Genomic DNA, 55,531 nt, shown 5'->3' with positions numbered 1-55,531 from the left:
GGATGGCTTTAAGCAGCCTCACTACTTAGGCAAAACACTGGCAACCTGAAGGCTCTTCAGGCAGCACTCGGCATCCCATCGGTCAGCAAATTCCAAGCACAGCCCACTCGACACACAGACAACAAAGCGTTTGTCGCCAAGCTGATGCACCATTGGCGGCGGCCGAGAAATCATGCTGAATTCTTGGATCATCTCTCTTCTGCTTTTCCTGATGGTCCGTTAATTCCTTATCCTTAAATGCATCAAGTGCCACATATTGCAGACAACTGGCAGCCTCTGCGTCAATGCTTTCTTCGGGGATATTGGCCATTGCTGTTTTTGCAGGGGCGTTCCCCTCGCTTCAACTTCATCCACATGGCCTTCTCAAGTGCGGTGAGCTTGGGGGAGGCTTCATTCAGCACTTCCAGCGCGCGAGCCTTTGCATCACGGATATACCTGGTTGTCCTATCGAGTTCGTCGAATGCCAAAACCAGTAGCCAGGGGCATCACAAAGCTAAAAACCCTTGAGGTTCAAAATTGCATCAAGTGGCACATACTGATCAAAACTGGCGGAAGCTTGATGAGATGTGTTATCGAAAACTTATGGACACTGAATTACTCAAACAATCCTGGGAGAAGTTGACCCAACGTGGCTACACGCTGAATAGCCCTGCCCCTGAAGTGGTGAACATCATCACGCCGACGGGTTATTCGACTCAGATTCGATTGAAACGACTACCCAGTTATGCCCGCTACGTGCGGTGAATTTCCACCAGCTTTTGAGCTGACGGCTTGGAATGGTGTGGGGAAGAGTCCTTACGGTCCTCGATTCCCCGGTTAAAAGGGAGGAGGCCAAGTGGTCCTCGACTCCCAAGTGCAGACCCCCTCGGGCTGCAGGCTCAAGATGCGCTCACTGCTTGAGCGGTCTGCTTAAGCACCCTGTTTTCTTCAGGCTGCCCCGCCGACTCACCAAAAAAAGGCTTCAAGCCACACCAACGCCACTAGTGATGCTCCTGCAATCGCCATCGATGCCCAGGGGTCACGAAGAACTCGAGTCATCACCACAAAGCAGCTGACCCAATAAATCGCAACCAAACCAGATAGCAATCAGCACTCGGCTCTGCAGCCCCTTCCATCGGTGGGGCTGACTTCCAACAGCCGTTACCGAATCAAAGATGCGGGACTACGGAACCGCGAGGAGAAACATGTTCGCCCCGAGCGATGCGGTCCGCTCCTTAACGCTGACGAGGCGTTGTGCAATTAAGTGCAATGCACTGAATCTTTCCCGTTATTGGAAGACGGGGTTAAGCGCAGAAAGCCAGCCCCATCCACAGTTGCCGTGGGATGGGGGCTGGATTGTCTGCCAGCTAACGGGTCGCTCTCCCGTGCTGCCGCGGTAACTCACTCAGCCGTAAGAGGAGATGTCGCAGGACCCATTGATAGGGAATCTCCAGTGGTGCTGCACACCATTTTTCGAAGACCTTTGGGATCAAGGATTTCTTTCGTGAAGGTCCTTCAAACAAGTCGTAATGACTACAGAAAATCGACATATGAGCCCCTAACGGCTACTGAGCCAACGCCGCTAGCGAGACATCAACTGGGTTGGCGCTGACCGCGTGACCCACATCGCTTCGAGAGTCTGAATCGCTACCGCTTACATCTTTGGTCTGAGCCTTAATTGGCCTATGAGAATGCGTAACTGGATCCCCTCCGCTTTGCTTGTGACTCTTGGTGGCGTAGCAGTTCGGGGTTACTACAGCCACGCAGACGCATTCCTCTCAAAAGCGTCAGCTGGCAATGACGTTGCATCTCCTGCTGTAAACGACAAGCAGGACAAAGCCCACTTTGATTTCAAGAGTGCAGGGATCATCTCTGACTACAAGAGGTGCGACTGGACTCGTACCCAACTCAACAAAGCTGAACCGGAAATAGGAGACAAGCATTTCAAATGCGAAGAGCTCAAGTCTTATGAGGAGCCTGTTGATAGGTTGAAGGCTGCTACGCGTCAGGGCTTAGTTCAAAACTGTGAGCAGGCAATCAAAGCCGCTCTCTGGGATCCAGAGAGCTATGTCTTCGTAGATCACCTGTATGTCGCTAACGAAATCAACGGTGTAGATGTTCGTTTGACCTACTTGGAAAACGACGGTTATGGCGGTCTTGATCAGTGGCAAACAACCTGCAGCTACCAGCTGTGATCAAACGTCGATGACGTTAGGCATTACACACTCCATCTGATCCGGCATCCCACTTTTTCCCCACTGCTTAGTACAGAAGCAAATGGGCTGGGATCCTGAAGCGAGATGGAGGCACAATCGGAAGTATGAAAAGACTTCTGCTGCTTCTGCCGCTGCTTTTGCTGGCTGCTTGTGAGCCCGCGGAGCCGACAGCCGTTCAAGTGGCAGAGAAGCTTCAAGCGCAAATCAACGAGCTTCTCGAAGAGGTGGACGCAAGCCTCGAGGAGGTCGCAGACCTTGACCTTGATGGCCTCTGCGCAAACAGCGGCAGGATTACCGCAGGGATGGACTTGCTTGTTCCTCGATACCGTGCTTTTGCGGTCTTGATGGAGGAACTGGGGGACATGCAGCAAGCATTACTGGCAGGAGGAGCAGCAAATCAGTTCGCAGTGGATGTCCAAAAAATCAGACGCGACTGCGCCACGAGGGCCTCAGCCCCACCAACTCAACCTGAGCCCGCAGCCAATCAATCGACGGACAAAACAGCTTCAGGCGTCGAGGATATGGCCTCTGTGAAAAGTACTGAGGAGAACCCTTCAGAACAATCTCCAGCTTCTGACTCAACCTCGCCCCTTACATCACATCAATCTCAAGAAGCAATGGTGCTGCCGGAATAAGGTCAAGACATTCGACTGCAATGTCTTCTCACTTCACCTTTTACGGGCAGTCAGCTAATGATTCAGGTGGCGTTCGTAAACAGTTGCTTTTGTGGATACCAGTTAAACCCTCTAGCTCCCTTAGTGATTTGCCAGGATGTTTTCTTAGTGGGGGAGGCCCTCGTCCGGGTTTCGTTGCTCCGAGGTCTTTTTTTAGGCAAGCGAAGCCACCCCTCATCCGCTGATGGGTGACGTCGCCGCCCTCAGAGGTGCAAATCAACTGCGAGCAGCTTTGTCGTAACCCTGGTGCTCAATGGCCGGACGTATCACCTACTACTGAAGCGGGATAGCTAAGACCAAGTGACAAGCCTTCCACCCACGACTGTCACAGTGACAGTTGAGTAGGGATGGTGGTTTTGTGAGGGAAAACACCTCATGGGGTGGAAGTGGAAATAAGGTCACACTCCCGAGAGAAGTTTTGGAGCCCCTGCCTTTGGCGGGGGTTTCTTTTTTGGAAATGGCCTCCAACCAAAGATCTGGCTAAGGGTTGAGTTCAACCATCCCGATCTAAATGACCTCTGGATATCCAGAAACAACGGAGCAGGATCCATCGGCGCCAATCCAGCCTGGGGATCACCGCGAACGGCTCGCAAAGTTCGTTAGCGAATTGTGGGCACAACGCCGACACGTTGTTGAGACTCGTCGCCGCATCGAAAAGAGATTCGCGGATGAGAACGACTGGTTTGTCCGCAAAGACACTGAACTCGTGGACTGAACTCCTGTCTGGCTACTTAGAAGCGTCCCCTTAGGTATCGCTTGTAGGAGCAGCTTTTTCTTTTTCTGTAGAGGCGTTGATAACGGCCACCGCAGGGCTTTCAGCGAAACGGTCAATAGTGTCCTGATGTTGTCGGACATGTCCGGGCTGTGTTAGTACGAAGTTAGGTAAACCAACTTTGCCGTGTATTGCATCCATCGAGAAGAAGGTCCCGATCGTTGGATTCAGGACCTGTGCTTCAAGACAGAGCTAAGAGCTTTTGTCCGAGCAAGAACGATGTCGAAGGTTAAAGGCTGCAACTACAGAGTTGTCCATCAGGCAACTAACGACGTGGTTGCTGTCATCGAGAAGGGAAAAGCCTCAGCTGTTTAAAGCTGCAACGGGAATCCAAAGGCAGCTCATCGCCTTGCAGGGGGATCTAGTCAGCCGTCGAGCAGATCCCCCGAGCCAAGACCGCCGTTTACCTCGGCATCTCGTCTCATCTCCACCCCTAGCCACGGATCATGAATCGCGACTACATCGACTGGCTGGAGACGCTGCCCTGCAGCCGCAGGCGGCAGCCGATCAACACCTGGATGGGTGGTTGGGCTCCGCTACCTGAAGAGATTGATCTGCCTGCTTACGAGGATTGGCAGGATCGGAAAATCAGCGCAATCCAAAGGGTGTGATGTCTCGCCTGTGGCGTTGGGTCAGTAGGCGTTAGGAGCACATACAACGACTTTCTGTAGCCATCGCGACCTGATTATCGGACCGTCACGGAAGAAATCCTTGATCCCAAAGGTCTCCGATAAATGGTGTGCAGAGCCACTAGCGAGCACCTATCAAGGAGACCTGTGGTACTTCCTCTTACGGCTGAGTGAGTTACCGCGGCAGCACGGGAGAGCGACCCGTTAGCTGGCAGACAATCCAGCCCCCATCCCACGGCAACTGTGGATGGGGCTGGCTTTCTGCGCTTTACCCCGTCTTCCAATAACGGGAAAGATTCGGTGCATTGCACTTGATTGCAGAACTCGTCGGCAGCGTTAGGGAGCGGACCGCATCGCTCGGGGCGAACAAGTTTCTCCTCGCGGTTCCGTAGTCCCGCATCTTTGCTTCGGTAACGGCTGTTGGAAGTCAGCCCCGCCGATAGAGGGGGCTGCCGTCACGCAATTAGCCAGCCTCAGCAGACCAGCTCATCCTCTTCATCTGAACGGTGTTGCAAATGGATATTTGGATCTGCAGCAATGGGGCCACCACCGTGGACAGAGCTGCAGTGGGCGACGCTGCGCAACGTGATTGAGCTGGCTCAGGACAGCTAAGCCTCAGTAGCGAGCGAAGACAGAGGTTGTTCCGTCATGGGCAATGGCAAGTACCTCAAAAGGTTCAGCCTCGACGCCAGGCACCTCCATCCCAGGAGAACCCATTGGCATCCCTGGAACCGCCAGACCTCGGATATTGGGCCGTTCCCTCAAAAGGCGCTGAATCGCAGATGCAGGTACATGCCCTTCAATCACATATCCCTCCACATCAGCGGTGTGACAAGAAGCCTGTTGAGAGCTAACACCACGCTCCTGCTTCACGGCATCCATGTCCTCGGTGACATGGTCATCAATGCGAAACCCCGCCGAGGCGATGTGTGCTCCCCATTGAGTACAGCAGCCGCAACTCGCTGATCGATAAACCGTCATCTGCGGGCCCGCAGCACTGCTGGTATCAGGCATCGCAGCATCCCCTTTCACATCACCGTGCGCGTGAACAGGTTGAATCACCCAAAGCAGCGATCCGACTACGCAAGCTCCAACTAAGCCCTGTCGCGCAGAAGCTTGCCAACGGGCTACAGAACGCGATGCCTTCATGGAGTCGTCTACCAAGCGAACAGAGTCGATTTCTGGATTATCGCGACTTGCTCTGACTCGTCGGCGGATGCTGCGGCACAACGCGGTTGAGGCTTGGCACACGATGCAGAAGACGGGCTGGAGACGCTGCCCGCCGCCTGTGCGCTGAGCAGACGGACCCAACACTGTCAGGCATGGGTCCGCGTCCTGAGGAGTTTTCGCGTCACCTCTAGGACTTTTTCTTTGTACTCAAGTCATACCAGTCGATTCCGCGAAATTTGCTACCAAACGCCTGAGGTGAATTGCGCAAAAAAACTCAGGTTTGTGGGGAAAGAGCTGGCATAGAACCTTTTCAGGCACGGCCCACGACTCAGGGCTTCGATGCCTTGGGGGCGGACATGAGACGCCGCCCCTCCACACACAGCAGCTACTGCTGAAGCTGTATCTGCTTCTGACACCTGCTGATCAGATAAGGATGTCAACTCCAGGCAAAAAGAAACCCCCACCGAGGGCAGGGGCTAGGGATCTTCTGATCAAGCCTTGATCACTTGGTGTAGGACGCGCCTCGGTAGGTCAGGCTCGGATGAGCATTGTGAGCGACTTCTTCGCGGCAGGTGTTGTAGTGCTCGCGGCGGTAGGTCAGCTCGACACAAGCTTTGGGTGAAGCTGCTTGAGCTTCGTAGGAGTGACCTCTGTAGAGAAGAGCAGTCATGGTGAGTTCCTCAGAAAATTCCAAGTCCCCGTTCCGTGGCTTGGAGTGTCTGCGCCCCTCCGAAAGGGGTGAACGTTATGTAGCGGTTGCTACAGATCTTTTATAGGGGAGTGTCAACCCTTGCGTCGTTCAAACGGATACACAGCGCGTTTTTGGCGCAAGCCGACCGCTTAGGGGCATTTGGCGCACACTTTGGCGCACAAAAAATGATATTTAGCCGTTTTGCACTAAAAAAGCGGCCCGTGTGGACCGCTCAGATGCCAGTGCTGGACTGACTTTTTTGAAGAATGGAGCCAAGGAGACTCGAACTCCTGACCCCCTGCATGCCATGAAAATACTGGCAAAGCTGAGATCGGTTGCGACGACTAGCTCTAACCCCAGTAGCAATAATGCTTTTGACGGACTACTCCCTCACTTGCGACAGCTTTCTATGGCAAGTAAAGGCAGAAATCAGACTTGAAAATCAGACTCATATCCGCCAAGTTCTGACCACCTGCACAGCAAGAAGGGGTTCATGGCTCAGGCTCAGCAATGGCTCAAAACGCTGCGCCAGGGAGTCAAGGCTGACTATGGGCCGGGCTGGATTCTCAAAGAGCAGTACGACCGCTTCAAGATCGGCAGAGCTGAGGCTGGCAATGCCAGACACGGCAAAACCCAATTCGTCTCCACTGACCTGCCGTTTGCTCGTGGCAGTCACCGCAAGGTTCTGAACCTCATCGGCGAGATGGTCGCCAAGATGCAGGATCCAGAATTGAACGTCGGCCTGGCCGAGGCTTACGAACTCGTTAGAGGCAGCACTGAAGTCACTGGTGCAGCCATCAACTGGGAGGAAGTTCGCTCCCGTTACAAGGCCAGCAGGGTTGATTCAGGCACGGTCAAAGCCAGCAATTTCGCCGAGCACGAGGAATATCGGATCAACCGTGCCTTTGACCTGATCACGGCTCGCACTGGCGCGGCACACGATGGTGGCGGGCTCATGCGGCTTTATGCCCGCAAGCACCTAAAGGAGGTAGAGCCAGGCTCATCAGGCCGCAAACGCAACCTGCTGGATGTTGCACGGTTTTTGAGGTTTGCCGTCAATAAATGCGGAGCAGACAGGAAATGGCTGCCACTGGAATGTGACGACATGAAGGAGCTGATTGGTCATCGTCAAACCGCCCCTAAACCAACGGTTCCGATCAAGCCGGAAGAGCTGATCACACTGTTGAACGGTCTTGAGTCGGACCCATCCCTCCGGCTTGCCGTCGGGCTTATTGCACTGTTCGGACTGAGGCCCGCAGAGCTGATGGTGCTCTCTGTTGACGATGGCAACCTGAAAATCGGCAACGTGAAACGCAACGCTCACAGCTCAGTAACACCCAAGCCTCCGAGGACTGTTCAGGAGCTGCCGCTAAAGGAGCTTCAAGGTGAAGGGGCGCGGCTGGTGCAGCTCTTTCACTCCGGGTTGGTGAAGCTGCCGAAGAGCATCAGAAACCTTGAGGCTGGTGCGTTCAAGGCTTGCGGCCATACCTTCCGGCAATATCTCGACCGCAATGCCACCTGGCAGTCGCTGAAGGCATCCAATCCTGAGCTGACGCCTTACTCACTGCGGCATGGCTACGCATGGCGAGCCGCCAAGTACTACCCGCAACCGCTGCCCCTGCGAGACACCGCAAAGCTCATGGGCCACGATCTAAAAACTCACATTCGCCACTACGGGCAGTGGACAGACGATGCTTCTACAAAGTCGGCGGTAGAAGCCTCCATTCAGTCTTTGGCAGGCGCGAGCTAAGCAGGCCTCAGCAGCAATAAATGCAGCGTTGGTACCGGATCATTTAGTCAATGCCCTTGCCTCATCTGCACGGCACTGCAACCCCAGCAGGGGTGATGGTGTCTTTGGAAGGTTCAGTCGCAAGGGACCTCCATCCAATGGAGTGATGACCATTGGGCGCTGATTCAGGTTCTGACTCCTCTTCTCAACCGGGGGAGTCAGTTCAGCGTTTTGACTGGCTTCGACGACTCATTTGGCTACCGCCATCGACTCATCTGTGTCGGGCTGAACCCCTGACAGGGGTGATTGTGGCTTCGGAGTCCCCAAGACCTCCATCCCATGGTTTTGTAGGAACCATTGGGCGCTGAGTGTCAGCGTTCGTTTCACGCCGACACAGCAAGCAACGGCCTGACTCCTCTTCTGAACGGGGGGAGTCAGATCAGCGTTTTCAGTTGCCGAAACCTTTCAGCGACTCATTTGGTCGCTGCTGTCGCCTCATTGGAACTGCACTGAACGCCTGACAGAGGCGATCTTTTCTTCGGAGGTTCCTGTGCTGGGCATCTCCATCCAATGGTTCCTGCATGACCATTGGGCGCTGGAGCGACCTGACTCCCTTCCTTTCCGGTCGGGGAGTCAGTTCAGCGTTAAAAAGCCTTCAAGACCGCCTTATCGCCTGTGTCGACTCCTAAAGAACTCCAACGCGTTGAGCTTCTGAACTACACGAAAGCCAACGGAGATGAGCTCGTTGGGCTCGCCGTAGAACTAGCTGAAGACCCGAGTGGCGGCGTACAGGTAAGGGTTCTTATGGATTCAAATGTCGTTAGCGGGGTAACAGTGGTCCCCCTGCAACAAGGCGGCTGCTGCGACTAATCAGCAGCAATCACAACTAGAGCAACATTGGTCATCACCGGCATGACCATCAGCACATGACTGGGAGCAATAAATTTTTCCTTCTTTCTCGACGGCTTTTTGAGGGGAAACAACGCAGCCGCAGGGCTCACACGCGCATTGCTGATTTGCGATTGGCATGGATTCCTCGATCAACTCCCCTCTTATTAGGTCGAACAAACAATCAGTGCATCCAGTTGAACTTCACCTGGTAGGCGGGGGGCAGCGCCTCCAGCCGTTTTTTTCTCTTGGCAACAAAAAGTCGAGGTTGGTATCGATTCACTCTGAATCGACTGGCGTCACTGGCGTATTAGAGACGCGTCCCGTTCTGGAGGGCTCCGGCCGGGACGCGGACCCATGTCAGCGGCAACTGCTGGGTCCGTCTGTCATAACGAAAATAATTGGTCCTCAGCGCACAGGCGGGGGGCAGCGCCTCCAACCCGTCTTCCCCATCGACCCAGCCTGCGCTGCAACTCCAACCAGTGTTCAGGCGTTGGTTGATAGCGGCTCGGACGGTTGCCGCCGTTCATATATGAGGTGACCCAGTTGCTGCTCATTGCTTTGCGTGGCTAGTGGTGTGAGTGAGACGAGATGCCGAGGTAAACGGCGTTCTTTGCTCGGGGGATCTGCTCGACGGCTGACTAGATCCCCCTGCGTGGAAATAGGGGCGGGGCCTGACTTCAAGCCATATGAAGGCGATAGCGCAACAGTCCAAACGGCCTAAATCGCTCAGTCAGCAGCAGATGCAGCAACAGCAGTAGTCAGTTGTTGCAGGGTGCTGCAAGCGACAACGAAGGCTGAGTCCTCAACCCAAGATGTGCCGAAAGGCGACATCTCCATGGCATCCAAGTTCTTCCACGTTCATCACGAGTTCCGCGCTGGCAAAGCTCAAAAGTGGTGGGAGACAGCACAAGCAGCCATGGCACCAGGTGGTGGCTGGGATGAGGCCGTAGCCAAAAACCTAGAAGCGGGTTTCTACAACCACGCGTTCTGTCCTGTTGGACCTGAAGGCCCTGCCTTCTGCATCTGGGAAGTCCGCGAAGGAATCACAGCGGAGGAGTTTCAGGAGTTCATCGACGGCCCCAATGGCGTGAACTTCGGATTGGGGGCATGGATGAACATCTGCAGGGAGATCAACGTTGAGATGGCAGGGAACCCTCCATACCCAAGGAAGTTCTGAGTCACCTCACTGGCGGGGGGCAGCGCCTCCACCCCGTCTTCCGCATCGTCTCCCAAGCCTCAATAGCGTTGTGCCGCAGCATCCGCCGACGAGTCATCGGCTCTGGGGGGCGGGGCGGAACGTAGCTGTAGGTCCTGATGGCGACCCACTGCGCGTGGACCGTCGCCGTGTCGGGCTTGAAGTGACACAGCTTCTGCTGCTGCTCGGAATACAGCCACCCTTCACCACCAGCCTTCTGTGGCGACTCGTGAAAGCTGCGGTCCTTGTTGGGCATACCAAAAGTCTTAGCCAGACTGGGTGGCATGCCGAGTGCCATTTATGGCTTATGCCTTGAACTGGACATCACTAAGCGCACTTGTGCTCTTAGTCCTATGGCTAGTGAGCGTTCCCTCTGCGGCCTTTCAAATTTGGTTTCTGCTGACTAGACGAGCAGACACCACCCCTCAAGTACTTATCAGCACGATCCTGCGGTTCGTCACTGGTATTGGACGACTAGTCGGCTTACCAGCAGCAGGAGCAATCTTGTTTTTTCAGGGTTGGCGCTTAGACCCGATTCTTCAGGCAGCCGTGCTTCTTCTCACTTTCGGTGTGGTCTTGGAGTCCAGCAGTGGGATAGTCGCTGACTACAACGCATGGCGAGCCAGAACAGGGCGTGCAACGGCTGTGATTCCAGTTGCCGAGCAGCCATCAGACGACGCATGAGCCCTCTACTGCTGCTGGTTGGTTTAGGGATAGGCGGTTATCTCGCCGTATGGCGCAATAAGCGAGCCTTAAAAGCCAAAGCAAGGCGCAGGCGTTAGGTGTCTTCAGCTAGCTGGATGATCGCTCGCAAGTTCCGCCACTGCTGAGCCGTCCATGGCGGGGCTGACCAACAACTTGGATCAATAAATGCCGCAGCCCGTGCCTCCCAGCTATCAGCCTCGCGGCTCTCAATCCATTCGTTAATTGGTGCCATCGCTTCATCTAACGCCTCCTCGCTCAACGCAGACTCCTGATGCCATATCGGTGAGTCTGCATTGAGTCTGGTGTGGTTCTGGACATGCTTCTGCAATGAAGGCAACCCATAGGGCTCTGTCTCTAGGTAAAGCGCCCTTTTGTCCGGTCCATCACGCAAATAATCCTTTAGCTGTCCCTTACGGTGCAGGCGCCGCAATGTGACGCATGACTTAAAGCCCAGATGGGCACTTGCTTTGCTCAGGTTTAATACTGTCATTATCGAACTAGGTGATTGGTCGAGAAATTGCAGTAGCTAGATGAATAACGCGCGCACGAACGACCCACATTGGTTGGCTTTAGAAGGACCCTGGCCTAATTGGATTTACGTCAAAATCACTCGTCAATAAACTCTGTTGTGGGCATGCCTTCAGCAGAAGCAACTGTCACCCAAAGAATTGTCGGCTTTTTGCCAACGTTCTCACTGTAGTGAGGCGAATCAACTCCTTTTAAAAAGGCTTGACCGGGTTTGAAAATAGTTTTGATTTCGCTTCCATCGGACATCACTCGAGTATTCATCAATGAACCAGAGTTAACTCCTTGCACATAAACCATCATTGGAGCTGGGTGCTTGTGCAAAGGAATCTTTCCACCAACTGGTATTTCGACTCTGTAAAGGCGCAACTCTGCTTTACCTGCCGGGTACTTAAGTGCAGTTCCATCCAGAGTCTTAGAACTAGTCAAAACCTCTTGGATTGAAGGCTTTGTTGAAGCTGACGATGTTTCAGCTTTTTGATTTGAACTACATGCGGCTAATGCCAAGGCGATGGTGCCGAATGCGAGAAGGCGCTTCATCCAATTAGTGATTCTTGATTAATTCTGACCTACTGGTTTGAAACAAGCTATGGAAGAAAGCCCGAGGGTTCTACAATTCCCTCGGGCAGCACTGCACCGGAGCAGGCAACGTTCGCGTATGCGATCGCGTCCTGCATCACAGCGAATGGATCTTTTGGGCGGCACACCAACACACCAGAAATCCAGGTCCCCTTACTCACATTCAGAGAAAGCTCAGCACAATTGCCAAAACAACTGTGCTGAGTGCCAGGCGGCTCAAACCCCTTGCCTTGAAAGGGCAAGCTCGACACAGGCTTACCTGGCGGCGCCTGTGTCTCCCGTGCCACGCCAGTGCCATTTACGCGTCCTGCCAAGCAAAGGATCCTTAGTGGCATTTCGCTCCTGAACAAAGCCCAACTCCCTGAGGCATTGAGCCATCTGTCGCATCTCCCGTTGCCCAGCCGGGCGCCCTTCGCAGACCCCTGACTCATCAAGGGCGTAGCGAGTGACGAAACCACTTGAGCGTGCCTTGAGCTTCCCGAGGCATCTCTCCTCCACTGCTGAGAGGTAGATGTTCTCGCTGCGGAAGCCTTGATTCCGCTGATCGCTAAGGGCTTGCTCAGCCTGGTGCAAGCAAGGACGCTTCCCCGCCCTGTATTGGGCAATAGCAGCCTTCCAGATGCGATCTCGATCGTGGCTCAGCTTGTGGGTGTCGATGACGTGCCGACCAAGATCAACGACCCAAAACCGACGATCGCCCGTTTGGTCCTTGAGGAACTCATCACCATTGACGGAGGCGACCATGATTGAACGCCTCTTCAGGCGCTCATAGGACCTCCCGTAGGGCACACGACAGAGGTCTGTCCTGGTGGTGATGTGGTTTTTGAGAGCTCCTGTCGATCGCTTGCCCGTGATGTGTTCCAACTCTGCAAGCTCCGTAATCCAGACGCGATGCGCTGCAACCGTCATGTCCTTGGCCTGATCATGCGTAGAGGAAGAAAACCAATCGGGGTTGGGGACAAGCGCCTGGAAGCTTGAGCTTTTCCGGATGCCCTGAGCCCCTTTAAGCGTCAGGACAAAATCGAACTGACAGCCCGGCCGAAACACCCGCCAGACAGCACCAAGCAAAGCGGCATTCCACATCGCGTCATACAGCGGGTCTGAAGTCCCGAAGTAATCCGCCGAGAAGGTAGATAGGTCGACAGGCCGAATTGATTCGTCCTGTTCGAGCTCTTCTAAATACCTCTGCACCGGGTGATAGCGACCCTCCCGCGCAACTTTCAGGACCGTGTCAGCAGCTGTTTTGGGATTGGACTCATAACCAACCTCAGACAGGCCGATGTATGCCTCCTCAATATCCGCAACCGACAGAGGTCTGCCATCAAGCTCAACCTCCTGGGTCAGCTCATTGAAAGCCAGCCGATACGGGGCATTCCGCCAAATCGCACATAGTTCAGCAGGCTTTAAATGCCGCTTCTTGGCTTCGGCGCAAGGCACCAGGTCTTTAGTGAGATGTCTCATCGCTCAAGACACCCCTTGCTGATATCGAACCTGAAGGCCACGCTCGTTGAACGCATCACGAACGAGAGCAACGTTCCAGGTGATGGCGCTGTTTTTGCTTGGGCCCAGGTTGTAGTGGACTTTGTTTTCTAGGAATCCACCCCTGGATTCCATCTTTCGCTTCAGCGTGTCTTTGCTGATGCCCAGCTCGCTAGCTGCTGCTGGTGTCGGTTTCCATTGATGCATTGGTACTCAACGAAGGATCAGGATTCGTTGAGGGCAACTTTTCTCTGATTGCTGCTGCTGCTGGATCACGCTTGCCCCGATGAAGAGCAATGACCTGATCAGCGATTTCAGGCACCGGCCGAGTTACACAAACCAGCTCGGTCATCTGACGTACATGCTCAGCCTCACCTTTGCCATTGGCGGTGTACTGAGCCAAAGAAGGGCTAATGCGAATGTCTTGACCATTCACACGAACCTCAGTCAGAGACTGTCGGCGGTATTTGTTGCGGTTGCGGGGCATGAAGCAGCAATAGGAGTTCCCTCATTACTGACCTGATCCACCCAGTAACCAGCTTCCTGGCCTAGTACCAAGCCACGACTAGATGAGGTCGTGGGTGCGTAGCGGTCAAGGGATTGGAAGGCCCTAGTGCGATACGCCTGTCAATACAAAAACACTACATGAGGCGGCAAGAAGCTGCATGCAGCCAATGAGCCACCACAAATAGTGCGCAACCCCCGAATGAGCCAATTGGACTCAATGCGGAAGTCAGACTCAAAAATCAGACTCACCGTCGTGAGACGGTGTCTGAGATCTCAATGGAGCCAAGGAGACTCGAACTCCTGACCCCCTGCATGCCATGCAGGTGCTCTACCAGCTGAGCTATGGCCCCATGTCGACGTGGTGGCTTCAGAGCCGCCGCCGTCGGGTTACAGCTTACACCGCGGGAGCCTCAGACCTGGCGCCAGACGGCAACCAAGCGACCCTGCACCTCCACCTGTTCGGCGGGAAGCTCAATCGGTTGGTAAGCCGGGTTGGCAGCTTCCAGCACCACCGTCGCCCCCTGGCGATGGAAATGCTTGAGCGTGGTGCCACTGCCAGCCACCAGAGCACTCACCACCGTGCCGTTGCGCAGCCGCTGGGGATCCTGCACCGGCTCCATCAACACCACATCACCATCGGCGATATGGGAGTCGACCATCGAGTCGCCATTCACCGTCAGGGCAAACAGGCCACGGGTCTCCAGCACCGGCGCCAGGTCCAGATGCTCCTGAACATCATCAAAAGCCGTCACCAAGCCACCGGCTGCAACGGCGCCCAGCACGGGAATCCCGGCGGCACCCACCATGTCGCCCAAGAGCTGCAGCGTGCGCGCCTGGCCTTCCTGCCAGGTGATCCATCCCTTCTGCTGAAGATGGCGCAACCGGCTCTGGATCGGCGCAGGAGAGCGCAGTCCCATCGCCTGCATCATCTGGCGAATCGAAGGGCTGTGGCGATGGGTGCCGATGTAGTCCGCCAGCCAGTCGTAAAGCTCTTGCTGAGCAGTGGTGAGGGGCTCCTGGGGGGGACGGGTCACCGCAAGAAAAGGTTCGGGCAATACATTTGTACCGCTCCTTGCCGTGTGCCGCAAGCGCAGGCTCCGCTCAAACCAGCCTCCACACCGCAGCCTCGGGAATGCTCGGCGCCAGGTTCAGGTCTTTCGGCTCCTTGAACACCACACGCCATTCGGGAACCCGGCAGGAGACATAGCCGGGGTGCTCAATCAGCAGCCCCGGCTGCTCGGTTGTGCTTGCCACCCAGCCCGACATCCAGTGCCCCTCCTCCGAGAGGCCACCTTTGAACCAAACCCAGCAGCGTTCCTTACGCATCGCGATGCTCTTCAGCGGTTTTTGTACGACTCAAGCTGTTGCGGACAGGCCGCCATCAGATACCCCATCAACTGCCCGGTAATACGGGACTTTTCCTGATCGGTTGGTGCGTTAGGAACATCCTCGTAACGCATCGAGGTGTCGCGCTCAAACATGGTTTTGAGCTCAGGATCCGGCAAGGCGTAAAAAGCATCCACACCCATTTCACAGATTTTCTCGGCCGTCCATCGGGCGATGGTGCTCTGCTGTTGTTTATCGGTTGCCTGATCCGCTGACACTGCCACCGCATGGGCGGTGACGATCAACGGCACCAACCAGCGGTGGATCACCGTCACAGACCACCCATCAACGCCGCCAACAGAGCCTGTTGCGCATGCAGGCGGTTTTCGGCCTGATCAAAGATGCGGCTCGCCGTGCCCTCCATCACCTCGGCGCTGATCTCCTCACCGCGGTGGGCCGGCAGGCAGTGCAGAACGATCGCATCGGCTGCCGCCTGCTCCATCAGGGCTTGATCCACGCAGAATCCCGCAAAGGCCTGCTCCCGCTGCGCCTGTTCGGCTTCCTGACCCATGGAGGCCCAAACGTCGGTGTAGACGGCCTGGGCACCCCCCACCGCCTCACGAGGGTCCGTCACCACCTCAATCGAGGCACCGTGCTGTGCCAGGGATTGGGCCTGCTCAAGCACGCCGGGCAAAGGCTCGAAGCCCTCGGGGCAGCCGATCCGCACATTCACCCCCAGCAACGCGCCGCAGAGCATCAGGGAATGGGCCACGTTGTTGCCGTCGCCCACATAGGCCAGGGTCTGACCAGGAAGGGCGCCATGGGCTTCCTGGATGGTGAGGAAGTCGGCCAGGGCCTGGCAGGGATGCTCCAGATCGGTGAGGGCATTGATCACAGGCACAGAGGCCCAGTGGGCATAGTCCACCAGTTCCTGCTGGGCGAAGGTGCGAATCGCCAGCACATCGCAGTAACGGCTCAGAACCCGGGCCGTGTCTTCCAGTGGCTCGCCGCGGCCGAGCTGGGTGACGGAAGGATTGAGATCCACCGTCTGGCCGCCGAGGCGGGCCATGGCCACCTGAAAACTCACACGGGTTCGGGTGGAGGCCTTGCTGAAGATCAGACCCAGAACACGGTTGCCGAGATCGATCCGACGATCGCCGCTCTTCAGTTGTGCAGCCAGATCCAGCAACGCTGCTGTTTCCCCAGCGGAACAATCCGCAGAGGAAAGGAAGTCACGTCCGCACAGCGGAGAGAGGACAGCAGCAACGCCCGCAGAAGCGGTAGCCATCGCGACGGTTCAAAGGACTGTTATCGGGGATGAGGCCCGCTGCCGTCAAGCGGTCACACCGGAAGGCAGCACACTCGCCTCGAGCATCTGCTTGAGGTCATCCCCCTCGATCACCTCTTTCTCGAGGATCTTCTGGGCGATCGTCTCGAGCAGCGCCATGTTCTCCCGCAGGATCGCGAGGGCATCGTCGTGGGCCTGGTCCACCAGCCCGCGAACCTCCTTATCAATGGCCTGAGCCGTGGCATCACTCACCGAGCGGCGTGGGTTGTTGCCTCCACCAAGGAAACGGCCACCGCCCTGCTTGTCGTAGGCCAAGGGCCCCAGGGTGTCGCTCATGCCATAGGTGCCCACCATCTGCTCAGCCAGATCGGTGGCCCGCTGCAGATCGTTGGCAGCACCCGTGGTGATCTTGCCGAAGACAATCTCCTCAGCCGAGCGACCGCCCAGAAGCGTGGCGATCTGGCCCTGGAGTTCCTCCTTGGAATTAAGGAAGCGCTCTTCGGTGGGCAGCTGCAGGGTGTAGCCCAAGGCGCTCATGCCACGGGGCACGATCGAGATCTTGGCCACCTTGCTGCCGCCAGGCATGAGATGGCCCACGATCGCGTGGCCCACCTCGTGATACGCCACCACCTTCTTTTCATCGTCCTGAAGGACGCGGCTCTTCTTCTCGAGACCAGCCACAACCCGCTCGATTGCTTCACCGAGATCCTGCTGCTCAACGCTGGTGCGCTGGGCACGCGCTGCGAGCAGGGCAGCTTCATTCACCAGGTTGGCCAGATCAGCGCCGGCAAAACCACTGGTGGCCTGGGCGACGCTGTCAAGGTCAACACCTGCAGCGAGCTTCACCTTTTTGGCGTAGATCTCGAGGATGGTCTTGCGGCCGGAGAGGTCCGGACGGTCCACCAGCACTTGCCGGTCGAAACGGCCGGGACGCAGCAGAGCTGCATCGAGCACCTCGGGCTGGTTGGTGGCCGCCAGAACGATCACCGGCTTGTCCTGGGCTGTAAAGCCATCCATCTCGGTGAGCAGCTGGTTGAGGGTCTGCTCCCGTTCGTCGTTGCCGCCGACAACGCCCATGGAGCCCGAACGGCTCTTACCTATGGCGTCCAGTTCGTCGATGAAAATGATGCAGGGCGCTTTTTTCTTTGCTTCTTCAAACAGGTCGCGGACCCGAGCGGCACCAGCACCAACGAAGAGTTCCACGAACTCCGAGCCGGAAATGATGAAGAAGGGCACCTCGGCTTCGCCGGCCACGGCCTTGGACAGCAGAGTCTTACCGGTGCCGGGAGGGCCGACCAGCAGCACACCCTTGGGAATGCGCGCACCGATCTCGGCATAGCGCTCAGGGCGCTTGAGGAAGTCGACGATCTCGGTGAGTTCCTGCTTCGCCTCATCCACGCCCGCCACATCGGCGAAGGTGATCCGCGACTCCTCATCGGGCACGTACACCTTGGCCTTGCTCTTGGTGAAGCTCAACGCCCCCTGAGCACCACCGCCCATCGAGCGGCGGGCGAAGAACTGCAGCACCAGGATGAAGATCAGGGGCGGCACCACCCAGCTGAGGATGGTGGTGAAGATGTTCGGCTTCTTCGGGGGAGCTGCCGCGAACTCAACGCCCTTGGTCTCGAGGCGTTGGGGCAGATCCATGTCGAAGATCGGCGTGGTGGCCAGCACCGGAGGCGTGCCCTCCTCGGGATCGCTCAGCTCGTAGCGAATCTGGTCTTGCGTGATGAAGGCCCGCTTCACCGCACCGTCATTCACCTGGTCGATGAACAGGGAGTAAGGCACCCGCGGCACCTGCTGCATGCCATTGCTGGGGAGGAAGCTGCTAGCCAGCAGCAACACCCCGAAGCCAATCAGCACCAGGTTGATGATCCCGAAGCGACGGTTCGGCTGGTTGTCGTCCTGGCGGATCGGCATGGATGGCCTGAGAGTTCCGACACGCTACGAGGGATCTCTGGCAATCAACGGGTGTAAGAACCGAACGGCGCCTAGCGTCTGTCCATGTGTGGTCGCTACTGCCTCGACACGCCTCGCGCGGAATTGCAGCAGCTGCTGCGCAACTGGTTGCGGCCGGAGGACAGCGCCTGGCTGGAGCATTACGCCCCCCGCGAGCTGATCCGCCCCCATGAGCCGGTGCTGGCGGTACGGCGTGAGCACGGTGAAGACCATCTCTCCCACATGCTCTGGGGCCTTCTGCCGGGCTGGGTCAAGGACCCGCTGCAGGGGCCGCGACCGATCAATGCCCGCGCCGAAACAATCGCGGAGAAAGCCTCCTTTCGCGGGCCATGGCGTCATCACCGCTGCCTTCTGCCCAGCACGGGCTTTTTTGAAAAGGGGCATCTGATCCAGCGCAAAGACCGGCAGATGTTCTGGCTGGCCGGTGTCTGGGACCGCTGGATCGGCCCCGATGGCAGTGAAGTGGAGACCTGCTGCGTGATCACGACGCAGCCCAACAGCCTGGTGGCCCCATTGCACGATCGGATGCCGGTGATCATCCCCGAGGGGTTGGAGAGCATCTGGCTGGAACCGGGTGATGGAGCCCACCGACGCGCCCTCGAGCCGATGCTCACGCCAGCGCCAGCGGAGCCATGGGACTGCCGAGCACGCAAGCCTGCTGCCCCCGCCAACAAGCACCGGCAACTCTCCTTGCTCGATTGAGCAAGGCTTGACAGCAGCAGCTCACTGCCGAACCTGGGGGCAGCGACAGTGGCCAAGGTGCTGGTGGGACTGGTTCAGCGGCTCCTGCGGCGTGATGACACACAGCTGAAGCTGCTGTTGCTCAGCACTGTGATTGCCACCGTGGGCTTCGCCTTTCCCCGCCTGGTGTGGGCGACCTACATCGGCTACAGCCTGATTGCCTTGCTGCTCACCCAGGTGATGGTGGGGAGCAGCAACGCTCCGAACTGGAGTGATGCGCTGTATCGGGGTCTGGGGCTGATGGCCGTGGTGACCATGTGGCTCTGGCTGCTCACGCCCCTGGAGCTGATCTACAGCGGCATGCCGCTGGCCCTGAGTTGGAGCGTGCTGGTGGGCTGGAGTGTGATCCGCCTGGTGACCCGCTTCGCCAACACCAGACGCGTCACCGAAGCGCTGCTGATGGGTGCCACTGCGGGATACCTGCACATCGGCCTCGCCGCCGGCCTGGTGATGAGTGCTCTGGAAACCATCCAGCCGGGCAGCTTTCAACCCCTGGAGATGGCCAACGTCGGCGATTCGAGCGTCCTGGCCAGCGCCCGCCTTTTTTCGGCAATCAACTACTACGCCTTCGTTTGCCTCACCACCGTCGGTTTTGGGGACATCAGCCCGATGCTCCCCCTGTCACGGATGGTGAGTGTGGCCACCAGCGTTGCCGGACCGCTCTACCTCGCTGCCGTGATGGGGGTGCTGATCGGCCGCTTTGCCAGCAGCCTCGATCGGCAAAGCCGGGAGCGCTGAGCTCAGCTGCCGCTGCGCCAACGCAGCAACCAGTCGTTGCCTATGGGCTCGCTCTGATGCCACTGCCCCTGCAGCACCTGATCCATGGCGCTGAAGTTCAGATCTCCAAGGGGAGTGCGGGCCGCCATGCCCCCCATCAACTTCGGAGCCACCACCGCTGCAATCTCCTGCACGCAGCCCTGGCGAATCGCAGCGGCCGCCAGCTCAGGGCCGCATTCCCAAAGCACCTGGTTGCACCCCCGTTCCGCCAGGGCCTCCATCAGCTGCTGCGGTTCACAGGCCGAAAGCCGAAGTGCCTCAGGCCCGGATGGCAAACGCCGGAGGTCGGCATCGGGGCCATGGGCCACGAGGGTCGGCGCCACCGCTGTATCCCAGAGCTGAGCCTGATCCGGCAGATCCAAACTGCGGCTCAGCACCACCCGCAGCGGTTCCGGTGAACGCCGGCCCCTGCTGGTGAGCAACGGATCATCGCCGCGCACCGTGCCGCCCCCAACCACCACGGCATCCACGCCGCTGCGCAGCCGATGCACCCAATCACGGGCGAGTGGACCACTGATCCATTGGCTGGCCCCATTGGGCAAAGCAGTGCGGCCATCCAGGCTCATGGCCCACTTCAGAACCCCGAACGGCCGGCCGGTGCGAACGCGGTGCAGAAAGGCTCGGTTCTGCTGGCGGGCCTCCTCGCGCAGCACACCACTGATCACATCCAGCCCCGCCTGCCTCAGCTGACGGATGCCGCCCCCATCCACCCGGGGATCGGGATCCTCCAGGGCGATCACAACGCGGCGAATTCCCGCGCGCAGCACCGCCTCACTGCAGGGGGGCGTGCGGCCGTGGTGGCAGCAGGGTTCAAGGGTGACCACGAGGGTTCCGCCCCGGGCCGCATCCCCGGCCTGCCGCAAGGCACCCACCTCAGCATGGGCATCTCCAGCGCGCGCATGAAAGCCTTCGCCCACAAGGCGCCCTTCGCGATCAAGAACCAGGGCCCCCACGAGAGGATTGGGACTGGTGTGACCTTCAGCAAGGGCGGCCAGGGCCAGGGCCCGCCGCATCCAGAGCTCCCACATCAGCTAAGGGGCAGCTCCTGCAGGGAACGCCATTCACCAACGACGTAGGGAGGGATCGGCAACTCGGTGAAGACACCCGGCAACGCCAGACGCAGCGGTCGGTTGTTGCTGAGATCGTCAAGCAGAGGATCGAGGGCAAATTCAGCCGCTGCGTCGCGGCCGTCGGTGGCCAGCACCGGATTGGCCAGGGTGATGTCGTCCAGCTGCCATTCGCGCCGACCCGCCAACACTTGGAGGCTCACCGGATGATCGAGCCGCAGTTTTCCGGGATAGCCCACCACGCGCAGCACCACCGGCTGGCCGGGAGGGCCTTCGCGGTAGGCCACCGCCTGCCAGCTGTCGTAATCGAGATCCCGCAGGCTCTCCAGCGAACGGACCATGGCGACGCCATCCTCGTTCTCATGCTGGTGAACCTGAGCCCAGGCCGTACCCGGCGTGAGCAGCAGCAGCCCCAGAGCAGCCAACAAACAGCAGAACAAACGGCGCATGGGCAGGAGGTGAGTGAGTGAATTCTCACAACAAACCCGAAAAGAAGGCGATTCACGCCAACAATCAACCCATGGAGGTTGCATTTCACTCGGCTCCGGGCCTCAGCACGAGCCTGCAGGCGGTGGGCTTCGAGATGGATGCGGCCCAATTGAGCCGGGGCCGGCTCAAAGGGAGCTACCGGCTGGGTGGTTCACGGCAGCTGCCGGTGTTGTCCATCCACACCAATCAAGACCTGACTGCTTCAGGGCAACCGAAGCCCTGGGGTGTTGCCCCTCAGCTTGAACACCACCGATCAGCTGCCGGTGGTTCGCGGGAAGGAAATACAACGCTGCTCACTGCATGGTTTTCATGCCGGCCTGAGCGACGCTTTTGTTCAGCTGCCGGCAGGGGCCCACATCCAGGTTGCCCTCGTCTCCCAAACACGATTTGAACAGCTCGCCACCGCCACCGGCGATCACCAGACGCTCGAGGTGATCCACAGGTCTAACTCCGCCAACCTCCACCCCCAGCGGTTTGAGGAGCTCAGCGCCTTGATCCAGGCCCAGCTGATGGGAGGGGGCCAGGAGGATCTGGTGGAAGTGGCGGCGCTGGAGGCGTTGTCACCCCATCAGCTGCAGGGAACAGCCAGTGGTGAACTCGGGGTGGGGGCAGGACTGATGAAGGATCTGGTGGCGTGGGGGTTCAAGAACACCGGCCAAGCGATCACGCTCAACGATCTCAGCGCCACGATCTTCGCCTCGCGGTCTTCGATCGTTCACCACTGCCGCCAGAGCTTCGGCACCGGCCCTATGGCGTTGCTGAAACAGTTCCGGCTCAGCCAGGTGCATCACGCCCACAGCTCCCCGGAGGTGCAGCAGACCATCGGCGGCAGCACCGTGCATGAAATTGCCTGCCATTACGGCTTCCAGAGCCGCAATCACTTCGCCAGGGATTACCGCAACCAGTTCGGTGAATCCCCAAGCGCCACGCTTCAACGGGCATCCGCTCCGGGGATGAGCATCCAGTCGGTCTCCGTGGCCCAGAGCCCCCAGATGGCCATGGCCCTGAGGTAGTGACAGGCCCGGAAGGTGTTCACCGCAGTGATCGCCTCAGGGGTGCGGAACTGCAGACCACCGGAATACACCTGCTCGACAACCGCTGAGCAGATCGCTTGCGCCGTCTGCTTGTCTCCCATCAGGCGGTAGTAGCTGGCGATCCCGAAGTTGATCCCCGTCCACACCTCGAGCGGGTGGGTGCCATTGGGATCCAAGGGCGTGCCATCGCGGCGCAGGCCGTTGGCCACACCGAGGGATCCACCATCGAAAGCCTCGAAGCAGGCCTCCTTCACGGCCTTCAAGGTGCTACGGCTGTTGTTGTCACTCACCACCGGCGGCAGGCCCAGGAGCCGTGCGTAGAAATCGCCGCAGAGCTGATCAGCCATCACCACCGGCGTGCCGCTCTCGGCATCAATGTCGTAGTACTCGCCGTTCCAGAGCAGCTTGTCGAAATTGCCTCGGGATTGCTCCAGCCAACCGCTGAATTCCCTTTGCTCAGCGGAGGTATCGAGCCCAGTGCTGAGCTGAAGCGTCTGGGCAATGGCCAGGGCAGCCTCAAGCGCAGCAATCCAGAGGGCACCGCAGTAGGCACTCACCCCTTTGAGGGGCCAGTCGTCGAAGGTCTGATCCGGAGCACCGCCGTTGTCGGGCAGGCCGTCGTTGTTCACGTCGAACGTCTTGAGGTAGCGCAGCGCCTCCACGGCCGCCGGCCAGCAATCGGCGAGGAAGCGGATGTCTTCACCACTGGGGGCGAGCTTGAACGTGCGCCACACCTGCAGCACAAAATCACTGCCGAGGTCCTTCCAGAGGTTGCAGTCTTGATAGGCGGTGTAGTTGGTCGCATCCCAGGGGATCTCGTTGGGAGCCCCCAAGTCGTGGGGGGTGGCTCCTTTCACCTTGCGGTCAGCCTCCACCCGGCCCTTGCCCTGGGTGAAGTACCAACCGATCGGGCGCTGGGTGGCATCTGCGGCCGGAATCGCCCGGGCAAAGCTGCGCAGCACGGCCTTGTCGAGTTCCGGCCAGAGCTGCAGCAGGGCCAGGGATCCGTAGAGACGAACGTCAAGACTTTCGTACCAGGCGTAGTCGAGGCACTCGAGAACGCCGAAACGACCGTAGGGATCCTCCGGTGATGCCGCACTCCAGAGACTGCCGCCACTGCAGAGGTCGTAGAGCTCATTGAACAGAGCCATCCGCAGCGGTTCCGGCAGGTCCTGGCGTTGCAGCACCGGCTGCTGCCAGGCCTCGATCTGCTGTCGCCAACTGCGCCAGTCACGCAGCGCTTCAGCAGCAATAGCAACCGCCTGGTTGGCATCCGCAGCGAAGAAATCGGTGTAACGGCGCAGCGCCTGGCTGCCGGTGGCAAAAGCCGTCACAGGCAGATCCCAGCTGATCACCAGCGGAATCTCAATGCTCTGCCCGGGGGCCAGCTGACACTGCACCGCCAGCGCAGCACTGAGGGGATCGTCGGATCCACTGCGTCGGTCGTTGTTGCTTTCAGGGATGGAGCCATCGGCACTGAAGCTGTCCCACAGCTCACGCCCATCACCGCTGGGGTTCCAACGACTGCAGCGCTGGATCGTGACCCCGGGCTGCTCGGCTGTGGCAATGCACCACTGGCCCTCACCTTCGGCAACGGGGTTGGAGACGTTGCCCTCCAGCACCACTCCCTTGAGGGAGCCATCGTCAATGCAACGGTTGCGCTGGCCGGTGGTGCTGCCGATGGCCGGGGCGTAGTTGTGCTCGGGGCTGCCGTCATCGCGGAAGTGAACCTCCGCCGAGGCATCGGTGTTGGTGAACCAGCCGGTGGTGTTGCGCCAACTCAGCAGCAACGACAAATCAAGAGGCTGATCGGTGGGATTGCGCAGCGTCCAGACGAACACCGCCACCGGGTAGCTGGTGCGCTGGTAATCACCGGGCAGGATCGGGCTGAAGGCCTCACAACGCACCTCGGCGTCATACACGCCCTCATAGCTGGTCCAGCTGAGGGGGTAACGGGCGGAATAGGTGCCGGTGCTGCGAGCCGACGTACTGGCCGGGTACCACTCCCAAGCCTTCAGCGGCTGGCCAGCCTCCGGCCGCGAGGCATCCTGGTCCGGCTGAACCGCCAGGGCGTGGGCGCGCTTGCCGCGGCCATTCCCTTCAAACAGAGCGAACTGGCAATCGGGCAGCACCCCAAACCAGTGCTCGCCGCCATCGAGGTGCCAGAGGTTGATGTTGCCGTCGGGCGCCCGCCCGAAGCAGCCAGCTCCGAAGCCCCCCAGAGGCATGCCGTGGTTGGGGCCGTCGTCGAGGTTGCTGGCATAGCGAACCGTGTAGGGCGTGTCCCAGCCCAGGCCAAAGGGTCGGCTCCAGGAGGCCTCCGGTGGCTGCCAGCCCTTGGCTTGCTTGCCGCGACCCAGCAGGGAGTTCAGAGCGGACCAACCGAACGAAGCCATGCAGGGGCCGAGAGTCGCCCCAGATTGCCAGGTTTGACGCGATCAGCCAGCCGTTGCGATCAGCCTGTAGACATCAACCTGCAGACAGTGGTGAGGGATTGTCTTCGGCATCCAGCAGGGCATCCAAGGTGACCGCCGTGCGGACCAAGGCTTGATAGCGATGCAGGCTGCGGCGGTTCTGATCCAGCCAACGGCCGGGGGCCGTCCCCTCCAGGTCGGGCTGATCGGGATCGAGCAGGGGCAGATCGTCCTGCTGAGCAATCAAGGCAATCACAAGCTCGTGCAAGCGTTGGCGACGATCGTGGGCTGGGGTCATGCCTCCTCCATCAGGTCGTTCAGGCGCTGTTCCGCCGCCAAGGGCAGGGTCACCTGATCAGCTGTGTAGCTGCGGGCCTGGGCAATCCGAGCCGACAGCGGGGCCTGCGCCACTGGCCAGCTGCTGAGCCCGCGTTCGTCATAGATCCGTTTCAGCGCAGCGAGGGGGTGGCGGATCAACTCCTCATAAGGCAATTCAACCAACTGCCCCGCAGGAATCCGGTGCCGAGACGCCTCAAAGGCCTCAAGCAGCTTGCGATGGGCAGCGACCGTTTCCTCCACCTGGGTGACGGCATCGGGCAGGGGCTGAAACCCCACCAGTGAACCCAACCGCTGCTTCACCTGAACCAGCGAGCGGATCGAATCCCGCCGATCACGCCGCAGGAGCACAAAGCGCGCCCGGGGGAAGTGGCGCAGCACCAACTCCACCCGGGCGGAATGAGCGCTGTTCTTGATCAGCAGTCCCGTCTTTCCTTTGCCGTCATGGAGCCAGGGGAGCTTGGTGAAGTGCAGCCACTGCCGCTCGAAGGCAGCGGAGGAACCCAGAACATTGCGCCGGAAAAACCAGGGATAGGCCAGGGGGAAGGCCATGCCCGCCATGTTGGTGTCGATGCTGAGTCGGGCCAGACCGAGCTCATCCTCCTGGGGGTCATTCGGACCCCAGGGCACCGCGTCGATCGGCCGCTTCCGCGTCATCCACGTTTGGAGTGCCCAGCGAATCCAGGGTTTGAGCAGCAAGGCCATCTGCGGCGCCGTGGTGAGCGAATTGCGCGCCGTGGCCAGCGTGGGGTCACAGGCCAGCAACTGATGCAGATACGTAGTGCTACTGCGCCAGTGGCCAATAACCACAATCGCATCGTCCGGCAGTTCAGCCTTCCGCAAGCGGCGAGCCCACAGCCACGACTGCAGCCAAGCCAGGGGCTCCACCAGCAGGCCACTGAGTCCCATCAAAAGGCCCACCCTCCAGCAGGAGAGGGCCGGGCGCCGCAGCTGCAAGCCTCGAAGCAGCACCGCAGGACGCAGGAAGCCCCCAGCCACCAAGCGATCCACCAGCAGATCACCCCCTGCCATGGCCCCACAAACCCTCACACCAGAATGACGGGATGATCGATGTGATCGGCACCGACGCCGGGGCGCCCGCCTCGTTGCCCGCTCCACAGCAGACATTGCTGCGGGCGGCCGCCGTGATTGCAGCACCGCAGCGGTTGCAAGCTGCTCTGCAGAAGTGGCTGGGGGACGCCAAGCCCGAGCTGCTCAGCAGCGATGACCCACGGGCTCTGGTGGACAGCATGCAATCAAGGGCGGCTGATCAAGCTGTGGTGGTGCTGGCCAGCGGCGATCCGCTGTGGTTCGGCCTGGGGCGCATCCTTTGCGACCGCATCGGGGCAGAGCGGCTGCGGTTTCATCCCGCCCCCACATCGCTGCAGCTGGCCTTCTCCCGCATCGGGCGCCCCTGGCAGGACGCCGACTGGGTGAGCCTGCACGGACGGGACCCCGACATCCTGGCCAGCACCCTGCAGAAGCGACCCGCAGCCCTGGCGGTGCTGACGGACCCGAACCAGGGGGGCGCCGGCACCGTGCAGCAGATGTTGCGCAGCAGCGGCCTGGAGGCCAGCACGGATCTGTGGCTCTGCGAAAACCTCGGCCACCCCGATGAACGGGTGCAGCTGATCGCACCAGGCACCGCACTACCAACAGATCTGCAGCCGCTGCTGATTGCACTGCTGATCGCCCGCGAACCGGCCGCACCGGATCCGCAGCAACTGCCCTTGTTCGGGCTCGATGACGGGCTCTACCTGCAGCACAGCGATCACCCCGGATTGATGACCAAGCGGGAGGTGCGCATCCAACTTCTGGCCGAACTCGCCTTGCCGCCGCAGGGCGTGCTCTGGGATCTGGGGGCCGGCACCGGCAGCGTTGGTCTGGAAGCGCTGCGCCTGCGCCCAGGGCTGCAACTGCTGGCGGTGGAACGCCGCGCCGGTGGCGCGCAACTGATCCAACGCAATGCACAACTGCTCGGCGTCAACCCTGCGGCGGTGCTGGAGGCCGACGCCACCACGGTGCTGAACGGCGGGCTCCCGAGCCAGCTCAGCCAGCCCGACCGGGTTCTGCTCGGGGGCGGGGGCGCCCAACGGGAGCGCTTGCTGCAGGAGGTGCTGACGCGACTGCGATCTGGAGGTGTTGTGGTGATCCCCCTGGCGAGCATCGAGGCCTTGGCCAGCGTTCGGCCGCTGCTCGAGAACGCTGGGTTGGCCGTGCGCGTGCAGCAACTGCAGGCCTGGCGGGGACAACCTCTGGGGGATGGCACCCGCCTGGCTCCGATGAACCCCACCTTGATCGTGACGGGAACGAAGCCGGCTCAAGCTGGCTTCACGGGGAAGACTTGAGCGGGGTGATCCGAACCGGATCGCCGATGCCAATGCCAAGCCGCTGCGCCTCACCGGCACCGATCTCAATCACCGCATCAACGAAATCAGCCCGTCCATTGCCATCGGCATCGGCGGCGTAGGAGCGACAGGGCAGGGCAGCACAGGTGGGAACGGCAGGCACCAGATCGAGCACCCGCCCATCGCGCACAAAGATCATGTCCAGTGGCGCAAGGGTGTTGAACATCCAGAAGCGCTGCGGCTGGGGGGTGGCAAAGGGAAACCACATCCCGCGCAAGGGCGGCAGAGCCGGCCTCTGCATCAAGCCCAGCCGCTGCTGCTCCGGACTGCGGGCCACCTCGAGATCAATGCAACGCTGCTGGGCCACGCACCAGCGGGCCTCAACCGGCAGCCATTGCGGCGGTAGCGCAGGGGGCAGAGCATCCATGGCCGCTCAAGCCTCCGGCAACACCTGCCCGAGGCAATAGCCCCGGCCGCGCACGGTGTGCAGCAAACGGCGTTCTCCACGGGCCTCCAGCTTCTGGCGGAGATAGCGCACATACACCTCCACAACATTGCTGCTGGAACGCTCCCCCTGCCACACCTCCTGAAGCAGCAGCTCGCGGCTCAACACCTGGCCGCGCCGCCGCAAGAGCACCTGCAACAGCAGGAATTCCCGGGCTGTCAACGCCACCACACGGTCTCCCCGCCGCACCGTTCGGTTGGCGGGATCGACACTGAGATCGTCCAGCTCAAGCAGCGCCGGTCGCTGCCCCGAGCGCTGTTGAATCGTGCGGTGCAGGCGCAGACGCAACAACAGATCGCTGGGCCCGATCTCCGAGAGCCAGAAATCATCGGCACCGCTTCCCAGGCAGGCGGCGCGAGCCTCAACGCTGTCGCGTTCCAGATCCAACAGGATCGGCATGGCCCCGAAACGGCTGCGCAGGTCTTGGATCAATGAGGCCTGATCGGCCGCCAGCACAGCGGCCACTGGAGATTCACCCGGTTCAGGGGCATGGACCGAGGGCCCGGCACTGAGCCAATCGAGGGTGGCGTAGCCCGATGCAGCCAGACGGGGCGCCAGCGACACCGCCGAAGGGCCTGCCAACAGCAACAGGGGATCAGCGTTCATTCCCGCTCGGGCTTGGCGATGTGGGGCAGGCCCCAACCCAATTTGTTGCGCAGCACCTGGAAGAACTCATGGTCGGCGAGGCGCACAAAGCGCACGGGGTGATCGCTGCGACGGATCAGCACCCGATCTTCCGGCCAGACGTAGCAACCGGCACTGCCGTCCACCACCATCATCAGCCTCTCCGGCGTGGCTGGAAAAATCGTGACGGGTTCACGGTCGCTGAACACCAGGGCGCGGGAGGCCAGGGAATGGGGCGCGATCGGGGTGAGTTGCAGCACCGGACAATCCGGCGTGATCACCGGCCCACCGGAGCTGAGGGCGTAGGCCGTTGATCCCGTCGGCGTGGAGAGGATCACACCATCGGCGGCGATGTCCACGGGGGCGTGGCGGCCGATGGCGATCTCGAAGTGACACATGCTCGTGAGCGGCTCACGGTGCAGGGCCATCTCGTTGAGAGACAGCGCCTCCCAGCGGCGCTGATCGCCCCGCATCACGCTCACCACGAGGTTGCTGCGTTCCTCGATCGTCCATTGCTGGGTGAGCACCACATCGAGGGCGCGATCCAGATCATCGAGATAGGCCTCGGCCAGAAATCCCAGGTGGCCGGTGTTGATCGTGAGAATAGGAATCCCCACTGGGGCGGTCTGCCGCGCGGCGGAAAGCACCGTGCCGTCACCCCCCAGCACGATGGCCAACACCATCGATTGATCGAAGCCCTTGGGCACACAGGCGCTGTAGCCGCGCAAGCGCAGGTGCTGATCGGGGTTGGCAAAGCCCACCATGCCCCCGGAACTGCTGGCCCGCTCCACGGCATGGCCGGCAGCCTCCAGGCGCTGCTGAATCGTGTCCGCCGTCTGCACCGCCAGCGGCTTGCCGTCATTGACGATCAGTCCGATCCGGGGCACTGATCCACGACGGGTAGAGGTCAGCCTCAGCCTATGGGACGCGCGAGAACAGAACGCCGCTCAGTAACGAAGGTTCCCGATCAGAACTGCTCGAGGAAGCGCAGATCGCTGGTGTACAGCCGGCGGATGTCGTCAATGCCATGGCGCACCATGCAGAAGCGCTCCACCCCAAGGCCCGCGGCAAAACCGCTGTAGCGCTCCGGATCGAGGCCCAGCCCTTCCAGTACGGCGGGATCCACCATGCCGCAGCCCATCACCTCCAGCCAGCGGCCGCGCCACTGCACATCCACCTCGGCGGAGGGCTCGGTGAAGGGGAAATAACTGGCCCGGAAACGCACTGGCAGGTCACCGAAGAAGGCCTTGAGGAAGGCCATCACCGTGCCGCGCAGGTGGCTGAAATCGAGCCCTTCATCAATGGCCAGCACCTCCACCTGGTGGAACACCGGCGAGTGGGTGGCATCAACGGCATCGCGGCGATACACCCGTCCGGGAGCCACGATCCGCACCGGCGGCGGGTTCTCTTCGAGGTGACGGATCTGCACCGGGGAGGTGTGGGTCCGCATCAGCAGATCACCACCGAGATAAAAGGTGTCCTGCATGTCCCGGGCTGGATGGTCCTCGGGGATGTTCAGCGCAGTGAAGTTGTAGTGGTCCCGTTCCACCTCAGGCCCCTCGGCCACGCTGTAGCCGAGGCCCAGGAACAGATCAACGATCTCTTCAGTGGTGGTGATCAGGGGATGGCGATGCCCCATCGGCACCCCGGAAGCCGGGGCGGTGACATCGAGGCTTTCCCTGGCGATGCGCTCCGCCATAGCCGCCTGCTTCACGGCCTGCAGCCGCTCTCCCAACAGCGACTGCACCTGCGTTTTCAGCACGTTGGCGCGCTGACCCACCAGGGGACGCTCCTCACCAGGCAACTTGCCCATCGCCCCGAGCACACCGGAGATGCGGCCCTTCTTGCCCAGCAGCCCGACCCGCAGTTGCTCCAGCGCAGCGGCATCGGCCGCCTCGGCGATCTCCGCCGCGGCCTGCTGCTCGAGGGCGTCGAGTTGATCGGTGAGCTGCTGCAGGGTGACCGGTGCGCTCACAGGGATGGAACAGACAGCTGCCGACTGTAAGCAGCCGTGCCGCTTAGGTTCACCTAAGTGCGTATGACCCCATGGCCCCGCTGCGGATCCTGATCAGCAATGACGATGGGGTCTTCGCCGACGGCATCCGAACCCTGGCCGCCGCAGCGGCAGCCCGCGGCCATGAGGTGACGGTGGTCTGCCCTGATCAGGAACGGTCGGCCACAGGCCATGGCCTCACCCTGCAGACCCCCATCCGCGCCGAGCGGGCCGATGAACTGTTCGCCCCAGGGGTCACCGCCTGGGCCTGCAGTGGCACCCCCGCCGACTGCATGAAGCTGGCCCTGTTCGAACTGGTGAAGGAGAAGCCAGACCTGGTGCTCTCCGGCATCAATCACGGCCCCAACCTGGGAACAGATGTGTTCTGCTCCGGCACCGTTGCAGCAGCGATGGAAGGCACCCTTGAGGGCATTCGTTCCCTGGCGGTGAGCAGCGCCTGTTTCCAGTGGCGTCAGTTCCAGGCGGCCGCAGACCTTGCCCTTGAGGTGAGTGAACAGGCCATCGCCGACCAGTGGCCCGACAACCTGCTGCTCAACCTCAACATCCCCCCCTGTGCCCGGGAGGAGATGGGAGCACTGCGCTGGACCCGTCTCTCGATCCGGCGCTACGACGAGCAATTCAGCCGTCGGGAAGACCCCCGTGGCCGTGCCTACTACTGGCTGGCCGGAGAAGCCGTGCAGGATCTGGAATCAGCCGGAGAAGGCCCAAGGGATTGGCCCAGTGATGTGGCTCAGATCCACGCCAATTCCCCCTCACTCACACCGATCCAGCCCGACCTGTTCTGGCGGGGCCCCCTCAGCGGACTGCCGCAGCTCAAGCTCAAGGATCAACTGGTGCGGTAAACCCGCTGCAGCAACCAAAGGGAGAACAACACCCCGATCAGGTGGGCGAACAGCACCTGGGTGTTGCTGAGCACAGACAGCATTTCCAGAGAGGTAATCGCCAGGTTGTCGGCCATGCCGCGGCCGCCGATGGCAATGCCGGGAGTCTGCATTGAGGCCTGCACGAACAGGCTGCCAGCGAGGGCCTGATAGCCGATGGTGGAGAAGGTGAGACCCAGAAGATCCGCCAACAGCCCCCGTTTGATCAGCCGCGCCACCTCGCCCCGACTGGGACGGGCCGCGCTGTCGATGGCCCGACCGGTCCGAACGATCAGCCAGCCCTGCCAGAGGCTGAACAGCAGCACGAGGAAGGCCAGGGATGTGAGCGAAAGGCCAGGCCCCAGACCCACGGCACGTTCGGAATTGCGGGCCAGGCTGCCGCCGATGTTGTTGAACAGCAGAACGCCCACCACAACGATGCCGAGGACCACCTGGATCCAGAACCGGATCCATCCCATCCGACGCACGCCGAACGACAACTTCTGGAAATCGAGGCGGTCTGGCATGCCCTGGTGCTCGGTCGTTCAAACTTGCCACCAAAGCGCCCCTTCTGCACCTCTTTGATTCCGCTCTGCTCTCCAGAGGAAGCCCGTCGGCCCACTGCCCTGGCGCTGGGGAGTTTCGATGGCTTGCATGCCGGCCATCGCCGCGTGATCGCCGAGGCCATCCAGGACAGCCCGGACGATGCCGTTGCCTCGGTGGTGAGCTTCTGGCCGCATCCCCGTGAGGTGCTATTCGGGGAGGCACGCCTGAGGCTGGATCTACCCAGCGAAAAACTCGCTCTGCTGGAACCGCTGGGGATCCAGCAGCTCGTGCTGGTGCCCTTCACCCGCGAGCTGGCTCAGCTGAGTGCGGAGGACTTCGTCACCAGCGTGCTGCTGAACACACTTCAGGCCCGGCGCATTGCCGTGGGCACCAACTTCCGCTTCGGTCATCAGCGGCGCGGTGACGCCGAAATGCTGGAACGGCTGGCGGCTCGCAGCGGCGTTGAGGTGAAGGTGGTGCCGATCGTTGAAGACCAAGAGGGCCGGATGAGCAGCAGCCGCATCCGCGCGGCCCTCGACCAGGCCGACCTCACCACCGCCAAAGCCTTGCTGGGTCGGGCCTACCGCTTTCAGGGACGGGTGGTGCGGGGCCGAGGCCTGGGGCGTGAACTGGGCTGGCCCACCGCCAATCTCCAGGTGGATGGCCGTAAGGCCTTGCCAGGACTTGGCGTCTACGCCGCCTGGGCCCAACTGGATGGGGATGGCGATCGGCTGCCAGCCGTGATGAACCTCGGGCCCCAACCCACGATCGATCCCACATCCCCTTCAGCCGTGGAGGTGCACCTGCTGGATCAGAGCCTGGAACTGGAAGGCCGGCAGCTGGGCGTCGAGCCGGTGCAGCGCTTGCGCGGCCAGAACAAATTCAGCGGCCTCGAGGAGCTCAGCAGCCAGATCGGCCGCGACGCAGCCCAGGCCCGCGAGATTCTTCAGCCCGGTTCTCAGGCCGCGGTCGGATAGGCATTCACCAGCCCCCAGACGATGAACACGCCGATGCCGCCGAGAAGGACGATTCCCCAGACCAGAACGTGCATGGTGCTCTCAGAACCACCGTTCTCCATGACCGACGCCGAAACCGTTGCCCACAGGGTGCCATGAATCCAACCCCAAGCGATGCATCCCTGGATCCACGGGTGGCACGCCTGATCGACGCCAACCTCGACCGTGCCCGGGAAGGCCTGAGGGTGGTTGAGGACTGGTGCCGCTTCGGGCTGGAGCAACAGGATCTGGTGGTGCGCCTCAAGGACTGGCGTCAACGCCTGGGCCGACTCCATCACGACAACTACAAGAAGGCCCGCTCCACCAGCACCGACACTGGCGCCGGACTGGAGCATCCGGCCCAACTCGATCGCCACAGCCCCGACCACGTGGTGGCGGCCAACTGCGCCCGGGTGCAGGAGGCGTTGCGGGTGCTGGAGGAGTACGGCCGCACCATCGATCCTGCGCTGGCCGCTGAAGCCGCAGCGATCCGCTACGGGCTTTACGACCTGGAGGTGACCTGCCTCAACGCCACCCTGGGAGCACGGCGACGCAACAAACTCAAGGACGCTCGCCTCTGCCTGATCACGACCCCCTGCGATGACCTGAGCGATCGGGTGGAGGCCGCCCTGCGGAACGGCGTGGGGATGGTGCAGTACCGCTGCAAAGCGGGGAACGACCGCGAACGCCTGCGGGAAGCTCAGCAGCTCAGGCAGCTCTGCAACCGCTTCGGGGCGCTGTTGTTCATCAACGATCGTGTGGACCTGGCCCTGGCGGTGGATGCGGATGGGGTGCACCTGGGCCAGGACGACATGCCCAGCGAGGTGGCCCGCGATCTGTTGGGCGTTGATCGTCTGCTGGGCCGCAGCACCCACAGCATCGATCAGGTTCATCAGGCTCAGCAGGAGCCAATCGACTATCTCGGATTTGGCCCGATCCATTGCACGGCCGTCAAACCCGAGCGGAAGCCTGTTGGTGTGGAGCTCCTGGCGCAGGCCACTGCGATCAGCCAACGCCCCGTCTTCGCCATCGGTGGAATCACCTCGGCCAACCTGCCGGCACTGCTCACGGCAGGGGGCCAGCGCGCGGCCGTGATCGGCGCGATCATGCACGCAGATGACAGCGGTCTGGCCTCGCGGCAACTGCTCCAGCAGCTGGACCACGCCACGTTCTGAGCCATGCCTCTCACCCTGATGGTCAACGGTGAAACCCGCGTGCTGGATCCAGCACCGGATCCCGCCAGCCTGGCGGCGGTTGTTGCCTTGCTGGCCAACAACCCCCGGCTGGTGGTGGCCGAGCACAACGGTGTGATCGCACCCCGCAGCCGCTGGGACAGCATCGTGGTGAAGGATGACGACACCCTTGAGATCGTCACCATCGTTGGTGGTGGTTCCTAGAGTCGCGAGATCAATGCTGTGGGCGCTGCTGTGGCCACTCCCCGACTGTTGACACGATCTCGACGACTGCTCGCATCACTGCTGTTGCCGCTGGTGATTGTGGGGCTCTGCCTGTTCCAGGCACAGCCGGCTGATGCCGCCCGCGGTGGGCGCATGGGAGGGGGCAGTTTCCGCGCTCCTTCGATGCCTCGATCCGGTGGGAGTTACCGGGGTGGCGGCTACGGCGGTGGCTACCGCGGCGGCGGGATGGGCTTCCCCTTCCTCATCCCCATCTTCGGCTTCGGTGGGGGCGGGCTGTTTGGTCTGCTGATCCTGATGGCGGTCGCAGGCGTGCTGGTGAACGCCCTTCGTGGCGTTGGCAATGCCCCCTCGATCGGTGGTGCTGCTGCGGCTCCAGCTATGCCGCGCAACGTGAACATGATTCAGGTGCAGGTGGGCCTGCTGGCCAGTGCCAAATCCCTGCAAGAGGATCTGCGCTCCTTGGCCGCCTCTTCAGACACCAGCAGTTCCGCCGGTCTGCAAAGGCTGCTGCAGGAGACAACCCTGGCCCTGCTGCGCCAACCGGACCTCTGGGTTTACGCCAATGCCGAGAGCGGCAGTGTTCCCTTCAGTTCGGCTGAATCGACGTTCAATCGCCTCTCGATGAACGAGCGCAGCAAGCTGGACGCTGAGCTCACCAGCAACGTCGGTGGTCAGCGGACCACGGACACGAGCAACAGCTCTGGAGACGCGGATGCCACCAACGAATTCATCGTTGTGACCTTGCTGGTGGCCTCCACGGCATCGGCCAAGCTCGCCGGAGCCGACACCGGCGAAGATCTGCGCCAGACCCTTCGCATTCTTGGTTCCACAGCCTCCAGTGAACTCATGGCCCTGGAAGTGATCTGGCAACCGGAAGGCCGCGGAGATGTGCTGAGCGCCAACGACCTGGTGACGGCCTACCCCAGCCTCCAACATCTCTGAGACGCCTGAGCCTTTATGGCTCATCTACAGGTTTTCTGAGTATTTCTCCCCAGCGATCAGACCTAATTTGACCTGATCAGATTGCGCACCTCCAGCGTTGGCTCCCGACCCCCGCTCCATGCAATGGCAACAGGACGGTGAGCTGGCGCGCGCTGATCTGGATGCTCTTGTGCATGCGCTTCAGCAGGTGGAGTGCGATCACAACAGTGCTGAACTGCAACGTCTCGGCCAGATCGATCCTTCCACTGCGGCTTGAACCCTCAGCTTGAAGCTTCCGGGGCACAGCCCCTGAGCATCCGTAGTGCAGCCATGGCTGCGCCGTAGCCGTTGTCGATATTCACCACCGTCAGGCCTGGAGCACAGCTGGCGAGCATGCCTTCCAAAGCGGTTCGTCCCCCTGCACTGATTCCATAGCCAACCGAAACCGGGACGCCGATCACCGGTTGCGGCACCAGACCAGCCAGGACCGTCGGCAACGCACCCTCCATTCCCGCGCAGGCGATCAGGATCCGCGCCGTGGCCAGACGGGGCAGTTGATCCAGCAAGCGGTGCAATCCAGCCACCCCAACATCCATCACAGGATCCACGCCGATGCCATGGCAACGCAGGGCCAAGCTGACCTCGGCCACCACCGTGCGATCACTGCTGCCTCCACTGAGCACCGCCACCGCAGCCGGTGACGCAGGCACAGGAGGCAGCGCACCCAGGGTGAGGCAGCGAGCGTCGGCATGCAGCTCCACCGCCGGCAGCGCCTCACACACCCGTGCCGCCTTTTCAGGATCCACCCGGGTCACCAGACCCAGTTCTCCTGCTGCGGCAAAGCTTTCAAGGATGGCGATGATCTGATCGGCTGTCTTGTGTTCCCCCCACACGGCCTCGACCATGCCCAAGCGCTGACGGCGCCGCAGATCGAGGCGAGCATCCGGCGTGGTCACTGCGGCAACAGTTCCCCTTCAAACACCAGCGGGAACGGGTTGCCTTGGCGCTGTCCTGTTTGCTCACGAGCCAAGGTCTCGAAGCGCTCCTGAACCGTCTCCACCTCGGCCATGGAGATCGATTTCCATGCCTTACGACTGCTCCAACGAATCAGCAGCGTTCCCTCTTCGGTGGCCGGATCCCAGAACAGATCACGGCCCAGAAAACCCGGCTGTTGCTTCAGCCAGGGCTCCCAGCTGCCGCGTTCCGCCGCCATCCACTGCTCACGGCTCTCCCGGGGGACCTGCAGCCGCAGGTGCTCCACCACACCCACCACATCACCACGTATCGGGTCGGACTCTGCCCGCACCTCTGTCTCCGAAAGCCCGCCCAACAACAGAACCAATGCCAAACAAGGTGCGATGACCCTAAGCAGAACAGACCTGAGGCGATGCACGGTTCAGCTCCGCTGCAGCAGGGCCACAGCCTGGCAACTGATGCCCTCTTCCCGTCCCTCCGGACCCAAGCCTTCATTGGTGGTGGCCTTTACACCCACGGCATCGGGGGCGATGCCGATTGCAGACGCCATTCGGCTGCTCATCTCGGTGATGTGCGGCTTGAGCTTGGGGCGCTCAGCGATCACCACCGCATCGATGTTCACCACCGACCAGCCTCGCTCCTTCACCAGCTTCACCACCTGATCCAGCAGCTTCAAGCTGTCGGCCCCTTTCCATTGGGGATGGGTGGGGGGGAAATACTTGCCGATGTCACCGAGGGCGAGGGCCCCGAGCAGCGCATCCATCACCGCATGCACCAGCACATCGGCATCGCTGTGGCCATCCAGGCCAAGACCATCGGGATGGTCCAGGGTCACACCCCCGAGGATGAGGGCCCGTCCGGGCACCAGCCGATGGATGTCGTATCCGTTGCCGATGCGCTGCTCCATGCCGGGATCTGAAGGAGCATCCATTGTCGCGGTCTGCCAGCGGGCAAACAGATCGGGCCGCCGCTCGCGGGTGCGCTGCTCCCGCTGCTCCTGGCGCCACCGGGCGATGGCACCGTGGTCGCCACTGCGCAGCACATCCGGAACGGTCATGCCGCGGAAGTCGGCGGGGCGGGTGTAATGCGGGTGTTCCAGGAGGAGTGCACTGTGGCTTTCCTCCACCAGGGAATCGGCGGTCCCCACCGTGCCGGGCAGCAGGCGCACCACACCATTGATCACCGTCATCGCCGGCAGCTCACCACCGGTGAGGACGAAATCACCCATCGACACCTCCTCATCGGCCAGGCCGCGAATCCGCTCGTCGAAGCCCTCGTAGTGACCGCAGAGGAAAACCAGTTGATCGTGGTCACTGGACCAACGCTGCAGATCCGCCTGCTGCAGGGGACGCCCCTGCGGTGACATCAACAGCACCCGGCTGCGAGGACTGCGGGGAATCGCCTCCATCGCGGCGAACACCGGCTCGGGCTTGAGCACCATGCCGGCACCGCCTCCGTAGGGCTCGTCGTCCACCTTGCGATGGCGATCCGTGGCGAAGTCCCTCGGGTTATGCAGATGCAACTCGGCAATGCCCGCGTTGAAGGCGCGACCGATCACCCCCAGCTCCAGCAGAGGAGCAAACGCCTGCGGCGCCAGGCTCACCACATCAAGGCGATAGGGCGCCATGCCGCCTCAGGCCGCGGGTTTGGACACCCGGCGGATGTCCGTGCAGAAACTGCCCTGCACCGGTGTTCCCTGGGCATCCACCGCCGTGGTGCTGCGCAGGCGCAGGTTGGCCCGCGTGAACCAGATCCGCTCCTGAACCTGCACGCCGTCAGCCCGGCTGAGGTTCAACTCCATGCTGCCGTCAGGCCAGAACCTCCAGTTGCCTGGGGAATCACCATCGAGGATCAGCTGTCCATCAGCGGCGAAGGTGAGGGTGCTGCTGGTGCCACCAGGGGCCTGCACCTGCAGTTGGCCGAGAGCCCCCTGCTCGCTCACGCAGCGAACGGTGAGTTCACCCCGTTCGCTGCTGTGCCACTCGTCATCACCACCGGCAGCCAGCTCAAAGCAACTGCGCAGGCTCATCCACTCCCCGTCGCAGAGGCTCAGAAAGGAGCCAGGGTCTTCCGGGGGAAAGGCTTGTTCACTCATGCGCCCATCCTCTCAGCCGGATCACCCGCTGATGGGGAGGAAGGGATAAGGGCGGTTCCAGCCGTAGAGCGCCAACCGCTGCTGCCCCTGGGCGGCGGCTCCGCGCCGGTGAAAGCCGAACACATCCGCCAGCACCAGGGTGTTGGCAGGGCAGGTGAGGGCAACAGGCCTGGGCAGACCCAGTTCAGCCAGGGACTCTTCCTGGATCCGGAACGATCCAGACACATCCGGCTGCCGCCGGTGTTCGGCAGCTGCAGTGGCTGTGGCCTGCTCCCACCGCAGGCGAGACGGATCGAGACGATGGCTGCCCGGCACGTATTCGAAGGGACCGTCCTGACGCTGCACCGGCCGCAGAAAGAACCAGAACTTCAGAGCACGGAAGAACGTGTCGCGATGCAGCACCTTCTGGAGATCCGGCGTGCGGGTCTCCTCGCCATGCACGGTGAGGTAGATGTCCAGCTTGCGCGGATTCATCGGCAAGCCGATGACCTGGCGCGATCCCGCACTGAGCCGCTGGTCATGGGAGAAGGCAGCGGCCCGAGGCATCTGCTCGGGGTCGATGTGGAGAAAGCGGTTGAGGGTTCCTCCATCGAAACGGTCAAACCCCCCGGGGAAGGGTTGTTTTGGGCGAAAGCCAGGCCGGCTGTTGTCCGGTGCTGGATGCAGGCGTGAGGCGCGGGCCACCACGGCCTCGACCTCGTCGCGCAAGGCATCAAACTCCGGCTGCGGCAGAAAGTTTTCAAGCACCACAAAGCCATCCCGCTCCAGACTGGCCAGCTGAGCTGGTCGCAGCAGGCGCCTCCAGAGGCACAGCGTCTCCGCCAGCTGAACCCTGCGTCGATGCAGCTGCCAGCGTCGGTTCAGATCCGGGTGACCGACCCAGGGATCCCGAAAGCTCTTGGTGCGCGTCAGCAGCGAAAGCATGGGCGCGACATTACGCGCTGATGCCGGAGAGCAGGCGGTTATTGATCCCCTGTGTAACCCAGCTCCGCCAAGCGGGCCGGTTTGCTGCGCCAATCAGGCACCACCTTGACGAACAGCTCCAGATAAACCGGGCCATCAATCAGCACCTGCATCTGCAGCCGAGCCCCCTGGCCGATCGTCTTGAGCATCGCCCCGCCTTTGCCGATCAGGATCCCCTTCTGACTCTTCCGTTCCACCAGAACCGTGGCCAGGACGGCCGTGCGACCCGCACCCTTGCCCTTGGCCGGCAACTCCTCAACGCGATCAATGGTGACGGCAACGCTGTGGGGCACCTCCTCCCGCGTGTGCAGAAGCACCTGCTCGCGAATGAGTTCCCCCAGCAACACCCGCTCCGGTTGATCACTCACCATCTCAGGCGGATACAGCTGTGGCCCCAAGGGCAACTGAGCCGCCATCGCTGCTGTGAGCTCTGCGCAGCCATCGCCTGACAGGGCGCTGCAGCGGTGCACCGGCCAATTCGTCTCCTGCAGCAGGGCGGCATAGGCCTCTTCCGCTTCAGAGCGGTGCTCCTCCGCCAGCTTGTCCCACTTGTTCAGGGCCACCAGCACGGGCAGGGACTGCTGCTGCAGCAGATTCACGATGAAGGCATCACCGCGCCCCGGGCGCTCGCAGCCCTCCAACAGCAAAACCACCAGGTCCACTTCACCGATGGCGCTGCGGGCACTCTTCACCAGCCGTTCCCCCAGCAAGTGGTGGGGTTTGTGGATGCCAGGCGTATCCACCAGAACCATCTGGGCCACCTCCGTGGTGAGGATGGCCCGCAGGCGGTTGCGGGTGGTCTGGGCCACGGGCGATGTGATGGCCACTTTCTCCCCGACCAGCTGATTCACCAGCGTGGATTTACCCACGTTCGGGCGACCGATCAGTGCGATGAAGCCAGAGCGGTAATCCTCTGGCAGGGGAGTTGCATGCATGCTCTAAGTCTGCGCCGCCATTGGATCAACCCGTTGGATCGACCCGTTGAATCGACCCATAGCCTTAGGGCAGGAATTGAACAGGTCCATGGCGGATCAGCAGCCCACCTTCCAGCAGGCCATGGAGATCACAGCGGCCTGGCTGCAGCAGTGGGACAACGAGGAGATCAGCGATGAGGTGCTGGCGGACCGCATCGGTGAAATGGTGGCCAGCCGCGATGGTGCCCGGGGATTTTTCGTGGTGAGCCTGGCGGGCGAAAGCGTGCTGATGGATCGTCTGCCCGATGCCGTCGTGGGGCAACTGCGGGGCGCCGGTGCTGGCGTTGTGGATCTGAGCGTTCGCAATCTGGCCATGAGCAGCGCCATGGCCGTGCATCACCGGCGCGCGGGAGATGAGGCCCAGCAGGCCGGCTCGGAGCGGGTCAGCAGCCGTTGCATTGAACTGCTCAGACTGCTGGAACCAGCGGAGGTGAAGGAGCGCCTGGAGCAACTGCTGGCCGCAGCCCTCGACAACCGCGGTGAGGACGTCGCCTTCCTGGAGAAGTGGGGGTACGACGCCGAGCAGAAACAAGCCATTGGAGACAGCGTCTATGCCGTGGCTGAGGGCTGAGGGCTGAGCCACAAAAAAAGCCCCGGACAGGCCGGGGCGAAGGTTGATTCGATTGCGTTGGCTTCGTCAGTCGCGACGACCGCCACCGTTGAGCACGATGATCAGGCGCAGGATGAAGATGAACAGGTTGATGTAGGTGAGGTACATGCTCAGGGCACCTGCCAGGAATTGGTCATCCCGATAGGAGCGGGGCATCGTGTAAAAGTCGACGAAGGCGGCGCCCACGAAGAGAACGGTGCCGAAGCCGGCGATCATCAGCTCAAAGCTGGTGCCATGGAACATGGCAGGGGCAAAGATGCCGCCAATGAACTGGACGACCATCGCCAGAATCAGGCCGATCAATCCAAGACCCACCACTCCGGAGAGCGCTTGACCAACGGAATCGCTCATGCGACGGCCAACGATCGAGGCAATCACGAAGGTGATTCCGGTGGCCAGTGCGGCGGTGCCGACTGCACCCACACCCGCAACGGCTCCGGCCAAAGCCACCAGACCACTCAGGGTGAAACCGGTGATCAGGCTGTAAACCGACAACAGCGGCAAGGCTGTGGCGTTGTTGCCCTTCAAGGCGACGTTTTGCGCCACGAAGAACAGCACCAGGTTGCCGATCACAGCCACCCAGAACAGGGGCATGAACAGCGGTGTGGCCATCATCGAGAGGCCACCAATCACCCCGATTGAGGTGAGCACCATGCCGCCGCCTACGTAGGGCAGCGCTTTATTGACAACGTTGGGGCCGACGAGGGCGCTCGATTGTGCCTCGCGGATCGCCTCCTGGAAATTGCTCCTTGCTGGCATGTCGACCAGGTCACCAAAGACTCATCACATCCTGCCAGCAGTGACAAGGGATTGGGGTGTGGATCTCCCTATCGACGCTGAACTTTGGGCGTTTTGCGTTCGTCCCGGCGGGCATAGGCCTCTACCACCCGCTGCACGAGGGGGTGGCGCACCACATCCGCAGCGGTGAGGCGGCAGACCGCAATCCCTTCCACACCCTCCAACACCTCGGACGCCTCCACCAAACCGCTCTGCACGGTGGACGGAAGATCCACCTGGGTGATGTCTCCGGTCACGACCATTCGCGAACGCTCCCCCAGGCGGGTGAGCACCATGCGCATCTGAGCCGGCGTGGTGTTCTGAGCCTCATCCAGGATCACAAAGGCATCGCTCAGGGTGCGGCCTCGCATGTAAGCCAGGGGAGCGACCTCGATCACGCCCTTCTCCAACAGCACAGTGGTTTTCTCCGCTCCGAGCAGGAAGTGCAAAGCGTCGTAGAGCGGACGCAGATAGGGGTCCACCTTCTGCTGCAGGTCGCCCGGCAGGAAGCCCAGGCGTTCCCCGGCTTCAACAGCCGGCCGGGTGAGAATCAAACGCTCCACCTTGCGTTCGGTGAGCATCCGAACCGCGAGAACGGTGGCGAGAAAGGTTTTGCCGGTGCCGGCAGGACCGAGGGCAAAGGTGAGGTCGTGGCGCTCCATGGCATCCACGTACTTCTTCTGGCGCAAGGTGCGCGGGCGCAGCAGGTTGCCCTTCTGGCTTTTCGCCAACACCTGCTCGCCCATGGCGGCATGGTCATCGCCGCGGCCGGTGTTGAGTGCTCCCAGCGCCGACTGGAGGTCCACCGGTGACACCGACTGGCCGTCCTGCCAGATCGGGCGCACCAATTCCACAACTGCAGCAGCCCTCTCAATCTGCGTTGGCCGCCCGGTGATCACCAGTTGAAGACCCCGCAACACCATGGAGGCTCCTGTCAGAGCTTCCAGGCGATGCAGGGTTGTTTCGGCTTCACCGGCGAGGGCCAGTGCAGCATCGGGATCAGGCAGGTCGAGAACGAAACGGCCGCGTTCGCCGTCGTCAGACACCGGAATGATCAGCCCTCGGTGGAGTCGGATTCTGCGGAATCAGAAGCTGCAGCTTCTGCAGCCTTCTCCTCAGCAGCTGCAGCCTTGGCCTCAGCAGCCTCCTTGGCGGCTTGCTTGGCATCAGCTTCACGCTTGGCCGCTTGCTTGGCCTTGCCCACGGTCTCTGCAGGACGCACGGTCTTTTCCAGAAGACCGCCGCGCTCGAGCAGCGTGCGAACCACATCGGTGGGTTGGGCACCCTGACCCAGACGCTCACGGATGGCCTCGGTGTCGAGGCGCGTTTCCTTCGTCCGCGGGTTGTAGAAGCCCAGCTCCTGCAAGGGACGACCGTCCCGACGTGAGGTGCTGTTGCAGGCCACGAGGCGGAAGCTCGCTTCCCGCTTCTTGCCAAACCGCTTCAGGCGGAGCTTGATCATCGTGGCCCTGGAATGAAGGAAAAGAGGTGGTCCGGCGACGCCCAAAGGCCCGCCAAACAACCACCATACCGTTCCACCCTCACAGATCCCCGAAGCCCTTCTTCTTCTTGGCGGGTCGCTGCCGCTTCGGTGGTCCACCGCGACCGGGACGACCTCCACCCCCGGGCATGCCACCCATTCCAGGCATTCCTGGCATTCCGCCCATGCCCGGCATGCCACCCATTCCGGGCATCCCAGGCATTCCGCCCATCCCGGGCATGCCTCCCATGCCGGGCATGTTGCCCTGGCTCATCTGCTGCATGAAGCCGCGCATTTTCTGGAAGTCGGCCAGCACCTTGTCCACATCTGCGGCCTGATGGCCGCTGCCGCTGGCAATCCGGCGACGCCTTGAGGGTTGACTCGCCAGGAGGTCGGGATTTTCCCGCTCCTGCTGGGTCATCGAGCCGATCATGGCCTCGATGCGCTTGAGCTGCTGCTCCCCCTGCTTGAGCATGCCGTCATCGATCTTGTTCATGCCCGGGATCATTTTCATCAGACCCCCCAGCGAGCCCATGCGCTTGATCAAGCGCATCTGCTTCACGAAGTCCGAGAAATCAAACGTCGCCTCCTGCAGCTTCTTCTGCATCTTTTCGACGTCGGCGAGTTCGACCTCCTTCTGGGCCTTCTCCACCAGCGTCAGCACATCACCCATGCCGAGGATGCGGCTGGCCATCCGTTCGGGATGGAACGGCTGCAGGGCCTCCACCTTCTCGCCGGTGCCGATGAACTTGATCGGCTGACCGCTCACCTTGCGGATCGAGAGGGCGGCACCACCGCGGGAATCACCATCAAGCTTGGTGAGCACCGCTCCGGTAATGCCCACCTGGTCGTGGAAGGCGCGGGTGAGTTCGGCCGCTTCCTGACCGATCATCGAATCCACCACCAGCAGCACCTCATCGGGCTGCACAGCGGTGCGGATCCGCACCATCTCCTCCATCATCTCGGCGTCGATCTGGAGGCGACCGGCGGTGTCGACCAGGAGCGTGTCGAAGCCTTCCTCTTTCGCCTTGGCCAGACCAGCGGCTGCAATGTCTTCCGGTTTGGCCTCAGCACCGAGGCTGAACACCTCCACATCGATCTGAGCACCGAGCGTTTTCAACTGCTCGATGGCGGCTGGTCGGTAAACGTCGGCGCCCACCATCAGGGCTCGTCGCCCCTGATCCTTGAGGTGGAGGCCCAACTTGGCCGTTGCGGTGGTTTTACCGGCACCCTGAAGGCCGGCCATCAACACGACGGTGGGTGCTTCAGCTGCCTTGGCCAGAGGAGCGTTATCGCCCCCCATGACCTCCACGAGCTGTTCATGGACCACCTGGATGAACTTCTGATCCGGGCTGACCCCGCGCACCACCTCCGCACCAACGGCTTTGTCGCGGACCTCAGCCACGAACTCCTTCACCACCGGCAGGCTGACGTCGGCTTCAAGCAAGGCCCGACGGACGTCCTTCAGGGCTCCATCGACGTTGGTTTCGCTGATGCTGTCTTGGCCACGCAGCCCCTTGACCGCATCCTCAAAACGGGCTGAAAGCTCGTCGAACATCGGCGTTACGCCCCTGGATCAATGGAGTGATCGTAAAAAGCGACGGTCAAGCAACCCGGGCACGCAACTCAAGAGCCCGGGATGTAGTCGTGCAAACGCCATTGGGTTCCATCTCTGCCGAGCACGTAGGTCACGCTGAAATCAGTCGGTGCCGTCTCATCAATGACGGTTCCATCAGCAGCCTGAAGGCGATCGCTGTAGGCCACCTGGGCCAGCAGTTCAATCCTCTGAGGCTTGCGGTCGACCACCTCGATGCTGGTGATGGAGGCATCAATCGACTTGGATCGCCCTGCAGCCTGATCAGCGTCCCGCTCCTGCTCCACGCGCTTCACCAGGGGCTCCCTCGCCACGACGGAAAGATCTGCCGGCTCACCGGAGAGCATCAACGCCTTGGCATCAAGCCATCCTTGGAGCAACGCCTGAAGCTCGGCTTGGGTGGGGGCCTCACTGAGCAGTGGTTCTGTGGGCGCTGAAGGCTCAAGGTCGGGCTTCAGGCTCGCGATGGGCGCGTCATCCACCAGCTCGTCATTCACCGGAGACGAAGCAGCATCGAGCTCCTGCATCTCGTCAACCTCGTCGCCTGCCTGCTGCTCAGCGGAGAGTGAAGCGGTTTCCGCCAACAGCGGCGCAGGATCCCAGGTGCGTCGAACCAGGCCGAAACCCGCGACGGTGATCCCGACCAGGGCAACAGCGGCAGCAACGGGTCGGAACCAACGTTGCTGCCAGAAACGTTGTTGCCAGAAAAGTTGTTGCCAGAACGGCGTGGCATCCGCGTCTTCGGCGTCAACGTCCTGGTCTGATTCAGCTGCGCCGCTCGAGGCCGCAAGGGATGCATCGCCTGCCATTGCCCAGGCCAGGCTGATCTCTTCAGCACCGATCTGGCGCGACGCCTTGCGATCGAGACGATCGACAAAACCCTGCACATCACGATCAGCGAACCAGGCATCCAGATCAGCACCGGAGGCATCGACGTCGCGGTATCCCGGTAGGACATCCCGTTCAAGCCAGGCCCGGCAGTATTCGCATTGCGCGGCCAACCGATCACCAGGGTGGTTCAAAAACCAGGCCTGCAGATCGGGATCTCTCAGGACGGCGAAATGCCGATCCGCATCCTTGACGTTGCCCAACAGCAGATCCAGGCAGCCAAGCAGCGGCATGGGATCGAGGTCGGCATTGGCAAGCGTCTGCAGCCGGTCGCGGGCCTGCTCGAGAAACTCAGGCTTGCGCCGCGAGAACCCTGCTGCGGTGAGAGCAAGAACAGTGAGGAAACCGGCATCGGCTGCACCCCCCTCAAACCAGCGGCTGAACAGATCGATCTGCTCCTGAACGGTGAGGAAGCGGCGGATCTGATGGAAGAACGATTCGAAATCCTCCTGACTGAGGCTGCCGGGCTGATCACCATCAGCATCGGCGGCCTCCAGACCACCTCGGGCCACGACCAGCTCATCCAACAGCGTTAAACCCCGTTGATGGGAGTCCTGATCGCCGAGATCACGGCTGAGCAGATCCAGAATTCTGAAGGGAGTCAGCCCTTGCAAGGCGTCTTCCAGCTGGCGCTGCTGATCGGGCAGCTTGCCCATCCGTTGTTGCAGCTCAATGCCGTCGATCAAAAGTTGGGCCGCCGACTCATAGCGCCGTTGGTCCTGTTCCTCCACGGCAGCATCGCGGCAGGCCAGGGCAGCCAGGAGCGTCAGGTCCGCTTCACGGCCACTGCCGAGGGCCGGGGCCTGAGGCGGTTGGAGACCCTGCCTTGCCAACTGAAAGGCCTCGAGAGCGCCATTGGACTCCCAGAGCAGCATCAGGCCCGCCACCTCACTGCTGGTGGGGAGGTCCAGGCCCACCGTGCCGTTGGGATGGGATTCACTGAGGCGCAACAGGGCTGCTTCGTACTCGGCCCTGTCGGCGGGATCGGTCAGCAGATCAGCGGAGCGGCGCAGCAAATCGGCCCTTAGGAGCAGAACCTCGTGGGTGAAGCCCTGATCCGGAGGGCTGTCACAGCGGGTTTCCAAGCGGCGCAGAATCGCCTCTGGCGCTGCCGATGGACTGACGCCCAGAAGTCGGAAATGATCGATGGGCAGATCCAACAGCGCCGCTGCGAGGAGACGCGGATCTTAGTCAGTGTCAGGGGTTTTGCCCATCACTCGTCGGTTGGCCCTTAAAGTCGATCGCAATCCCTTAGGTGGACATGGGTCAGGACCTCGCTGTCGATTCCGCTCCGATTGGCACTGCGACTGCTGGTCCCCATGCCGAACGGCTCTCCAAATTGGTGACGGCACAACGGGCCAGCGTGGACCGGGAGACCGGTCTGGAGCTGTACCGGGACATGACCCTGGGCCGGCGCTTCGAGGACAAATGCGCCGAGATGTACTACCGGGGCAAGATGTTCGGCTTCGTGCACCTCTACAACGGTCAGGAAGCGGTGAGCACCGGTGTGATCGGTGCGATGAAGCGTCAGCACGACTGGTTCTGCAGCACCTACCGCGACCACGTGCATGCCTTGAGTGCCGGCGTGCCGGCCCGCGAAGTGATGAGCGAACTCTTCGGCAAGGAGACCGGTTGCAGCAAGGGTCGTGGCGGCTCAATGCACCTGTTCTCCAAGGAGCATCACCTTCTTGGCGGCTTTGCCTTCATCGCTGAGGGCATTCCCGTGGCACTCGGATCTGCCTTCACCAGCCGCTACAAGCGCGACGCCCTCGGTGATGCCTCCAGTAACGCCGTGACAGCAGCGTTCTTCGGCGATGGAACCTGCAACAACGGTCAGTTCTTCGAGTGCATGAACATGGCGCAGCTGTGGAAGCTGCCGATCATTTTCGTTGTCGAGAACAACAAGTGGGCCATTGGCATGGCCCACGACCGGGCCACCAGTGACCCGGAGATCTGGCGCAAGGCCAGCTCCTTCGGCATGGCCGGAGAAGAAGTGGATGGCATGGACGTTCTGGCGGTGCGGGCAGCGGCCCAACGCGCCGTGGAACGGGCCAGGGCGGGTGAAGGTCCGACCTTGCTGGAGTGCCTCACCTATCGCTTCCGGGGCCACTCCCTGGCCGACCCGGACGAACTGCGGGCAGAAGAGGAGAAGCAGTTCTGGGCCAAACGTGATCCCCTCAAAGCCCTCGAGCGGGACCTGACCGAAGCGAGTCTGGTGAACAGCGAAGAGTTGCGCGCCATCGAAAAGGACATCGACGGCATCGTTCAGGACTGCGTTGACTTCGCCCTCTCGGCACCCGAGCCAGATCCCGCAGAACTCACGCGTTACATCTGGGCGGAAGACTGATTCAACCGAACGGGATCCGTTGAAACCAACGTCTCCCGAGGCGGCTCAGATGCCGCTCGGGAGACGGCGGGTGAGGTTGCGCAGCTTGCGCAGCGCCTTTAGCTCAACCTGACGCACCCGCTCGCGGGACACCTCCATCAGGCGTCCGATTTCAGCCAGGGTGTGACGCTCGTTGCCCTCAAGCCCGAAGCGCATGCGCAGCACGTGCTGCTCCTGTTCGCTGAGGTGACTCAACCAGCGGCCCAGCTGCTCGTGATGAATCCGCTGTTCCACGATCTCGAGCGGTTCATCGAGGGATGAGTCGGCGATCAGATCCCCAAGGAAGCTGCGCCCCTCCTCACCGTTGACGGGCGCATCCAGGCTGCTGGTGGTGAGCGCCTGGCGCAGCAGCGAATCCAGCTCATCCAAGGGGATGTCCATGGCTTCGGCAATCTCCACACGGCTGGGCATGGCGCCGAGCTTGTGGGCCAGATCAAGACTCACCTTGCGGATCGTGGTGAGCCGCTCACTGAGATGAACGGGAAGCCGGATGGTGCGCGACTGGCAGGCAATGGCGCGGGTCATGCTCTGGCGGATCCACCAGAAGGCATAGGTGGAGAACTTGTACCCCCGGGTGGGATCGAACTTCTCGACAGCACGCTCCAGGCCGAGGGAGCCCTCCTGAATCAGGTCGAGCAATTCCAAACCTTTGCCTTGATATTTCTTGGCAACGCTGACCACAAGACGAAGGTTGGCCTTCATCATCCGCTCTTTGGCGCGGCGACCGATCCTCAGGAGACGGCGCTGTGCCGTGGTGAGTTCTCCATCCTCGAACTCACGGGAACCGTCTTCGGTGAGGGCCATCATGGCCTGCACCTGATTGCCCAACTCGATTTCTTCAGCTGGGGTGAGGAGTGGAATTCTGCCGATGGTGGCGAGATACCAACTGACGGGGTCGCTACTGCGCCGGCGTTGCGTCTCCAGCGGCTTGGAAGCTGTGGACACCTTGGGTGCTGCGGAAGTGAATTGACTTTCCTACGAACAGAAAGAATGTCGAAGTGTTTTCAGCAACCCTTCAGATTCAGAACAGCAAACCGCAACATTTCAGATTTACGAAAGATTTAAAAGCCAAGAAAAGCTCTTTTGGGACCTGCCAGCCGAGGCAATCAAAACGAATCATTTGTTCAGACTTCGTTGAACATCGTTGTTTGCTTTTTCTGACACCGCGCTGTATTGATTTTCAAACAATCCGCAATCGCAGAAGCATCACTGGAGCGAGCACGAACGGCCGCAAAACCATGCAAAGCCGCAGCGGCAGTGAAGCTTTCCAGCCCAGGCTGCTGCTGTGCGGCCACCGCCTGGGCGCCCCAACCGGTGGCAAAACCGGCCAGCACGTCACCCAGGCCGGTGCGGGCCACCCGGGGGATCGTGCCGGTCAGCACCACGGCTGCACCCGATGGATCCGCCAGCACCGAATGCGCCCCCTTCAGCAAAATGCAGCAACCGCTGCAGCGGGCTGCGGACATCGCCCTTTCCAGCGCGTCACCTGCTCCACAGTCTGGAAACAACCGCGCAAACTCGGCCGCATGGGGCGTGAGCCAGGTGGGCCCCCGCCGCTTCAACAACCAACGCCACCCCTCCGGACTGGTCGCCAGACCGTTGATGCCATCGGCATCGAGCACCAGCAAACCAGCAACGCTGAGCATCTGCTCCGACCACTGGTTCCACCATTGGCTGGACTCCCCCAGACCAGGACCGACCAAAACCGCATCCAGCCGCTCTGGAATCACCGCGTCCTCCAGTTGCATCACCTCCGGCAACACCTGCCACAAGCCGGATTGCAGACGGGGCGGAACAACGGCCTGAACACAGCCGCAGCCACTGGCCATGGCCCCCCGCAGCGCCAGATGTGCTGCGCCGGGATAATTATCACTGCCCGCCACCACCAGGCAGCGGCCCCGTTCGTATTTCATCGCCGTGGGCGGCAGCGGCGGTAACGGGGCCGAGCAGGCCTCTCTCACCGGCAGGCGGCGGGGCAGGACCGCAGCGACGTTGCCCATCACCGAAGGCGACAAGCCCAGATCGATCCGCACCAGCGCACCCACCCAGGGACGGGCCGGGTCCAGACACAACCCGCGCTTGATCCAGCCAACGCTGAGGGTGACCGAGGCACAAGCTGCCTGCTCGCCCAACACGGTTCCTTGGTCGGAACAAAGGCCTGACGGCAGATCCAGGCTGATCAACGACCCAGGCTGCAGCTGCTGCCGACGCCGGAACAAATCCGCCAAGAACTCAGGCAGCGGCCGACTCTGGCCGAGCCCGAACACCGCATCCAGCCACAGTGCGGCTCCGCCGGCGTCGGGCTCGTCAGCCAGGCGCTGCAGACCAAACCACTCGCCATTGCGCAGATGTTCAGCGGTGAGGGGCTTGCGAATCGGCAGGGGACACCACAACGACACCTCAACGCCAGCAAGATGCAACTCCCGGGCCACCACGAGACCATCGCCACCGTTGTGACCGGGCCCCACCAGGACAACCACGCCATGGCGCAGCAGATCCCGGCGCGCCAGCAGCCAAGCCGCCATGGCCAGCCCCACCTTCTCCATCAAGGCCGCAACAGGCATGCCGCTGTCGAACAACCTCTGTTCAACAGCGGCCATGGACGCGGCATCCACGAGCAGATGATCGGAATCAGCGGGAGGCCACACCAGTTGCGGTTGCCGGGACCTCACTATGGAGAGAACTCCCTGCGCCGCCCATGGCCGTTGGATCCACCAAAACCCGCGCTGGAGAGGCTGCTCTTGAGCGCCTCCGGCAATGGCCAGGGGAGCACCGCGTGGCCGTTGGTCTTTCTGGAGGCGTCGACAGTTCCCTGACGGCGGCACTGCTGGTGGAGGCGGGCTGGCAGGTGGAAGCCCTGACCCTCTGGCTGATGAGCGGGAAAGGGGCCTGTTGCGCCGAGGGGCTGGTGGATGCAGCCGGCATCTGTGAGCAGCTCGGCATTCCCCATCACGTGGTGGACACACGGGAGACGTTCCAGCAGGAGATCGTGCAACGGCTGGTGGATGGTTATCGCGATGGGATCACGCCATTGCCCTGCTCCCAGTGCAATCGATCGGTGAAATTCGGACCGATGCTTGATTGGGCCCTGCAGGAGCGCAAGCTGCCCCGCATCGCCACCGGCCACTACGCCCGGATCCGCCATGGCGGCGATCAAGGGCGCCATCAGCTGTTGCGGGGCCTCGACACCCGCAAGGACCAGAGCTATTTCCTCTACGACCTGCCTCAGGAGGTTCTGGGGCGCATCGTTTTTCCCTTGGGGGAACTGACCAAACCCGATACAAGGCTCGAAGCCGCCCGCCACGGCCTGCGCACCGCAGAAAAACCGGAAAGCCAGGATCTTTGCCTGGCCGACCACCACGGATCGATGCGGGCGTTCCTGGATGCCTATCTGCCCCCGCGGCAGGGGGAAATCGTGCTTTCGGACGGAACTGTTGTGGGCGAGCACGACGGCATCGAACACTTCACCATCGGCCAACGCAAAGGGCTCGGTGTGGCCTGGCGCGAACCGCTTCACGTCATCCGACTTGACGCTGCGATGAATCGAGTGGTCGTCGCACCCCGGGCCGAAGCCGGCCGAGACAGCTGCGTGGTGGGTGCGGTGAACTGGGTGTCGATTGACCCGATCGAGGCGCCGCGAACCGTTGAGGTGCAAGTGCGCTACCGCAGTACGCCGGTGCGTGCGGAGCTTTCACCCCTCCCTGCCACTGAGGCCGATCAGCAGCGGCAGCGGCCCCACCGCTGCCGCCTCAGCTTTGAGGAGGAGCAGTTCTCGATCACGCCAGGCCAGGCGGCGGTTTTCTACGACGGCGACACCGTTCTGGGTGGGGGGCTGATCCAACGGGAATAGGGCGTGACGCGCTGGCGCACCTGAACGAGGGCCTCAGCGACGCCTGGAGCCTCAGGCGCAAGCAACCACTGCACCGACCCGTTGGCCGAAATCAGCGCCGTTGGGCCCGTGTTGCCAACGCTGAGCAGATCCCGTCCTGTCTCGATCGCCCGTAACTGCGCCAGGGCCAGGAACTGCTTCTGCAGCTGCAGCGGGTAGGGGTCGAGATTGGCGATGGCCAGGAGCCAGGTGGCGCCATCGGCAGCGGCCCGTGCCAAAGCCACACCATCCGCGATCTCGTAGCAGATCGCAACGGCCGCAGGGGGTTCAACCACCTCCATCGTTCTCGGGGCCGGACCGGGGGTCAATCCACCCACCGCAGACAGTCCTGCCGTCAGCCCGGCGGGCAGGGGCGGGACCCATTCCCCGATCGGCACCAGACGGTGCTTGTCAGCCAGAGGCACGGGAAACCAGTCGGGCGGCTCGTACAGCAACAGAGAACTGCGTTGCTGACCCCGCACCCAACGAAATCCGCCACTGATCAGAGGAATCGCTGGAGCCTCAACCGGCAGCTGAAAACGCGCCGGCAGCGCTCCTTCCGGAGCCACCACAGCAGCCGGACTGGTGGGCTCGAGCTGACGCATCGCCTCCACCAGATCTTGGGGAAGCGCCTGTTGACGCTCCAGATCGAACTTTTCTCGCGTGGGAACAGCGGGTTGCCAGACCCCCAGAGCAACGGAACCGACCGGCGGCGGCGGCGCCAACAACAGCCAGCTGCCCAAGCCATGGGCCAGAAGCACACTGGCCAATCCGAGCAGGCCCCAGCGACGCCAGGCTGCGGGTTGCTCGAACAGCGCCAGCAGGCAGCAGCCCCAGCACAACTGCAGCCAGGTCAGCCCTCCGGAACCGAACCAGCGGGCCAATCCCGCCAGGGGGCGGTCCCAGGGAAGGGTGGTGCCGCCGACGCCGATCCAGAACAACGGCGACCCCGACAGCACCAGTTCAGCCATGGCCCAGAGCCCGGCCAGCAGCATCAGCCGCACTGGACGCGGCCAACGGCGAGGCAGACGCCGCGACAGAACAGACCATCCGGCCAGGAGCAGAGCGGCAAGGCTCCCGCAGGCCAACCAGAGGGCCAGCGCCACAGGCAGGCTGAGCCAGGCCGGAACGCCCATCCAGGTGAGTGGATGCAGGGCCAGCAACCAGCGGTGGCTGAACAAAACGGCCAGCAGTCCCCAGGCCGCCGACCAGCGGGGACGCTCAACCACGGACCAGAGCAGCGCCAGGGCAGGGACCATCAGCAGGGGGCCGCCGAGGGAGGGAGCCACACCTGCCAGAACGCCGCCCAACAGGGCCCGCGATCCGGCCTGCAGTTGGTGATTGCCCATGGTCAGCAGTCCCGGCCAAAGGCATCCTGGATCGAACACGCCCACCTGTCGCCATGGATGCCGCGAATCCTCTTCAGCAACTGCTGCTCCGCGGCCTGGGCACCACCACCCTCGTTGCTGAGCGTCTGCGCGGCGTCACCCAGAACTGGGTGAGCAGTGGCCGGCTGGATCCGAACGAAGCGTCCGCATTGGTGGACGACGTGCTCAAGGCCCTGCGCGGGGAAACCCCCGAACTGGAACAGCAGATGGGGCGCAACCTGGAACGCAACCGCGACAACCTGCTCCAGGACTTCGGCGTTCCAAGCCAGAAGGAAGTGGATGAGCTGCGCGGCCGCATTGATCGCCTCGAGCAACAGCTGCGGCAGATGAACCGGCCTGAATGAACGCCGACGCCGCTGACCGGGGGTCAGAATCAGCGCAACAGAAGCCTTTCCGTGCGCGACATCATCATCAGCACAACGGTCTGTGTGGCCTGCCTGCTCCTGGCCCTGGTCAGCCAGATCGTGGCCCCCTCCACCGTTTCCGCAGCACCGGCGCAGCCTGCTGCCGTTCGCAGCGAGGCTTCGAAACCCCAGAAGGCGTTGAGCTTCGAACTCGACCCTGACGACCCCAACCCGACTCTTTTCGCCATGGCCAACGATTCCGCTCCCGCCGACGCCTCAGCCCTCGGCGGCCCCCTCGATGCCCCCGACACCACCATCACCGCCAGTGGTCTGAAAATCATCGAGCTGGAGGTGGGCAGCGGCGACGAGGCCACCCCCGGCCAAACGGTGGTGGTGCACTACCGCGGCACCCTGGAAGATGGACTGCAGTTCGATGCCAGCTACGACCGGGGCACCCCTTTCAGCTTCCCCCTCGGGGCTGGCCGGGTGATCAAGGGCTGGGATGAAGGCGTCGCCGGCATGAAAGTGGGCGGCAAGCGCAAGCTGGTGATCCCTTCCGACCTCGCCTACGGAAGCCGTGGCGCCGGTGGTGTGATTCCCCCCAACGCAACCTTGATCTTCGAGGTGGAACTGCTCGACGTGAAGAAGTAAGCGGAAGCTAGGCTCATCTCAAGCCAATTCCGCTCTGAACCGATGCTGCGCTCGGCCCTTTCCGCCCTTGCATGTGCCCTCCCTGCCCCTGTGGCAGAAGCCCACTGCGACGGTCCTTGTGGCGTGTACGACACGGCTTCCGCTCGCGTGGCAGCCGAAGCCGTGCTTTCGATGACCAAAAAGCTAAAGGCGATGGAAGCTCCCGCCGCTGGTGACGCCGCTGCCCTGGCTGCTTACAACAACACCTTCGGCCGCTATGTGGCCATCAAGGAAGAGGAAGCACAAAAGACCAAGAAAGAACTGTTGATCCTCTGGACCGACTACTTCAAGCCCGATCACCTGGCCACCTTCCCCGACCTGCACGACACCTTCTGGAAAGCAGCCAAGCTCTGCAGCGCCTGCAAGGTGAACATCGATCAGGCCAAGGCCGAGGAACTGATGGCCGCCGTTGAAAAAATCCACGGCATGTTCTGGCAGTCCAAGGGCCGTTCCGACGCCTGGGTCACCGCATCCTGAGTTCAAACAGAACCCATCCCCCCATCGCAGCAGCAGGTCTTCGCGACCTGTTGCTTTTTTTTTGTGGGCGACGTCTGATGCTGCGCATCGATGGACGCTCGATGCAACCCACCCTTGAACCGGGAGACCGGGTTTTGGTAAGACGGCTTGGACAGAAGGCCGCACCCAGCCTTGGATCCGTGGTCGTGACCTGGCATCCCCAGCGAAGCGAGCTGCGCCTGATCAAGCGCCTCAGCCGAGTGGACAGCACAGGACTTTGGTTGCTGGGAGACAACCCCGCTGAAAGCACCGATAGCCGCCAACTCGGAGCGGTGCCAGCCAAGCTGTTGATTGGTGAGGTGGTGGGCCGGCTCCCGCTCGGGGAATCAGAACAGAGCCGGTGAGGTCTTCTGCAGCCAGATGGCTCCGGTGATGATTGAGAGAGCACCCGTACCGCCCACGAGGAAGGGCATCAGCCGGGCACCGCTGCGGAGGGTGAGAAACGAGACAACCGACACAACGGCCACCATGGCGCCGATGGATCCAAGCAAGTAGGCCACGAGGTAGCCCACAGCGGCATGGGGAGGCAGGGCCAAAGCAGGGATCACAGCAAGCAGGTGACTGGCCCCCGCCAGTCCAT

The 55,531-nt window shown here is 61.7% G+C and carries 61 protein-coding genes, 1 tRNA gene and 1 pseudogene (2 of these 63 only partly in view); 24 read left to right on the top strand and 39 right to left on the bottom strand.

All coding sequences use genetic code 11. From position 1 onward, the window contains the following. Window positions 1–12: the end of a hypothetical protein gene (locus DXY35_RS08995; RefSeq protein WP_115082022.1), read on the top strand. 894 nt of this gene lie to the left of the window's left edge; 12 of the gene's 906 nt are visible here — the last part of the coding sequence; its start codon lies beyond the left edge, outside the window; the stop codon is at window positions 10–12. A gap of 70 nt (window positions 13–82) precedes the next feature. On the opposite strand, the gene DXY35_RS12495 is transcribed toward DXY35_RS08995, so the two are convergent. Continuing rightward, the gene (locus tag DXY35_RS12495; protein ID WP_137006740.1) at window positions 83–310 is read right to left on the bottom strand and encodes a hypothetical protein; all 228 of its coding nucleotides are present in this window, start codon (window positions 308–310) and stop codon (window positions 83–85) included. 1,360 nt (window positions 311–1,670) lie between these two features. Here DXY35_RS12495 and DXY35_RS08985 point away from each other — a divergent pair. The 3 genes from DXY35_RS08985 (at window position 1,671) to DXY35_RS12715 (ending at window position 4,252) form a co-directional block, all read left to right on the top strand. After that, window positions 1,671–2,174, top strand: coding sequence for a hypothetical protein (locus tag DXY35_RS08985; RefSeq protein ID WP_244273056.1), 504 nt, complete (start codon window positions 1,671–1,673; stop codon window positions 2,172–2,174). A 125-nt stretch (window positions 2,175–2,299) separates the two neighbouring features. Next, on the top strand, window positions 2,300–2,830 hold the full coding sequence (locus DXY35_RS08980; protein WP_115082019.1) for a hypothetical protein: 531 nt from the start codon (window positions 2,300–2,302) through the stop codon (window positions 2,828–2,830). A 1,257-nt stretch (window positions 2,831–4,087) separates the two neighbouring features. After that, window positions 4,088–4,252: a hypothetical protein gene (locus DXY35_RS12715; RefSeq protein WP_170950575.1), complete on the top strand. Its 165-nt coding sequence runs from the start codon at window positions 4,088–4,090 to the stop codon at window positions 4,250–4,252. Window positions 4,253–4,885: 633 nt separating this feature from the next. Here DXY35_RS12715 and DXY35_RS08970 read toward each other — a convergent pair. Next, on the bottom strand, window positions 4,886–5,284 hold the full coding sequence (locus tag DXY35_RS08970) for a DUF411 domain-containing protein (protein ID WP_244273054.1): 399 nt from the start codon (window positions 5,282–5,284) through the stop codon (window positions 4,886–4,888). 190 nt (window positions 5,285–5,474) lie between these two features. Between DXY35_RS08970 and DXY35_RS08965 the strand changes: the two are divergent. Next, a pseudogene (locus DXY35_RS08965) lies at window positions 5,475–5,567 on the top strand (DUF1651 domain-containing protein); the annotation flags it as partial. Window positions 5,568–5,942: 375 nt separating this feature from the next. Here the strand turns inward: DXY35_RS08965 and DXY35_RS08960 are convergent. Continuing rightward, window positions 5,943–6,134: a DUF4278 domain-containing protein gene (locus tag DXY35_RS08960; RefSeq protein WP_244273052.1), complete on the bottom strand. Its 192-nt coding sequence runs from the start codon at window positions 6,132–6,134 to the stop codon at window positions 5,943–5,945. 490 nt (window positions 6,135–6,624) lie between these two features. On the opposite strand from DXY35_RS08960, the gene DXY35_RS08955 reads away from it, so the two are divergent. Then, window positions 6,625–7,881 (top strand): site-specific integrase, encoded by a 1,257-nt coding sequence (locus tag DXY35_RS08955; RefSeq protein WP_115082016.1) that lies wholly within the window; start codon window positions 6,625–6,627, stop codon window positions 7,879–7,881. Between the two features lie 849 nt (window positions 7,882–8,730). Here the strand turns inward: DXY35_RS08955 and DXY35_RS08945 are convergent. Next, the gene (locus tag DXY35_RS08945) at window positions 8,731–8,889 is read right to left on the bottom strand and encodes a metallothionein (RefSeq protein ID WP_115082459.1); all 159 of its coding nucleotides are present in this window, start codon (window positions 8,887–8,889) and stop codon (window positions 8,731–8,733) included. Window positions 8,890–9,586: 697 nt separating this feature from the next. Here DXY35_RS08945 and DXY35_RS08940 point away from each other — a divergent pair. Further along, window positions 9,587–9,928, top strand: coding sequence for a hypothetical protein (locus DXY35_RS08940; RefSeq protein WP_115082458.1), 342 nt, complete (start codon window positions 9,587–9,589; stop codon window positions 9,926–9,928). Between the two features lies 1 nt (window position 9,929). Here the strand turns inward: DXY35_RS08940 and DXY35_RS08935 are convergent, their stop codons facing one another. The 10 genes from DXY35_RS08935 to ftsH all read right to left on the bottom strand — a co-directional run bounded on the left by DXY35_RS08935 (window position 9,930) and on the right by ftsH (window position 18,275). Beyond that, the gene (locus DXY35_RS08935) at window positions 9,930–10,202 is read right to left on the bottom strand and encodes a DUF1651 domain-containing protein (RefSeq protein ID WP_115082457.1); all 273 of its coding nucleotides are present in this window, start codon (window positions 10,200–10,202) and stop codon (window positions 9,930–9,932) included. Window positions 10,203–11,257: 1,055 nt separating this feature from the next. Next, on the bottom strand, window positions 11,258–11,716 hold the full coding sequence (locus DXY35_RS08925) for a cupin domain-containing protein (protein WP_115082013.1): 459 nt from the start codon (window positions 11,714–11,716) through the stop codon (window positions 11,258–11,260). Between the two features lie 294 nt (window positions 11,717–12,010). Beyond that, on the bottom strand, window positions 12,011–13,192 hold the full coding sequence (locus DXY35_RS08920; protein WP_170950574.1) for a VapE domain-containing protein: 1,182 nt from the start codon (window positions 13,190–13,192) through the stop codon (window positions 12,011–12,013). Between the two features lie 214 nt (window positions 13,193–13,406). Further along, window positions 13,407–13,721, bottom strand: a complete 315-nt coding sequence (locus tag DXY35_RS12490) for a hypothetical protein (protein WP_137006739.1) — start codon at window positions 13,719–13,721, stop codon at window positions 13,407–13,409. Window positions 13,722–14,018: 297 nt separating this feature from the next. After that, a tRNA-Ala gene (locus DXY35_RS08905) sits at window positions 14,019–14,091 on the bottom strand. A 60-nt stretch (window positions 14,092–14,151) separates the two neighbouring features. Continuing rightward, window positions 14,152–14,775: a transcriptional repressor LexA gene (lexA, locus tag DXY35_RS08900; protein WP_115082009.1), complete on the bottom strand. Its 624-nt coding sequence runs from the start codon at window positions 14,773–14,775 to the stop codon at window positions 14,152–14,154. A 67-nt stretch (window positions 14,776–14,842) separates the two neighbouring features. Beyond that, on the bottom strand, window positions 14,843–15,067 hold the full coding sequence (locus DXY35_RS08895) for a hypothetical protein (protein ID WP_115082008.1): 225 nt from the start codon (window positions 15,065–15,067) through the stop codon (window positions 14,843–14,845). 11 nt (window positions 15,068–15,078) lie between these two features. After that, window positions 15,079–15,396 (bottom strand): hypothetical protein, encoded by a 318-nt coding sequence (locus DXY35_RS08890; RefSeq protein WP_244273050.1) that lies wholly within the window; start codon window positions 15,394–15,396, stop codon window positions 15,079–15,081. Window positions 15,397–15,398: 2 nt separating this feature from the next. Further along, complete coding sequence (gene argF, locus DXY35_RS08885; protein WP_115082006.1) at window positions 15,399–16,355, bottom strand: ornithine carbamoyltransferase; 957 nt, start codon at window positions 16,353–16,355, stop codon at window positions 15,399–15,401. 45 nt (window positions 16,356–16,400) lie between these two features. Next, complete coding sequence (gene ftsH / locus DXY35_RS08880) at window positions 16,401–18,275, bottom strand: ATP-dependent zinc metalloprotease FtsH (RefSeq protein ID WP_006851758.1); 1,875 nt, start codon at window positions 18,273–18,275, stop codon at window positions 16,401–16,403. Window positions 18,276–18,359: 84 nt separating this feature from the next. Between ftsH and DXY35_RS08875 the strand changes: the two genes are divergently transcribed. Continuing rightward, on the top strand, window positions 18,360–19,016 hold the full coding sequence (locus DXY35_RS08875) for an SOS response-associated peptidase (protein WP_115082005.1): 657 nt from the start codon (window positions 18,360–18,362) through the stop codon (window positions 19,014–19,016). A gap of 48 nt (window positions 19,017–19,064) precedes the next feature. After that, a complete protein-coding gene (locus DXY35_RS08870) occupies window positions 19,065–19,793 on the top strand; it encodes a potassium channel family protein (protein WP_115082004.1) in 729 nt (242 codons plus the stop codon). A gap of 2 nt (window positions 19,794–19,795) precedes the next feature. Here the strand turns inward: DXY35_RS08870 and ribD are convergent, their stop codons facing one another. Then, window positions 19,796–20,860 carry a bifunctional diaminohydroxyphosphoribosylaminopyrimidine deaminase/5-amino-6-(5-phosphoribosylamino)uracil reductase RibD gene (gene ribD / locus DXY35_RS08865; RefSeq protein WP_115082003.1) on the bottom strand — a complete coding sequence of 355 codons (1,065 nt, stop codon included), beginning with the start codon at window positions 20,858–20,860 and terminating at the stop codon, window positions 19,796–19,798. Then, entirely contained in the window at window positions 20,860–21,348 is a 489-nt protein-coding gene (locus DXY35_RS08860) for a DUF3122 domain-containing protein (protein WP_115082002.1), read from the bottom strand. The genes ribD and DXY35_RS08860 overlap by 1 nt, the downstream gene beginning before the upstream one ends. Window positions 21,349–21,615: 267 nt before the next feature. Between DXY35_RS08860 and DXY35_RS08855 the strand changes: the two genes are divergently transcribed. After that, window positions 21,616–22,401: a helix-turn-helix transcriptional regulator gene (locus DXY35_RS08855; protein WP_137006738.1), complete on the top strand. Its 786-nt coding sequence runs from the start codon at window positions 21,616–21,618 to the stop codon at window positions 22,399–22,401. On the opposite strand, the gene DXY35_RS08850 is transcribed toward DXY35_RS08855, so the two are convergent. The 3 genes from DXY35_RS08850 to DXY35_RS08840 all read right to left on the bottom strand — a co-directional run bounded on the left by DXY35_RS08850 (window position 22,320) and on the right by DXY35_RS08840 (window position 26,204). Continuing rightward, window positions 22,320–24,818: a GH116 family glycosyl hydrolase gene (locus DXY35_RS08850; RefSeq protein WP_115082000.1), complete on the bottom strand. Its 2,499-nt coding sequence runs from the start codon at window positions 24,816–24,818 to the stop codon at window positions 22,320–22,322. The genes DXY35_RS08855 and DXY35_RS08850 overlap by 82 nt on opposite strands. Window positions 24,819–24,891: 73 nt before the next feature. After that, window positions 24,892–25,134 (bottom strand): hypothetical protein, encoded by a 243-nt coding sequence (locus DXY35_RS08845; RefSeq protein WP_114988399.1) that lies wholly within the window; start codon window positions 25,132–25,134, stop codon window positions 24,892–24,894. After that, a complete protein-coding gene (locus tag DXY35_RS08840) occupies window positions 25,131–26,204 on the bottom strand; it encodes a sulfotransferase (protein ID WP_115081999.1) in 1,074 nt (357 codons plus the stop codon). The genes DXY35_RS08845 and DXY35_RS08840 overlap by 4 nt, the downstream gene beginning before the upstream one ends. 32 nt (window positions 26,205–26,236) lie before the next feature. Here DXY35_RS08840 and cbiE point away from each other — a divergent pair, with 32 nt between their 5' ends. Beyond that, entirely contained in the window at window positions 26,237–27,520 is a 1,284-nt protein-coding gene (gene cbiE / locus DXY35_RS08835) for a precorrin-6y C5,15-methyltransferase (decarboxylating) subunit CbiE (RefSeq protein WP_115081998.1), read from the top strand. Here cbiE and DXY35_RS08830 read toward each other — a convergent pair. The 4 genes from DXY35_RS08830 to pheS all read right to left on the bottom strand — a co-directional run bounded on the left by DXY35_RS08830 (window position 27,504) and on the right by pheS (window position 30,624). Continuing rightward, complete coding sequence (locus tag DXY35_RS08830; RefSeq protein ID WP_115081997.1) at window positions 27,504–27,947, bottom strand: DUF192 domain-containing protein; 444 nt, start codon at window positions 27,945–27,947, stop codon at window positions 27,504–27,506. The two genes, cbiE and DXY35_RS08830, sit on opposite strands and share 17 nt — an antisense overlap. A gap of 6 nt (window positions 27,948–27,953) precedes the next feature. Next, the gene (locus tag DXY35_RS08825) at window positions 27,954–28,631 is read right to left on the bottom strand and encodes a response regulator transcription factor (RefSeq protein ID WP_115081996.1); all 678 of its coding nucleotides are present in this window, start codon (window positions 28,629–28,631) and stop codon (window positions 27,954–27,956) included. After that, the gene (locus DXY35_RS08820; protein WP_006851915.1) at window positions 28,628–29,536 is read right to left on the bottom strand and encodes an NAD(+) kinase; all 909 of its coding nucleotides are present in this window, start codon (window positions 29,534–29,536) and stop codon (window positions 28,628–28,630) included. Before DXY35_RS08820 ends, DXY35_RS08825 begins: the two co-directional genes overlap by 4 nt. An 80-nt stretch (window positions 29,537–29,616) precedes the next feature. Beyond that, window positions 29,617–30,624 carry a phenylalanine--tRNA ligase subunit alpha gene (gene pheS / locus DXY35_RS08815; protein ID WP_115081995.1) on the bottom strand — a complete coding sequence of 336 codons (1,008 nt, stop codon included), beginning with the start codon at window positions 30,622–30,624 and terminating at the stop codon, window positions 29,617–29,619. Between the two features lie 71 nt (window positions 30,625–30,695). Here pheS and surE point away from each other — a divergent pair, with 71 nt between their 5' ends. Continuing rightward, entirely contained in the window at window positions 30,696–31,505 is an 810-nt protein-coding gene (gene surE / locus DXY35_RS08810; RefSeq protein ID WP_115081994.1) for a 5'/3'-nucleotidase SurE, read from the top strand. On the opposite strand, the gene DXY35_RS08805 is transcribed toward surE, so the two are convergent. After that, window positions 31,490–32,050: a DUF3611 family protein gene (locus DXY35_RS08805; protein ID WP_115081993.1), complete on the bottom strand. Its 561-nt coding sequence runs from the start codon at window positions 32,048–32,050 to the stop codon at window positions 31,490–31,492. The two genes, surE and DXY35_RS08805, sit on opposite strands and share 16 nt — an antisense overlap. 54 nt (window positions 32,051–32,104) lie before the next feature. Here DXY35_RS08805 and DXY35_RS08800 point away from each other — a divergent pair, with 54 nt between their 5' ends. The 5 genes from DXY35_RS08800 (at window position 32,105) to DXY35_RS12710 (ending at window position 35,680) form a co-directional block, all read left to right on the top strand. Continuing rightward, window positions 32,105–33,046 (top strand): bifunctional riboflavin kinase/FAD synthetase, encoded by a 942-nt coding sequence (locus tag DXY35_RS08800; RefSeq protein WP_115081992.1) that lies wholly within the window; start codon window positions 32,105–32,107, stop codon window positions 33,044–33,046. Between the two features lie 134 nt (window positions 33,047–33,180). Beyond that, on the top strand, window positions 33,181–34,239 hold the full coding sequence (locus tag DXY35_RS08795; RefSeq protein ID WP_115081991.1) for a thiamine phosphate synthase: 1,059 nt from the start codon (window positions 33,181–33,183) through the stop codon (window positions 34,237–34,239). A 3-nt stretch (window positions 34,240–34,242) separates the two neighbouring features. Continuing rightward, the gene (thiS, locus tag DXY35_RS08790) at window positions 34,243–34,461 is read left to right on the top strand and encodes a sulfur carrier protein ThiS (RefSeq protein WP_115081990.1); all 219 of its coding nucleotides are present in this window, start codon (window positions 34,243–34,245) and stop codon (window positions 34,459–34,461) included. An 18-nt stretch (window positions 34,462–34,479) separates the two neighbouring features. Continuing rightward, window positions 34,480–35,424, top strand: coding sequence for a DUF1517 domain-containing protein (locus tag DXY35_RS08785; protein WP_115081989.1), 945 nt, complete (start codon window positions 34,480–34,482; stop codon window positions 35,422–35,424). Between the two features lie 97 nt (window positions 35,425–35,521). Beyond that, entirely contained in the window at window positions 35,522–35,680 is a 159-nt protein-coding gene (locus DXY35_RS12710; RefSeq protein WP_170950564.1) for a hypothetical protein, read from the top strand. Window positions 35,681–35,684: 4 nt separating this feature from the next. On the opposite strand, the gene larB is transcribed toward DXY35_RS12710, so the two are convergent. From larB to era, 6 genes are all read right to left on the bottom strand, one after another. Next, the gene (gene larB, locus DXY35_RS08780) at window positions 35,685–36,359 is read right to left on the bottom strand and encodes a nickel pincer cofactor biosynthesis protein LarB (protein WP_115081988.1); all 675 of its coding nucleotides are present in this window, start codon (window positions 36,357–36,359) and stop codon (window positions 35,685–35,687) included. Next, window positions 36,356–36,709, bottom strand: a complete 354-nt coding sequence (locus DXY35_RS08775) for a TIGR03792 family protein (protein WP_371681763.1) — start codon at window positions 36,707–36,709, stop codon at window positions 36,356–36,358. Before DXY35_RS08775 ends, larB begins: the two co-directional genes overlap by 4 nt. 90 nt (window positions 36,710–36,799) lie before the next feature. Then, entirely contained in the window at window positions 36,800–38,005 is a 1,206-nt protein-coding gene (gene trmD / locus DXY35_RS08770) for a tRNA (guanosine(37)-N1)-methyltransferase TrmD (RefSeq protein ID WP_115081986.1), read from the bottom strand. A 6-nt stretch (window positions 38,006–38,011) separates the two neighbouring features. Continuing rightward, complete coding sequence (locus DXY35_RS08765) at window positions 38,012–38,473, bottom strand: phycobiliprotein lyase (RefSeq protein WP_115081985.1); 462 nt, start codon at window positions 38,471–38,473, stop codon at window positions 38,012–38,014. A 21-nt stretch (window positions 38,474–38,494) separates the two neighbouring features. Continuing rightward, on the bottom strand, window positions 38,495–39,397 hold the full coding sequence (locus tag DXY35_RS08760) for a phytanoyl-CoA dioxygenase family protein (RefSeq protein ID WP_115081984.1): 903 nt from the start codon (window positions 39,395–39,397) through the stop codon (window positions 38,495–38,497). A gap of 38 nt (window positions 39,398–39,435) precedes the next feature. Then, window positions 39,436–40,371 carry a GTPase Era gene (gene era, locus DXY35_RS08755; protein ID WP_115081983.1) on the bottom strand — a complete coding sequence of 312 codons (936 nt, stop codon included), beginning with the start codon at window positions 40,369–40,371 and terminating at the stop codon, window positions 39,436–39,438. 88 nt (window positions 40,372–40,459) lie between these two features. Here era and DXY35_RS08750 point away from each other — a divergent pair, with 88 nt between their 5' ends. Continuing rightward, a complete protein-coding gene (locus DXY35_RS08750; protein WP_115081982.1) occupies window positions 40,460–40,981 on the top strand; it encodes a hypothetical protein in 522 nt (173 codons plus the stop codon). A 66-nt stretch (window positions 40,982–41,047) separates the two neighbouring features. Here the strand turns inward: DXY35_RS08750 and DXY35_RS08745 are convergent, their stop codons facing one another. From DXY35_RS08745 to DXY35_RS08725, 5 genes are all read right to left on the bottom strand, one after another. Continuing rightward, on the bottom strand, window positions 41,048–41,779 hold the full coding sequence (locus tag DXY35_RS08745; protein WP_115081981.1) for a Bax inhibitor-1 family protein: 732 nt from the start codon (window positions 41,777–41,779) through the stop codon (window positions 41,048–41,050). A gap of 68 nt (window positions 41,780–41,847) precedes the next feature. After that, window positions 41,848–42,843, bottom strand: coding sequence for a PhoH family protein (locus DXY35_RS08740; RefSeq protein WP_115081980.1), 996 nt, complete (start codon window positions 42,841–42,843; stop codon window positions 41,848–41,850). An 8-nt stretch (window positions 42,844–42,851) separates the two neighbouring features. Continuing rightward, the gene (gene rpsP / locus DXY35_RS08735; protein ID WP_115081979.1) at window positions 42,852–43,259 is read right to left on the bottom strand and encodes a 30S ribosomal protein S16; all 408 of its coding nucleotides are present in this window, start codon (window positions 43,257–43,259) and stop codon (window positions 42,852–42,854) included. Window positions 43,260–43,338: 79 nt separating this feature from the next. Then, entirely contained in the window at window positions 43,339–44,835 is a 1,497-nt protein-coding gene (gene ffh, locus DXY35_RS08730) for a signal recognition particle protein (protein ID WP_115081978.1), read from the bottom strand. 68 nt (window positions 44,836–44,903) lie between these two features. Continuing rightward, window positions 44,904–46,919, bottom strand: coding sequence for an ARC6/PARC6 family protein (locus tag DXY35_RS08725; RefSeq protein ID WP_115081977.1), 2,016 nt, complete (start codon window positions 46,917–46,919; stop codon window positions 44,904–44,906). Window positions 46,920–47,020: 101 nt separating this feature from the next. Here DXY35_RS08725 and pdhA point away from each other — a divergent pair, with 101 nt between their 5' ends. Next, entirely contained in the window at window positions 47,021–48,106 is a 1,086-nt protein-coding gene (gene pdhA / locus DXY35_RS08720) for a pyruvate dehydrogenase (acetyl-transferring) E1 component subunit alpha (RefSeq protein ID WP_115081976.1), read from the top strand. 45 nt (window positions 48,107–48,151) lie between these two features. On the opposite strand, the gene DXY35_RS08715 is transcribed toward pdhA, so the two are convergent. Together DXY35_RS08715 and DXY35_RS08710 are read right to left on the bottom strand one after the other, a co-directional pair. Further along, entirely contained in the window at window positions 48,152–49,090 is a 939-nt protein-coding gene (locus tag DXY35_RS08715) for an RpoD/SigA family RNA polymerase sigma factor (protein ID WP_114988423.1), read from the bottom strand. Between the two features lie 179 nt (window positions 49,091–49,269). Beyond that, the gene (locus tag DXY35_RS08710; RefSeq protein WP_115081975.1) at window positions 49,270–50,793 is read right to left on the bottom strand and encodes an NAD(P)H-hydrate dehydratase; all 1,524 of its coding nucleotides are present in this window, start codon (window positions 50,791–50,793) and stop codon (window positions 49,270–49,272) included. A gap of 50 nt (window positions 50,794–50,843) precedes the next feature. Between DXY35_RS08710 and mnmA the strand changes: the two genes are divergently transcribed. Further along, the gene (mnmA, locus tag DXY35_RS08705; protein WP_115081974.1) at window positions 50,844–51,995 is read left to right on the top strand and encodes a tRNA 2-thiouridine(34) synthase MnmA; all 1,152 of its coding nucleotides are present in this window, start codon (window positions 50,844–50,846) and stop codon (window positions 51,993–51,995) included. Here mnmA and DXY35_RS08700 read toward each other — a convergent pair. Further along, complete coding sequence (locus tag DXY35_RS08700; RefSeq protein ID WP_115082456.1) at window positions 51,947–53,362, bottom strand: apolipoprotein N-acyltransferase; 1,416 nt, start codon at window positions 53,360–53,362, stop codon at window positions 51,947–51,949. The genes mnmA and DXY35_RS08700 overlap by 49 nt on opposite strands. 53 nt (window positions 53,363–53,415) lie before the next feature. On the opposite strand from DXY35_RS08700, the gene DXY35_RS08695 reads away from it, so the two are divergent. From DXY35_RS08695 to sodX, 4 genes are all read left to right on the top strand, one after another. Further along, on the top strand, window positions 53,416–53,745 hold the full coding sequence (locus DXY35_RS08695) for a phasin family protein (protein WP_006850663.1): 330 nt from the start codon (window positions 53,416–53,418) through the stop codon (window positions 53,743–53,745). Between the two features lie 51 nt (window positions 53,746–53,796). Then, complete coding sequence (locus tag DXY35_RS08690; protein WP_115008753.1) at window positions 53,797–54,396, top strand: FKBP-type peptidyl-prolyl cis-trans isomerase; 600 nt, start codon at window positions 53,797–53,799, stop codon at window positions 54,394–54,396. A gap of 42 nt (window positions 54,397–54,438) precedes the next feature. After that, window positions 54,439–54,912 carry a superoxide dismutase, Ni gene (gene sodN / locus DXY35_RS08685; protein ID WP_115081973.1) on the top strand — a complete coding sequence of 158 codons (474 nt, stop codon included), beginning with the start codon at window positions 54,439–54,441 and terminating at the stop codon, window positions 54,910–54,912. Window positions 54,913–54,989: 77 nt separating this feature from the next. Beyond that, a complete protein-coding gene (gene sodX / locus DXY35_RS08680) occupies window positions 54,990–55,295 on the top strand; it encodes a nickel-type superoxide dismutase maturation protease (protein WP_244273046.1) in 306 nt (101 codons plus the stop codon). On the opposite strand, the gene DXY35_RS08675 is transcribed toward sodX, so the two are convergent. Further along, window positions 55,278–55,531: the final stretch of a hydantoin utilization protein A gene (locus tag DXY35_RS08675; RefSeq protein ID WP_115081971.1), read on the bottom strand. The gene runs 415 nt beyond the window's last position; only the last 254 of its 669 coding nucleotides appear in the window; the start codon falls outside the window, past its right edge — the gene reads right to left on this strand; it ends in the stop codon at window positions 55,278–55,280. The genes sodX and DXY35_RS08675 overlap by 18 nt on opposite strands.

Source organism: Synechococcus sp. N32, assembly GCF_900473895.1.
Lineage (GTDB): Bacteria > Cyanobacteriota > Cyanobacteriia > PCC-6307 > Cyanobiaceae > Parasynechococcus.
Note: the sequence above shows the minus strand (reverse complement) of the source record. Positions and strands in the feature narration are given on the sequence as shown.

Coding starts and splice junctions, on each gene's coding strand:
- DXY35_RS12495 (WP_137006740.1), bottom strand. CDS start 310: ATGGCCAATATCCCCGAAGAAAGCATTGACGCAGAGGCTGCCAGTTGT.
- DXY35_RS08985 (WP_244273056.1), top strand. CDS start 1,671: ATGCGTAACTGGATCCCCTCCGCTTTGCTTGTGACTCTTGGTGGCGTA.
- DXY35_RS08980 (WP_115082019.1), top strand. CDS start 2,300: ATGAAAAGACTTCTGCTGCTTCTGCCGCTGCTTTTGCTGGCTGCTTGT.
- DXY35_RS12715 (WP_170950575.1), top strand. CDS start 4,088: ATGAATCGCGACTACATCGACTGGCTGGAGACGCTGCCCTGCAGCCGC.
- DXY35_RS08970 (WP_244273054.1), bottom strand. CDS start 5,284: ATGCCTGATACCAGCAGTGCTGCGGGCCCGCAGATGACGGTTTATCGA.
- DXY35_RS08955 (WP_115082016.1), top strand. CDS start 6,625: ATGGCTCAGGCTCAGCAATGGCTCAAAACGCTGCGCCAGGGAGTCAAG.
- DXY35_RS08945 (WP_115082459.1), bottom strand. CDS start 8,889: ATGCCAATCGCAAATCAGCAATGCGCGTGTGAGCCCTGCGGCTGCGTT.
- DXY35_RS08940 (WP_115082458.1), top strand. CDS start 9,587: ATGGCATCCAAGTTCTTCCACGTTCATCACGAGTTCCGCGCTGGCAAA.
- DXY35_RS08935 (WP_115082457.1), bottom strand. CDS start 10,202: ATGCCCAACAAGGACCGCAGCTTTCACGAGTCGCCACAGAAGGCTGGT.
- DXY35_RS08925 (WP_115082013.1), bottom strand. CDS start 11,716: ATGAAGCGCCTTCTCGCATTCGGCACCATCGCCTTGGCATTAGCCGCA.
- DXY35_RS12490 (WP_137006739.1), bottom strand. CDS start 13,721: ATGCCCCGCAACCGCAACAAATACCGCCGACAGTCTCTGACTGAGGTT.
- DXY35_RS08895 (WP_115082008.1), bottom strand. CDS start 15,067: ATGCGTAAGGAACGCTGCTGGGTTTGGTTCAAAGGTGGCCTCTCGGAG.
- argF (WP_115082006.1), bottom strand. CDS start 16,355: ATGGCTACCGCTTCTGCGGGCGTTGCTGCTGTCCTCTCTCCGCTGTGC.
- ftsH (WP_006851758.1), bottom strand. CDS start 18,275: ATGCCGATCCGCCAGGACGACAACCAGCCGAACCGTCGCTTCGGGATC.
- DXY35_RS08875 (WP_115082005.1), top strand. CDS start 18,360: ATGTGTGGTCGCTACTGCCTCGACACGCCTCGCGCGGAATTGCAGCAG.
- ribD (WP_115082003.1), bottom strand. CDS start 20,860: ATGTGGGAGCTCTGGATGCGGCGGGCCCTGGCCCTGGCCGCCCTTGCT.
- DXY35_RS08860 (WP_115082002.1), bottom strand. CDS start 21,348: ATGCGCCGTTTGTTCTGCTGTTTGTTGGCTGCTCTGGGGCTGCTGCTG.
- DXY35_RS08850 (WP_115082000.1), bottom strand. CDS start 24,818: ATGGCTTCGTTCGGTTGGTCCGCTCTGAACTCCCTGCTGGGTCGCGGC.
- DXY35_RS08845 (WP_114988399.1), bottom strand. CDS start 25,134: ATGACCCCAGCCCACGATCGTCGCCAACGCTTGCACGAGCTTGTGATT.
- DXY35_RS08840 (WP_115081999.1), bottom strand. CDS start 26,204: ATGGCAGGGGGTGATCTGCTGGTGGATCGCTTGGTGGCTGGGGGCTTC.
- cbiE (WP_115081998.1), top strand. CDS start 26,237: ATGATCGATGTGATCGGCACCGACGCCGGGGCGCCCGCCTCGTTGCCC.
- DXY35_RS08830 (WP_115081997.1), bottom strand. CDS start 27,947: ATGGATGCTCTGCCCCCTGCGCTACCGCCGCAATGGCTGCCGGTTGAG.
- DXY35_RS08825 (WP_115081996.1), bottom strand. CDS start 28,631: ATGAACGCTGATCCCCTGTTGCTGTTGGCAGGCCCTTCGGCGGTGTCG.
- surE (WP_115081994.1), top strand. CDS start 30,696: ATGGCCCCGCTGCGGATCCTGATCAGCAATGACGATGGGGTCTTCGCC.
- DXY35_RS08805 (WP_115081993.1), bottom strand. CDS start 32,050: ATGCCAGACCGCCTCGATTTCCAGAAGTTGTCGTTCGGCGTGCGTCGG.
- DXY35_RS08795 (WP_115081991.1), top strand. CDS start 33,181: ATGAATCCAACCCCAAGCGATGCATCCCTGGATCCACGGGTGGCACGC.
- thiS (WP_115081990.1), top strand. CDS start 34,243: ATGCCTCTCACCCTGATGGTCAACGGTGAAACCCGCGTGCTGGATCCA.
- trmD (WP_115081986.1), bottom strand. CDS start 38,005: ATGGCGCCCTATCGCCTTGATGTGGTGAGCCTGGCGCCGCAGGCGTTT.
- DXY35_RS08765 (WP_115081985.1), bottom strand. CDS start 38,473: ATGAGTGAACAAGCCTTTCCCCCGGAAGACCCTGGCTCCTTTCTGAGC.
- DXY35_RS08760 (WP_115081984.1), bottom strand. CDS start 39,397: ATGCTTTCGCTGCTGACGCGCACCAAGAGCTTTCGGGATCCCTGGGTC.
- era (WP_115081983.1), bottom strand. CDS start 40,371: ATGCATGCAACTCCCCTGCCAGAGGATTACCGCTCTGGCTTCATCGCA.
- DXY35_RS08750 (WP_115081982.1), top strand. CDS start 40,460: ATGGCGGATCAGCAGCCCACCTTCCAGCAGGCCATGGAGATCACAGCG.
- DXY35_RS08745 (WP_115081981.1), bottom strand. CDS start 41,779: ATGCCAGCAAGGAGCAATTTCCAGGAGGCGATCCGCGAGGCACAATCG.
- rpsP (WP_115081979.1), bottom strand. CDS start 43,259: ATGATCAAGCTCCGCCTGAAGCGGTTTGGCAAGAAGCGGGAAGCGAGC.
- ffh (WP_115081978.1), bottom strand. CDS start 44,835: ATGTTCGACGAGCTTTCAGCCCGTTTTGAGGATGCGGTCAAGGGGCTG.
- pdhA (WP_115081976.1), top strand. CDS start 47,021: ATGGGTCAGGACCTCGCTGTCGATTCCGCTCCGATTGGCACTGCGACT.
- mnmA (WP_115081974.1), top strand. CDS start 50,844: ATGGCCGTTGGATCCACCAAAACCCGCGCTGGAGAGGCTGCTCTTGAG.
- DXY35_RS08700 (WP_115082456.1), bottom strand. CDS start 53,362: ATGGGCAATCACCAACTGCAGGCCGGATCGCGGGCCCTGTTGGGCGGC.
- DXY35_RS08695 (WP_006850663.1), top strand. CDS start 53,416: ATGGATGCCGCGAATCCTCTTCAGCAACTGCTGCTCCGCGGCCTGGGC.
- sodN (WP_115081973.1), top strand. CDS start 54,439: ATGCTGCGCTCGGCCCTTTCCGCCCTTGCATGTGCCCTCCCTGCCCCT.
- sodX (WP_244273046.1), top strand. CDS start 54,990: ATGCTGCGCATCGATGGACGCTCGATGCAACCCACCCTTGAACCGGGA.